Origin of the sequence: Microbacterium sp. NPDC077663 (assembly GCF_044542795.1) — a bacterium.
Classification (GTDB): domain Bacteria; phylum Actinomycetota; class Actinomycetes; order Actinomycetales; family Microbacteriaceae; genus Microbacterium.
In genome coordinates this window covers 1-53,912 of record NZ_JBITVE010000005.1, presented here as the reverse complement: position 1 = coordinate 53,912, position 53,912 = coordinate 1, and the positions used below count along the sequence as shown (strand labels likewise).

Here is a 53,912-nt window from a genome sequence, read left to right as displayed (position 1 = left end):
AACCAACAAGCGCGGTCAGGGCGTCGACGGCTCGACGATCGCGCTTCTGATCGCGGTGGTGACCGTGTTTCTGGTGCTCGGAGTCGTGTGGGGTGCCGTTGCACTCGGCTCGCAGCTCGACGGCGTGAACGAGGGGCAGACCTCCGACCCCTTCGAGGTCTTCTTCGGGGTCCTCCGCGGCAAGCTCGTCTGGCCGGCATCCGCCACCTGGATCATGGCGGTACTCGGCAGTGTCGTTCTTGCTCTCGGGATCCGCGTCGCTGTTGCGGCTGCTCGAGCACGGGGGCGCCGGTCGTCTGTTGACACCGCCGCGAAGCACATGGGCAAGGGCCGGCAGTTGCAGTCCCTCTCCGCGTCGGGCGCCCGTCAGACCGCGCAGCGTCTCGGCGTCCGCGACTGGGTCGGTGTGCTTATCGGCATCACCGTCGCCGGCAGGCAGCGGATCTACGCCTCTCCCGAGGACATGATCACGCTGATTGCCGGCCCGCGAATCGGTAAGTCCACTGCGTACGTCATCCCGGTGATCGCGGATGCTCCCGGTGCTGTGCTGACGACGTCGAACAAGCGCGACGTCCTGGACGCCACTCGCGAGCTCCGTGCGACCAAGGGGCAGGTGTGGGCCTTCGACCCGCAGAGCATCGCCCTCGAGGCTCCCACCTGGTGGTGGAACCCGCTCAGCTACGTGACCGACGATGTGAAGGCCGCGAAACTGGCCGCGCACTTCGCCTCGGGCTCACGCTCCAGCGACAGCCGCGGGGATGCGTATTTCGACAACGCCGGTCAGGATCTCCTGGCCGGCTTCCTCCTCGCCGCAGCGCTCGAGGGCCTGCCGATCACGACCGCCTTCACCTGGACAACCACGCCCGGCGACGATGAGCCGGTGCGGATCCTCCGCCGTCACGGGTACGAGCACATGGCGGATGCCGTCTCCGGGCAGGTCAACGGCGAGTCCCGCCGTCGTGACAGTGTCTACGGCACCGCCGCGCAGATGGCATCGTGCCTCAAGGTGCGCGCGATCGCTCAGTGGGTGACGCCCCAAGGCGGTTTCGATTCGCGGCCGCAGTTCGACCCACACGCGTTCGTGCGCGGGAGCGACACCCTCTACAGCCTGTCCAAGGAAGGCCGCGGCACCGCCGGCCCGCTGGTGACGGCGCTGACGGCCGCAACTGTCGAGGCGGCCGAGGAGTACGCGACCACGCAGCCGGGCGGTCGCCTCCAGGTGCCGATGCTCGGTGTTCTCGACGAGGCTGCGAACGTGTGCCGCTGGCACGACCTCCCCGACCTCTACAGCCACTACGGGTCCCGCGGAATCGTGCTGATGACGATTCTGCAGTCCTGGTCCCAAGGCGTGCAGGTGTGGGGGCGCGACGGAATGCGGAAACTGTGGAGCGCCTCGAACGTCGCCGTCTACGGCGGGGGAGTGAAGGAACCGGAGTTCCTCAACGAGCTCTCCCAGATGATCGGTGACTACGACCGCCGCACAACCTCCACCAGCGTCGGCCGCGGCACCCGGTCCACCTCCCACGGAGTGCAGCGCGAACGCACTCTCGACGTCGCTGACCTCGGTGCACTGCCGCGTGGACGCGCGGTAGTGTTCGCCTCCGGCGCCCCCGCCACCCTCGTCGAGACGATCCCATGGATGAAGGGGCCGCACGCGGCCGCGCTGCGCGCATCGATCGCCGCGCACGATCCTTCCCACAGCACGCCCGCCGCGGTCGCCCCTGCTCGAGCTGGCGTGATCGAAGAAAGCGAGCCGCGCGATGAGTGACCTGCTCGACGACTTCCGCGATGACGTCGACGAGCCGACACCTGAGCTGGTCTACGGGTCCGTCGACGAGTTTGTGCGGGAGTACCTGCGCCACATGTACACACGCCCGGTCGGGCCGGGAAACGCCCGCTACCGGTGGGCCGCGGACTGGTGGCGTCACCCGGAGGCAGTCGCACGCCTCGAGGGCCTGTGGCGCTCCTGGGAGCACCTGCGACTCGACCCCGCGACGGGCGCGAGCGTCTGGTGGCGCGACCACGCGGACCACCACATGAACCTACTTCTCAGCCCTGACGGCCCCTTCGCGAAGTCGAAAGATGCGTGCGAGCCGGGCGAGCCGTTGCCGTACACGGAACCCCCTGCAGGATGGTTCCCCGATGTGCGACTCCCCTCCGGCCCCTAGCGGTCGCCAACACCCGGGTCCGTGTCATCGGGTGGCGGCGATCCGCGGTCCTTTCTCCTCATTCGCACTCCGCGGATCACCCCCACGACCCCGGACACAATGAGGGCCGAGAACAGCACCCATGCCGGAAGTCCTCAAGGGGTCGTCCGTTCCAGGTCCAAGAAGAGCAAGCAAGCAATGCCTCCCAAAATCGCGAGTGCACTCATCACGATCAGAAGCTGCCCGATTGCCCAATCCCGCGGTGCGACCGGGTTGTATCCCATTTCCGAAGGCTAAAGGCCTCCGAGACGAGAAGCCAACAACTGCTGCGCGATTGTCATCGATCGGGGGCCCGTAGGGCTACGACGAGGCAGCGGACCTGCCATGCAAGGCCGAGCACCGCAGACAGGATCAGGAGCCCGACCACCAGCCACTGCGGGATCGAGAACCTCACGCCAGTCGAAAGCGTCACGATGAGCATTCCGACGAAGTAGACCAGCAGCAGAGCGAAGATGCAGACACCGACTATGTGGAACCGAGGGCCACAGTCAACCATCGGATCATTCATTACCTGCGGTGCGACTCCACCCACGAGCCACAGGAGTTTGCTGCCCCGCGCCCACGCCGTGTCGTGCCTCGAAATCAGTGATCCGCTTTGTGCGCGCGCAGGGTGAGCACACCGTACACCATGAGAGCAATGCCCGGAATGATCGCAGCGCCAGCGAGAATCCACCCCAAGGCATCTGACGGCACTCCGCGCGACACGCCGGTAGCGAGCAACATAGATCCCCAGAGCAGATAGACGATCGCCGTCACGCGCCCTCGTTCGGCGGCCAACCGCTGCGTGATGAGACCACCTGCTGCCCGCGCCTCGGACTTGCCGTCACTTTCCATACCGAGACCTTCTCAGCGCGGCGCCGATTCCTCTACGGGTTCGCCTACGCGTGCGGTCCGTTCGCGCAGCACGACGCTCTCTTCTGGACCCCGCCGACAATCGGGCTCATGTCGGGCTGACCTCGCCCTCGCAATATCCTCGGCAATAATCCATACTCCGCGCTGAAGATTTTTATCTTCCGGTTTGAGATAGGCAACGCTAAGGTCCGAGCAACCGCGGGCACTGTTGCTGCGGCCTTCATGACGACAGGTTGGGGCCTGGGTGCGTTCTACGGCTGAGCGGTTGATGTCTGCGGTTTCGGTGGGTCTGCTCAGCGCAGCGTTGTTGGTGGGCGTCGCAACTCCAGCGTATGCCGCGCTTCCGACTGGTCCTGTCACGGTAGGGGTGACGGGTGCTCGCCCGGGTGCGACGGAGATCCCCTTCCAGGTCTCCGATCAGGTAGGCGTGGGGGTGGATGTCGCGACAGGCAACCTGCGGGTGTCGACCCGCAGCTTGTCGCTGGTGGGCGTGACCGGCCAAGTCGGCATCGGCCAGACGTACAACTCGTTGAGCTCTGCGGCGGGTGCGTCGAACACTGCGGCAGCGCGAAAACCTACACCCCCAACGGTGACACCGCCACGGCGACCTCCGGGACGGGCTCCACCGCCGGCACCACGACAGCCACGTATGGGGCAAACGGGGGAGACTCGCCTACGTCCTTGCAGGCGCCTGGTGGGCGGACCAGCTCGCAGGCGTTCTCGAACACCGCCGCATCCACCCAGTACCTCGCTTCGTCGTCGACGGACAGCGCTGGCAACTCGTCGACATACACGTACAACGGTGCCGGCAACCAGCTCAGCAGCACCAACGCGAACGCGGCCGTCGCGACGCTCACGTACAACGCGGATGGGACTGTGGCGACGGCGCTCGCGCCGGGGAACGGGTCGAACAAGACCCTCTACGGGTACAACACGAACTAGCAGCTCACCTCGATGACCCCTGTCACCGGCTCCTCGCTCGGCGCGCGTGCGTTCACGTACGACGACTTCGGCCGGTTGAAGACCGCGACCGATGGTGCCGGGACGACGACCACGTACACGTACGACAAGCAGGACCGGCTTCTCACCACGGCGTTCTCGGACGGAACTGCAACGATCACGAACACGTACACCGATCGGGGCCTCCGGGCGACCCGGGTCGACGGGAACGGGACCACGACGTACACGTACGACCAGCTTGGTCGGCTGATCAGCCGGGGGAATACGTTTAACGGCGGGACGATCACCTATGGGTACGACAAGTCCTCTAACCTGAGCGCCCGCTTTCTCATCGAGGATTTCTCCGTCACAGCGTCGACCGGCCACGCCTGAGCCCGCGACAGGATGAACCCTGCGAAAGATGCCGCCTATGTGGTCCTTGCCTGCCCGCCCCCACTGACAGGCGCCGACCAATCAGTGCAACACGGGGGAAGCCTGCTGCGGGGAAAAGAGTCCGCCGGTCAGGCCACGCTCGGCGAGCTCCCTTGCGGCGGTGAGGATGCGGTCGTTCGCGGGGTCCTCGGCGATGGTGACGCGGAGTCCTTCGCCAGGGAAAGGGCGGACCACAAGGCCGTGCTCGTCGAACACCTTGGCCGCTGCGACAGTGTCATCACCGAGCGGGAACCACAGGAAGTTCGTGCGGGAAGTGGGAAGTGTCCACCCCGCGGCGGCGAGGGCGCCGGCGATCCGCTCTCGTCCAGCGATGAGCCCGCTCACGCGCTGCTCCAGTTCGAGCTCGGCATCCAGCGACGCCAGCGCGGCGGACTGGGCGAGACCGGTGACCCCGAACGGGACGGCCACCTTGCGCATCGCGGCCGTGATCCGCTCCGCTGCCAGCGCGTATCCGACGCGGACGCCCGCCAAACCGTAGGCCTTCGAGAATGTGTGCGCGACCACGACGTTGGGGAACTCGTGGAAGAGGTCCACACCGCCAGGTGCTGGGCTGTCGGAGTTGAACTGGTAGTAGGCCTCGTCGATGAGCACGACCACATCGCTCGGAACGCCCTGCACGAATCGGCGGATCTCGGCGTCGGGAACAACTGTCCCGGTGGGGTTGTTCGGGTTGCACACGATAACCAGGCGGGTGGCCGGAGTGATGGCCGCAAGCATGGCGTCGAGGTCGTGACGATGTCCCGCGGCCAGCGGCACCGTCACCGGCGTTGCCCCAGCCGCCCGAACGAGCATCGGGTACGCCTCGAACGAGCGCCAGGCGAACAGCACCTCGTCGCCCGGTCCGCTCGTGGCACGGATCAGCTGCGAGAGGCTCTCGACAGATCCTGCCCCCAGCACGATCTGCGACGTGTCAGCGCCGAACAGGTCAGCTAGCCGCTGCGTCAGCTGCGCGGCGGCGGTCTCGGGGTATCGGTTCACAGTCCCCGCCGTCGCCGCGATGGCCGAGACCACGGACGGCAGGGGCGCGTGCGGATTCTCATTGGACGACACTTTGTACATTTCGCGGTCGGCCGCAGCGGGCGCCTTTCCTTGACGGTAGCTGGGGATCGCTTCCAGGTCGTTTCGCAGTTTCACGGTCATCGCTGTGGGTCTCCTTGCTGGTCCGCATTGACAGTCGTTCGGCCGCATCTTTACAATACGGATTATTGATAATAACGGTTATTGTCAATCGCAGGAAGGTGAGACTCAAAGATGAGTGCGGAGCCAGTGAACCCCGAGGGCCCAATCAGCCTCATCGTGCGGGGCATGCGGTGGGAAGCGGACGGCGCGCTGGCGATGCGCCTGGAGCATCCTGATGGCGTCGAGCTTCCCGAGTGGGAGGCCGGGGCGCATATCGACGTGACCCTCCCGAACGGCGTGGAACGGCAGTATTCGCTCGTGTCGGATCCCCGTGAGCGGACTCATTGGGCGATCGTGGTGCTGCGCGAGGACGTCAGCCGCGGCGGGTCGCGCTTCATCCACCGCGAGCTTCGACCGGGAGATGCACTCGTGTCGAGCCCACCGCGCAACAACTTCGCATACGGTCCCGCAGAAGAGACGATTTTCATCGCGGGCGGGATTGGTATGACCGCGATCCTGCCAATGATCCGCGAGGCGGAGCTGGCTGAATCTCGATGGCGCCTGTTGTACATCGGACGGTCGCTGTCACGTATGGCTTTCCTTCGGCACAATCTTCTTGCCGGCCCGCATTCCACGATCCTTGCCGGAGACCGCGACGCCCGCGTGGACTTGAAGGCGTGGATCGGAGACGTCGGCGAAGACCACGCGGTCTATGCCTGCGGGCCGCAGCGGATGCTGGACGAGTTGGAGACTCTGAGCGTGGACTGGCCGGCCGGGACGCTACATGTGGAACGGTTCCAGCCGAAATCCTTCGACGATTTCGGCGACGGGGAGGCGTTCGAGGTGGAGGCCCGCACCTCGGGTTTGCGCGTCACGGTGGACGCTGGCTGCTCCATCCTCGACGCCTTGGAGAAGGCTGGCATCCCGGTACCGAGCTCCTGTCTCGAAGGAGTCTGCGGTACCTGCGAGACCCGCATCATCGACGGTGAGGCCGAGCATCGTGACAGCATTCTCGACCCCATCGAGCAGCAGGCCAACGAGACGATGATGATCTGCGTCTCGCGCTCAAAGACACCCACCCTCGTCCTGGACATCTGAGACGGAGCACACATGGACACTGGAACCGCATACGGACTGCGCCTCGGCGCGCCGCTGGAGAACCTCGCCCTGGTAGGGCCGGACACGCCCTACGGCGAGGTGATGCGACGCTACTGGCATCCCATCGCGAAGGTAGAAGAAGCAACGACTCGCCCCATCCTCGTGAAGGTGCTCGGCGAAGACCTTGTGCTTTTCCGCACGCGCAAAGGCGCTCTCGGACTGCTTCATCCCCGCTGCATTCACCGCGGCGCATCGCTGTACTACGGCGGCGTGGAAGAGGACGGCATCCGATGCTGCTACCACGGCTGGGTGTTCGACCCGCAGGGACATTGTCTCGAACAGCCGTGTGAGCCGGAGCTTGGCCTGCACCGCGACCGGGTGCGACAGCCGTGGTATCCCGTGCAGGAGCAGTACGGGCTGATCTGGGCGTACCTCGGGCCGCCGGAGAAGAAGCCGGTACTGCCTCGCTACGACGTGTTCGAGGACATCCCGGAAGGTGAGGTGCTCATCGTCAACGACACCGGCGTCGGCGGTGGGGGGCCGGCGCTGTTGGACTTCAACTGGCTGCAGCACTGGGAGAACGTGATGGACCCGTTCCACGTGCCCATCCTTCACGCACGATTCAGCGGGTTCCAGTTCACCGCGGAGATGGCGCTCATCCCCGAGGTTACCTATGAGTACACGCCGCGGGGCGTGCGGTCGATTCAGATGCGCGACCTCGGTGACGGCCGATCCCTTCGCCGGATCACCGAGGTCATCTTCCCGAACCTGCGTGTTGTGGCCAGCCCGAAGCTCGCCTCAGGCCCGACCAACATCATCGGGTGGGTGGTGCCGCTGGACGACGTGAACTTCAAGATCTTCACGCTGGCGCGGGATGCCGACCCGCAGTTCCTGGGCAAGCTGCGATCCACCCACGAGGGGCGTCCGTGGGCTGACCTGGACGAACCGGACCACCAGCGGATGCCCGGTGACTATGAGGCGCAGTCGTCGCAGGGGAAGATCTCGATTCACAGCGAAGATCACCTGACGACAACGGACCAGGGTATTGCGATGCTGCGGCGCATGATGGCGAAGCAGGTCCGTGCGGTTGAGGGCGGCGGGGACCCTGTCGCGGTGTCGTTCACCGAAGAGGATGCGCTGGTGCGAATCGAAGGTGGCAACTATTTCGAGGGTGCCGCGGATGCTCCTCTGCTCGTGGCGGCCGTCGAGGACTGACATGGCTAAGTACGAAGCGATCAGGCCCAGCGGCGCCAAGCCGATCTGTGTGCTGGGGATCAGCGACGTGGTGGTGCTAGAGGACGAGCCGACGGTGCCGGTGACCGTGCATCGTGTATCCGCATGGGGGAAGTGGTCGCGCGATGTCGCCATTCCCGACGCCGCGTCACGCAAGCTGGCGGAACTTGCTGAGGCGTTCGACGTGGTGTGGGCGTCGGAGTGGGGGCATAACGCGCACACTGCGTTGCGCGGCGTCCTGGATCTGCCGGCGGAGCCGTGGCCGTTTCTGCCGGTCCAGTTCGACAAGATCGACGCGGTTCGCCGCTATGCCGACGGCCTACCATGGGTGTGGCTGGACAGTCGCGTGGTGGACTTGCAGATCAAGGATCCGGACGAGCATCGTCACGGTGAGATCATCGTTCGGCTGGACCCGTCCGAGGGCATCGCCGGTCTCGACGTCGCCGAGTTGATCGCGCGAGTCGGAGGTCTACGGACCGACGGCGCGCCAACCTACTTCGAGCCGTAAGCACCGGACCGTTTGGCGCTGGTCACCGTCCTAGCGTGCGGTGCCGAACCAACGCATCCGCCCTCTCCTGCGCGTCACGCGAGCGAATCGCCTCGACGAGGTCGCGGTGGATCTGCAGACGCTCATCGGTGTCAGGCTGGAATCCCAACACGTCCAGGCTCGTCTCACCGGCGCTCTCTGCCTCGATGTAGTCGACGAGATTCATATAGAAAGTGCGTAGCACCGCGTTCGGCGAGATCTTGGCGATACGTCGGTGCAACCGCCAGTTGCAGTGCAACCCGGCGACAGGGTCGCTCCAGACGCGAGTGAGCTCTTCGAGGAGTTCGTCCAACTCGGCGAGGTCGGCGTCGGTGCGGTTCGCTGACGCGTCCCGCAGCACCGCTTCATCCAGGGCGTCCAGCACTCCCACCACCTCGTTGATGGTGGCACCGTCTTGCCGAAGCTGAGTGACGCTTTGTGCCAGGCGGAGCAGCGGAGACTGCTGAGCGACGAACATCCCACCGCCTGGGCCGGGCCGCACTTCGATGACCCCGCGTGCACGCAGCACGCGCATCGCCTCACCGAGGGTTGCAGGGGCCACGCCGTAGTGGGCGCAGAGGTCTTGTTTTGTTCCGATCCGATAGCCCGCTGGCAACTTCTGCACTTCGATCTCGCGCTCGATCTCGGCGACGAGGCCTTCCGCGACGGAACGATTTCGCAGCGGGGAACCGGCGAAGCGGCTGAGGCCAGCCTCCTCGTCTACGGCAGCGATAGTCATGAATCCTCCGGTCTCACGGCTTCTGGCACGCGATTCACACAATCATCTCACTGTCTCCCAGGGGAAGGCAGCAATGATCGAGATCATCTATTTGTCATAGATGATTGTAACGAATACTATGGTCTGGACTGAAGGGGTTGGCTTATGGGAATTACAACCGGTGGTGACGTCCTGGTGGAATCGCTCCTCGCGCAGGGCGTCGACAAAGTGTTCGGCATCCCGGGCGTGCAGCTTGATGCTGCCGCCGACGCGCTCTACAAGCGGGCGGATCAGGTGGAGTTCGTGTGTGCGCGCAACGAGCAGGCCACGACCTACATGGCGGACGGGTACGCTCGCAGCACCGGCGACGTCGGCGTCGCCATGGTGGTGCCCGGCCCGGGCGTACTCAACGCGCTGGCGGGGGTCGCGACGGGATACTCCGCCAACTCGCCCATGTTGCTCATCGCCGGTCAGATCGACTCCGGCGCGATGGGCAAAGGGCTGGGAGCGCTGCACGAGATTCCCGACCAGACGGGCGTTCTTCGCAGCCTCACCAAGTGGACGGGCACTGCCCGCTCTGCCGACGACATCCCCGGCCTCGTGACGCAGGCGTTCGAGCAGCTGCGCAGCGGACGTCCCCGCCCTGTCGCGCTAGAGGTACCGCCGGACGTACTCGCGGCGACTACCGAGGCCGCCATCGCCGCCCGCGTGGAACCCGCACCTACCAGGCCTGATGCCTCCGACATCATTGCCGCCGCCGCACTACTGCGTAAAGCGCAGCGTCCGCTCATCGTCGTCGGTGGCGGCGTCATCGCCGCCGACGCGACCGCCGCGCTCGTCGCACTCGCCGAGGCCTTGGAGGCTCCGGTGCTCATGACCGAGAACGGTCGCGGCGCAATCGATGCCCGCCACCGTCTCGCGTTCGACTCTCTGGCACTGCGCGCATTCCGCCCGGAAGCGGACCTGGTGCTCGCTGTGGGCACGAGGTTCGTCTCCACCTTCGGCACGCAGGTAAACACCGCCGGGGCGCCGGTCATCCTGGTCAACGCAGAGGCCGCGGACCTGGAAGGACCGCGCGAGGCGGCCGTACGGGTGCTGAGTGACGCGCGCCTGGCTCTCGAGGCGCTGCGTGACGAAATCGGGACGGCACCGCGTCCGTCGCGAGAAAATGAGTTCTCCGCAGTGCGGGCGTGGCTGGCTGAGCAGTTCGAGGACATCGCCCCGCAGCGACAGTACCTGTCAGCGATCCGTCAGGCACTTCCCGAGAACGGTGTGTTCGTGAGTGAGTTCACCCAGGTCGGCTATGCCGCCAGTGCCTGCTACCCGGCATACCAGCCGCGCACCTACATCGGACCCGGCTACCAGGGCACCCTGGGGTACGGATTCGCGACGGCGCTCGGGGTGAAGGCCGCCGACCCGTCACGCGCAGTGGTGTCGGTGAACGGTGACGGCGGCTTTTCGTGGACGCTGCAGGAGTTGTCGACCATGAAGCGCTACGGGCTGGGCGCGGTGACCATCGTGTTCCATGACGGGTTCTACGGCAACGTCCGGCGAATCCAGAAGAACCGCTACGGCGCACGGTACTTCTCCAGCGACCTCACCAACCCCGACTACGCCACACTGGCTGACGCATTCGGCATCACCTCCGCTCGGGCGCATGACCCGGCAGAGTTGAGCGGTGTCCTCAAGGATGCGGTGAGCGCGAACGAGCCCATTCTCATCAACGTGCCGGTGGGCGAGTTCCCTTCACCCTGGCACCTCATTCACGAGGGTGTGCCGCGCCCGGCCCCCCTCGCCCCCGACGCGCACTTGGTCACGCCGGTGTCGGCATGATCATTTCTGGGCACTTCATCGACGGACGCTGGCAGTCCGCGACGGACCAGTCGCTCATCGAGGTGCACAACCCCGCGACGGGGCAGATCGTCGGAGCGGTCGTCGCCGGCGACCAATCCGCGGTCAACCAGGCAGTGCTGGCGGCAACCCGTGGATTTCAGGCTTGGGCGGCGACGCCCATGCCCGAGCGGATCGCCCTGGTGGACGCGCTCGCTGCGGGGCTGGCCGAACATCGTGATGAGATCGCTGAAACGCTCAGCGCCGAGATGGGGGCGCCGATCGCGTTCGCCCGCGCTGCGCAGGTGGGCGTCGCGATTGCGGATCTGAACGCTCTGGCAGCAGCCGCGAAGGCGCATGTCGAGCGTGAGGCGGTGTCCAACTCCCTCGTGGTTTCCGAGCCCGTCGGGGTGGTCGGGGCCATTACGCCGTGGAACTTCCCACTGCATCAGATCATGCTCAAAGTAGGGGCTGCCCTCCTTGCCGGCTGCACCGTTGTGCTCAAGCCGAGCGAGGTGGCGCCGCTGAACGCTGTGCTGATCGGGCGGATCCTCGACGAGATCGGTCTGCCTGCAGGCGTTGTCAACATCGTCTTCGGTGACGGCGCTGGCGTCGGCGCACCGCTGGCGGCGCACCCAGACATTGACATGGTCACCTTCACCGGGTCACGTATGGTGGGGGAGGCGGTCGCCCGGGCGGCAAGCGCGACTATCACGAAGGTCGCCTTGGAGCTGGGCGGCAAGTCGGCGGCCATCATCCTGGACGATGCCCCCCTCGAATCGGCGGCGCGTGACGTGCTGCGCTCCTGCTTCGCCAACTCTGGACAGACCTGTGCCGCGCTCACCCGCGCTCTCGTCCCGGCGCACCTCAAGGACGCGTGGGGACAGGCCATCATCGCGGAGGCGGCGAACTGGGTTCCTGACGACCCCGCGCAGGAGCAGACCATCCTCGGCCCGCTTGCGTCCGAGCTGCAGAAAGAGCGGGTGCTGGCACACATTCGCGCGGCCATCGACGAGGGCGCGAGGCTTATCGTCGGGGGCGCGGAACCCGTCGGTCTTGAAGGGGCCTACGTCCGCCCGACCGTGTTCGCCGACGTGACGCCCGACATGGCCATCTTCCGCGAGGAGGTTTTCGGGCCAGTCCTGGCCGTCACGACGTACACCACTGAGGACGAAGCAGTCGCGCTCGCTAACGACAGTGACTACGGGCTCGCTGGCGGTGTCTGGTCGGCAGATCCGCAGCGGGCGCTCGCGGTCGCGCTGCGTGTGCGCACTGGCACAATCGGGATCAACGGCGCTGGGCTGGACGTGGGCGCTCCGTTCGGCGGATACAAGCAGTCGGGAGTCGGCCGTGAAGCCGGAACGCGGGGCTTCGAGGAGTTTCTTGAGTTCAAGGCCGTGATGGGGGCGTCATCTCTGGTGTGAACTCGGACCCCCTCTTTTCATCTCGAGACGAATCCTGCGCGGGTGTCCGGGGCGGACATTGCCCGAGCGACCGTACCCGCGAGCGCTGAGGCGGCGATGAGTACCGCGTCGTCCGCGGCCGCGGTGATGGCGGCGGCGCGGAACTCCTCCGTGTGAATCGACGCTGACACGCCACGCAGCCCGACAAACGGGTGCATCGCGCGCACCCGCTGCGAAACATTGCCCATGTCTGTCGATCCCGGCCGTCGCGGATCAGTCAGAGGGTGCAGCGGTCGTCCGAGGGCACCCATCTCCTCGTTCCACAGGACGCTGAGCACATCGTCCTGGAGCAACGGCTCGTAGCGCGGTTGAACGTCCTCGGCACGCCATTGGCAGCCCATCGCGAGCGCGCCGGCTTCACAGCACGCCAGTACCCGCTGACGGGCACTTTCCAGCACTTCCAGGTTGTACGCGCGCACCTCGATATCAAGCACGGCATGCGCGGGGATGAGATTAGTGGCAGTGCCGCCGTCCTGGACGATCGCGGCGACGCGCACTTCGTCGGGGAACTGCTGTCGCGCCAGACCGATCGCGACTTGCGCGAGCGTGGCCGCGCTTGCGGCGTTGTGCCCGGTGTGGGGTGCGACGGCTGCGTGCGCTGCCCGCCCCTCGAACGTGACCCGGAGGTTGTCGACGCCCAGCGTGGTCGAACCCGTGAAGTCGTAGTCCGGCTCCGACCCCGCGTGAGCCATCACCGCGAGAACGGAATCGTCGAACGCGCCAGCGTCGACCAGCAGCGACTTTCCACCGCCGCCTTCCTCGGCAGGAGTGCCGAGCAACTGGACCCGTATACCGAGGCTGTCAGCGACCCGGCTCAGCGCCAGTGCGGCGCCTACGGCGGAGGCAGCGTTGATGTTGTGCCCGCACGCGTGGCCGATCTCTGGCAGCGCGTCGTACTCCGCGCATACCGTGACAGTGGGTCCAGCGCCTATCGTCGCTTCCACGCACGTGGGCAGGCCGTACGCACCAACTCGTACCTCGAAACCTGCAGATTCCAGAGTCGCTGCGACCAGGCGTGCAGCCTCGTGCTCCTCGAACTTCAGTTCCGGCCGCGCGTGGATGGCGTGGCTGAGCGCGAGGAGCTCGGCGGCATGCTCGGATATCGCAGCGGCGATGACCGAGCGGTAGACCGCTTCCTGTCCACGGGCGTCCGACTTGGGCGTTTCGGTCATGGCAGCCGTCAACGAACCGGTGCCGGCCGGGTAACCTGCACAGGCGTCACCCAGGGCCGGACGCCGATCTGCTCCCAGATCTTGTCGGGGAAGTAGACGGTGCCGTTGTTCGACACCGCCCGGACTTTGCGAATGTCGCGCATGTTCGCGGTCGGGTCGCCGTCGACGAGGAAAAAGTCGGCGTCCTTGCCACGTTCGATGGACCCGGTGCGCTGGTCGTTGTGCAGCTTGGTCGCCGCGTCCAGCGTCGCGATCCGCAGCACCTCCGGTGCCGGGATCCCTGCCTCAACGTAGAGTTCCAGTTCTCGGTGGATCGAGAAGCTGGTGCCGTTGTCCGTCCCGGGCCACACCGGAAGGCCGGCCCGGTAGATCTCGCCGACCAGCTCCACAAGCTTCGGGAACGCCTGCTCGAACGCGACGAGATCTTCGTCGGTGGCAGGCAGCATGGTCAGTCGGCGCTTGCGCTGGAATCCGATGGGCATGTGCTCGATGTGGGGGGCGTCGGCCGAGGGGAGCCCGACCCGTGCACGGCTGAGCAGAAGTTCCTCCATAGGCAGCAGCGTGGTGTCCAGGCCGATGCCGCGTTCCTTCATGAACGCGATGAATTCTTGTACCTCAGGGGCCTTCACGTCGAAGTCCTTCGCGCGGCCGAGACCAGTCAGCCGTAGCAGGGTGCGGGTGTCCTCACCCGGCTCGAGGAGCCACGTGAGGATGAGCTGGTTGACGTGGGTGATCTCGTGGTAGCCGGCCTCGATCATCTCCCGGGCGTTGGTGAACGCCGGGATGTGGCCTTGTGTGTCCAGTCCCAGTCGTCGAGCCTCGGCGGCAATCGGGGCGACCCATTCAGGGTTCATCGAATTGTAGATCTTGACGCGACTGTAGCCGTGGCGGGCGTACCAGCGTGCGGCGCGGAGGCCCTCCTCGAGTGTGCCGACGACGAAGCCGACGTTCGCCGAGTATGGGCTGGTGCCCTCGATGAACCCGGAGTAGTCGACTTTCGTCGGCCCGGGAAGCTCCCCCGACTGCCAGCGCGCCATGTTGGCCATGAGTGCGGCATGGTCGTTGCCGAGATCACGCACGCTGGTGACGCCGACGGCGGTGTACAGCAGGGCGGGCCACACCGTCACATGTGCATGCATGTCATGCAGGCCCGGAACGAGGGTGCCCCCCTCGCCGTCGATCTCTACGGTGTCGTCATCGTCCGGATACGTCTGCGACGCCGGCTCGATGGACACGATCCGCATGCCGAACACCGTGACGTTGGCCGGTTCGCCGCGGGTGAGCGAGGCCGGGTCGAAAACGCGTACGTTCATGAACCGGATAGGGTCGGTGGTGTCCAGCCGCGCGTTGCGCCCGATCTCACCGGCGACCTGAGCACGCAGGTCGGATCCGAGGAGGGATATCTCCAGGCTCGCTGCGCGGAAGTCGTCGCCGATGAAGGCCTCGTGGAGGAAGTCGATGACGACGTCCCAGTAGGCGATGAGCTTGTAGTCCTCGTCGAGGATGACGACTTCGGGGAGGAGGCCGAGACCGAGCACGACGTAGGCGGTGAGCGGAACCTCGGGTCGAACGGACAGCGTGACATCGCGTATCTTGCGCACCTCGACGGTACCGGCGGGCAGCACGTCAATCGATCCGCCGTTGCGGAGGGCGAGCGCGGCGTAGAGCGCGACGGATGCGGGGCTGAGCTCGCTAGCGATGTAGAGGCGGGGCTGCGGGTTCTCGACTGATCCCTCGTCCGCGGGCGAACTCCAGGTCGCCCGTTCGGGGGTCCACCGGAACGACTCGACGATGCGTCCGCCGGTCAGGCTGGTGCCGTCCAGGTCCCGTTGGGTGGGAAAGCCATCCGCGTCGACCACCATGCGGTCGTGGTGCTTGGCGCCGCGGCCGTTGTTGTCGCCGTACAGGTCGACGTCGATGACATCTGCACTGGTCTCTACGTTGAGGTAGCCAGACGGCTCCCCAGATGCCATGCCTGCGTACTTGTCGATCATGCGGGGCTCCGTTCGCGTCAGGAGGGTGTGCTAATCATAATATTCAAATAGTTCGATTAGGGATACGGCGTTAGGCTGAAGTCATGTCAACGACCGACTTAGGCGAGCTGTATCGCGACCTGCACCGGCATCCTGAGCTCTCGCTGCAGGAGTTCCGCACGGCGGCGGTGGTCGCGGATCGCCTTCGGGCCACGTTGGCTCGGGTGCATGTCGGCGTGGGGGGAACCGGTGTGGTCGCGGTCTTCGAGAACGGCCCTGGTCCGGTGGTGTGGTTGCGCGCGGACATGGATGGGCTCCCCGTCCGAGAGCAGACGGGCCTCGACTACGCCAGCACCCGCGTGGCCACGGACGCGGACGGTGCAGAGGTGCCCGTCATGCACGCTTGCGGGCACGACATCCACACGACCTGCCTGATCGGAGCCGTGGAGCGACTGGCGGAGCGGCACGCCGACTGGGGCGGAACTCTGGTCGCGATCTTCCAGCCGGCCGAGGAGTATGGCGCCGGTGCTCAGGCGATGCTCGATGACGACGCCCTCGCTCGTATGCCGCACCCGGATGTCGTGCTCGGTCAGCATCTGGTACCCCTTCCGGCTGGCACGGTCAGCGTGCGCTCAGGCGTGGCGATGTCCGAGGCTGATGCGGCCACCATCACCATGCACGGCGTCGGTGGGCACGGCTCGATGCCCGCGGCCACGGTGGACCCCGTCTTCATGGCCGCGACGACCGTCGTCCGCCTTCACGGGATCGTGTCGCGTGAAGTCGATCCACGCGACCGCGTCGTGGTGACGGTGGGGAAACTGTCCGCAGGCACACGGAACAACATCATCCCCGACGACGCGACCATTGGACTGACCGTCCGCACCGAATCCCCCGACGTGCGCGAACGCGTGCGCGGCGCCGTGGAGCGAATCGTGCATGCCGAGGCCGAAGCGTCCGGCGCACCACGTCCCCCGGAAATCGCGTGGACAGTGAACTTCCCGCTCACCGAGAACGATGCCGCAGCAGCCGCGCGGGTGCGAGCGGCGTTCAGCGCCCGGCTCGGTGCCGAGCAAGTGCTCGATGCGGGGCCGCTCAACGGCAGCGAAGACGTCTCTCGGTTTTCCCGCGCGGCGGGCTCACCGCTCGTCTACTGGTTCCTCGGCGGCTTCGACCCAGCACTGTTCGGCGACGCACCGCAACTGACCCGCACACCGCAGGGAGTGCCCACCAATCACTCCCCGCTATTCGCGCCCATTCCGGAGCCGACCATCGAGACCGGCGTGACCGCGCTGGTTTGCGCGGCCGAGGCATGGCTCGGCCGCCGAAGCGGCTGAGAGACGGTTTCCGTTCTGTCACGGATTGTTTCGAACGAGTAAACCTCTCACCGATTCACTGCCCACCCCGTTTCCGGATGTCTAATATTACATCAAACGATTGTAATGAGTATTATGGATTTGCTCCATTGCTCATGAGGCAGACAGCGTCCCGGCGCTTCTGGATCCCGACTCCACAAGAATCGGTCCTCAATCGTTCTGACGGCCCTGGGCCACAACACAACACAAGAGGAGCCCAGCCGGCGCACGCAGACGTGCGCAGCCTGGCGTTCCGTTCATCCGAAAGGTACGAACATGCACCGACGGTCGAGGACTGTCGTCATCGGCATTGCGGCGCTCAGCACCGTTCTGCTGGTCGCAGGCTGTAGCGGACAACCGGCGGACGGTGAGCCCACCGGCGACACCGACTATGTCTCTGGGGGCACTGCGATCATCGCGATCAACGCCGACCCTGGCTCCATCAACCCGCTTGCCGCCAATGCCACCACTGCGAGCTACACGGTGTGGGGTCTCGCGTATGACACGCTAACCATCGCGTCGACGGCGAGCAGCGAGCCGCTGCCGAACCTGGCCGAGAGCTGGGACGTCACCGCCGACACCGCGACCTTCAAGATTCGCGATGGCATCGTGTGTTCCGACGACTCCGACGTCACACCGTCAGTGATTGCCAAGAGCTTCGACTGGGTATTGAACCCCGACAACGCCTCGCCTTGGTTCGGCGCGTTCGTACCGCCGGGCTCGACCGTAACCGCCGATGATGAAGCGGGCACATTGACCATTCAGTCACCGACGCCCTCGAGCTTCCTCCTCAAGAACCTCAGCGGCATGCCCATCGTGTGCGGCGCAGGAGCGGACGACCTTTCGCTCACCGACGATGCCACATTCGGCTCCGGCATGTTCGAGCTCTCGCAGGCCACCCCCGGGCAGTCGTATAAGTTCGACCTCCGCCCCGAGTACGCGTGGGGACCAGGCGACATCACCGCGAAGGACCCGGGCGTTCCCGAGGCGGTCGAGCTCAGTGTGGTGCCCAACGAGTCCACCGCGGCGAACCTGCTGCTTGCCGGCGACGTCACCATCGCCTCCATCGGCGGCTCCGACCGAGACCGCCTCGACTCGCAGTCGTACTTTTCGGTGGAGTACCCCAACGACCCCGGGCTCGTGTTCTTCAACCAGGTGGAAGGCCGCGCCACCGCCGACCTCGCTGTTCGGAAAGCCCTCAGCCAGGCGCTCAATCTGGACGACCTTGGTAACATCGCCACGGGTGGTCGGGGTGAGCCCCTTCAGACCATCGTCACGGGCATCCCGCAGACCTGCTCGCCTGAAACGCCAATCAGCGACTTCGCGCCGGAGTTCGATGCGGACGCGGCAGCAGCCGCGCTCGATAAGGCGGGTTGGGTTGAAGGCAGCAACGGTGTGCGAGAGAAGGACGGTGTGCCGCTCGCGCTGAACCTGCTGTTCCCGAGCAACCGTGGTCCCGGAATCCCAGCTGCGATGGAGGCCATCCAGACCGCATGGACTGAGCTCGGCGTCGATGTGACCCTGACCGGCTCGGACGCGTACGCTGGCACGCTTTTCTCGGGTGGTGACTGGGACGCCGTGTGGGGTCCATTTGCCACGGAGGACCCGAGCGTGTGGCGCATCCTGCTCTCGGGCGACGCGCCGCCCGCGGGACGCAACTTCTCGAGCTCGAACAATGTCGAATACACCGAGCTCGTCGCGAAGGCTCAGAGTCTGCCGGGCAGCGAGTCGTGTCAGACGTGGCTTGAGGCCGAGCAGTCGCTTGCCAAGAACGTCGACGTTTTGCCGGTGACGGCGAACACCAAGACGGCATACGGTGACAATGCCGAGTTCGCGCTCCGCAACCCGGGTGCGGTGCTCGGCTCGACCATCCGCCTCACCAAGTAACTCCGAGGACATCCCGCTCATGGTGAACGCAGCACAAGCCGGCGAAGCGGCGACGACGTCCGTCGAGGAACGCCTGGAGGAGGCGGCGAATCCCGTCGCCTCATCCCGGTGGCCCCGCGTCGGAGTCTGGCCGCGTTTCTTCGCGCGACGCCTGACGCGGATGGTTGTGACGTTGTTCATCATCGTCACGACGGCGTTCATCGTGGTGCGCCTCGCACCCGGCGACCCGGTCCTCACCGCGCTGGGACCGAACGCGCCCATAGAGCTGGTCGAACAGCGCCGTGCGGCACTCGGACTCGACCTCCCGCTGTGGCAGCAGTACGTCCAGTATCTCGGCGGCCTCTTGCGGGGAGATCTCGGCGAGTCCATCGTCACCGGCGAGTCGGTCACCCAGATCGTAAGCACGCGGCTGCCTCAGACAGCGATGCTCGCGGTGCTCGCCGTCGCGGTCGTCCTTGTGATCGCTATTCCAGCAGGCATGATCATTGCGATCCTGACTCAGAATGGCCGTCGGCGATCCGTCGAACTGACATTCAACGCCGGCACGGGGCTGATCGCGGCCGTCCCCGAGTACCTGCTCGCAGTCGGGTTGGTGGTCGTTTTTGGGATGCTGTGGCCGGTACTTCCGGTCGCGGGGTCGGGGTCTCCGGCGGCCTTCGTGCTGCCGGTGATCGCCCTCGCGGCGGCATCCGCGGCGACCATTGGGCGTATCGCCCGGGTGGAGGGGCTCAAGGTCCTGCAGCAGGACTACATGCGCACGGCGCGCGCGAAGCGCCTGCCGAGCTTCACGCTCTACGCGCGTCACGCGATCCCCAACATGCTCACCGCGGTTCTGACGCTGGGTGGCAGCGCCCTGGCGGGCCTCGTCGTCGGCAGCGCGCTCGTCGAGCAGGTATTCAATTGGCCCGGGCTGGGTTACTCGCTCATCCAATCGATTTCCGCCCGGGACTACAGCGTGGTCGTCGGGATCGCCCTGGTCTACGCCGCGATCATTGTGATCATCAACTTGGCGGTCGACGTGGTGCTGGCTCTCACAGACCGCCGAACCGCGATTCTCTCGCTGTAGAAAGTTTAGTCATGCGATTTGTGCGCCCCTTCTTCTCTTCGCCCACGCGGGCTGCGGCCACCTTGATGATTCTGGCTCTGATCATCCTCGCGCTCATCGGTCCGCTCGTCTGGGGCGAGGCAGCTGTGACGAGCAACGCCGCCGAGATCAACCAGCCTCCGAGCAGCGAGTACCCGCTCGGCACCGACTCGCTCGGCCGGGATGTGCTCGCTCGAGTGCTGACCGCCACCCAGATCTCGCTGGTCATGGCAATCATCGCCACATTGACTGCCGCGATACTCGGCCTCCTCATCGGCGCCGTGCCGTCGGTGCTTGGACCGAGGACACAGCGAGCGTTCGCCGCTGTTCTGTCCACGTGGATGGCGTTCCCGGTGCTACTGTTGGCTCTTTTCATCACCATCCTGCTCGGCGCGGGCGCGGTGACCGCGGTCATCGCGCTGTCGCTGACGATGGCGCCCGCGTTCGGCCGCCTCATGCAGACACTGGCGGCGGGCATTCAATCCAGCGACTACCTCTCCGCGGCCCGCATACTCGGGATCTCCCGTCGACGGCAGTTTACGCGTTACATCGTGCCGAACATCGCCGAACCCATCATCGTCTACGTCACACTTGCGATTGGCAGCGCACTCTTGGCGCTGTCCGCGCTGAGCTTTCTCGGTCTGGGTGTGCAGCCGCCGAGCTTCGACTGGGGGCGGATGCTCGGTGAGTCGCTGCCCAACATCTACACCGCACCCTGGGCGACGGTGTCGCCCGGTGTGGCAGTCGTGGTCGCCGGGCTGGCGTTCGGACTCGCTGGTGAAGCGATTGCCGGCGCCACCCGTGACCGCACTTCCGGCACGACGTCGGCCCGAGCGCGGCGGCGGCTCTCAACCCCGCCCCGGCCGGAGGTCGAGGAAGCAATCACCGCGCGCGGGGTCGCCGTTGTCTCGCCGGGCCCGGGTGACCCGATTCTGACCATCGAGCGCCTGTCGGTGTCGTTCGCGACCGAAGACGGCTGGCGCACGCCGGTGAAAGATGTCACCTTCACGCTCAGCGAGGGGGAGCTGGTGGGCATCGTCGGCGAGTCAGGGTCGGGCAAGTCGGTGACGGCCATGGCCATCGCCCGGCTGCTGCCCGACACCGCGGTGGTCTCTGCTAGTAGGGCGGACTTCGAGGGCGTTCCCCTCCTCGAATCGCCGGAATCCGAACTGCGCAATGCCCTCAGCACAGACATCGGCATCGTCTTCCAGGACTCGCTCACCGCACTCAACCCAGCGTTGCGGGTCGGGCCTCAACTCGCCGAAGTGCTTGAGGCGGCCGGCGTCGGCCGAGAAGAAGCCAAGCGCCGCGCTGTCGACGCACTCGCTGCGGTCCGCATCAGTGAACCGGCCAGACGGGCGGCCCAGTTCCCTCACCAGTTCTCCGGTGGCATGCGACAGCGCGCCCTCATCGCTATGGCGCAGATCGGTCAACCCCGTCTGGTCATCGCGGATGAACCAACGACGGCTCTGGATGTGACGGTGCAGCGGCACGTGCTGACGCTCCTCCGGCAGTACTGTGCGGAGTCCGGCGCGGCGGCGCTCGTCGTCTCCCATGACATCGCGGTGCTCGGCGAGCTGTGCTCCCGGGTGCTTGTGATGTACGACGGGCGTATCGTCGAGAACATCGCGTCAGCAGACCTGGCCCACCCCGAGCGACTCAAGCACCCGTACTCGCGAGCACTGGTGGCGGCCCTGCCCGACCTGGACTCGGACCGTAGCGTCCCGCTCGCGACGATTCCCGAAGTGCACCCCGAGTGGTGGGCGCAGGCGCACCTCCAAGCCGCGACCGTTGAAGGAGACCGATAATGTCTCGGCTCGAAGTGCAGCACCTCTCTGTCCAGTTCGGAAACGGTGCCTCAGCGGTGCGCGCCTTGGATGATGTGAGCCTGGAGGTGGAGTCCGGCACCGTCGTCGGCGTGGTCGGCGAGTCGGGATCAGGCAAGTCGACTCTCGCCCGTGTCATCGCCGGGATGCAGCCCGTCGACGCCGGTCGGGTCCTTCTGGATGGCCGTGACATCATCGCGCGCAGGGGAATGTCCCCGGGCGAGCGGGCAAAGTTAGTCCAGATGATCTTCCAGGACCCGCACTCTTCGCTGAACCCGAAAATGACCGTGGAGGAGTGCCTGGACGAAGTCCTCGCGGTGCATACCACCAAGACGCGTCGTGAGCGTGCGGCGAGCATCGGCGAACTGCTCAGTCTCGTCCGGCTGAAGCCCGAAGCACGCCGGCAGTATCCGTCCCAGCTGTCGGGCGGAATGCGTCAACGTGTCGCGATTGCTCGCTGTCTCGCGGTGCGGCCGAGTTTCATCATCGCGGACGAGATCACCTCCGCCCTCGACGCGTCAGTACAGGGTGCCGTGATCAACCTGATGCGTGAGTTGCAAGCCGAGCTGAACCTGTCCGTTCTGTTCATCACGCACAACCTCGCGGTGGTCCGCTACGTCGCCGACCGGACAGCGGTAATGAGGTCGGGGCAACTGGTCGAGGTCGGCAACTCTGTAGAGCTCGTCTCCAACCCACAGCACCCGTACACCCAGAACCTCATCTCAGCGATCCCCAATCTGGCCGACGCGGGAACGGACCCGCTGCTGGGCGACATCGCTCCGATTACCACCGGCATCCGGGTGGGCACAAACCAGACGCAGTCGGCGCAACGGCGAGGGCTCTTCCGCATCGGCGCGCGCGGCTGATCCCGGCTCAGCTGGCATCAGGCCGCGCGGTGCCCGCCTACGGCAGCGAGAACCGCGGGGACATGGGCCTGTTCTCTGAGAATCTCCAGAGTGCCCGCGACTCGGTGCTGCAAGTGATCCAGCCGTGCTTCGAACACCCGCGCACCCGCCAACTCCACAGCTGCGAACACCCGCGCGAGTTCTCCCGGCTCGTCAGCGAGGTTGAAGCGCAACTTCTCTAGCCGCGCCACGGAACCCACGCTGGGAAGTAGCCGCTGTCCCTTGGCGCCGCGCGCAAGCGGGCAACCGCTCTTGCTCCGCACGAGCACGAACACGGTCAGCCTGTACGTGTACGACGGGCTCGGGAACCCCACCGCAATCCTCCGCGACTTCGGATCCCCCGGCTACACATACACGTACGACCCGTTCGGCCTCCCCACCCGCACCTACAACAGCGGCGGCACGGGGCAAACCCAGAACCCGTTCCTGTTCAAGGGTGGCATCCAAGACCGCGCCACCGGATGGGTCCACTTCGGCAACCGCTGGTACAACCCCACCCTCGGCCGTTGGACCCAACGAGACACCCTCGACGCCCCCTCGACCCCACCAACGCCAACCGATACGCCTACGCCGGCGGCGATCCCATCAACAACACCAACCTCACTGGTCTCGCGATCGACTGGGAGGAAGTTGGCTACGCGACCGTAGCTAGCGCGGCATCACTGGTCGCCGGGTCGATCCTCGGAATCGCCGCGGCCCCGATTTGCGTCACGATCATCGGCTGCGTGGCTGTTTCGCTACTTTCAGCCGTTGGGGGAGGGGTTATAGGAGAAACCACCGCGCAACTGCTCTACGGCCGCGAGATCAACCCTCACGCGGTGTTCGGTGCTTAAAGTGTCTCCCATGAAGCAGCGCGGCTGGCGTTGGGCGGCGCTCTCAGCGGGTGTTCTTTTGATTATCGCCTCCATACTCGCGGCAGGCGTGAGCATCGCGCCTATAGTGATCTGGGGAGTTCGCATCGCGGGAGTGGCGCTCATTATCGCCTTCTTCTTACCCTTCCCCAATCGTTCGCAGCCGGAGGCAGACGCGTCTCTCAAAGACCGACAGCCGTGAGGTTCCAGCGGTCTGATCAGCGGACCATTTGCGCTCCTGCAGCGGTCACGATGCAGGTCGTGGTGCTGTACAGACCCTTTATCGCTCGTCGTGGTGCTGTACACACCCTTTATCGTCTGTGCTGGAGCTTCGCAGATCGGGACGCTTAGCCATTTGGGAGACCGATGAATAAGGGCCTAGTGATTCAGATCACCGTTCTCATGCCGCTGGTGATCGCGGTGACCATCTTCTCCGCGCTGGAGTGGTGGATCCCTGCTGGAATCGCGATCGTGGGCGCAGTCCTAGCCGTTTTTTGGATACGTCGAGCCGTCGAGAACAGGAAGATCGATGAGATCCTCGCCGCCAACGCGGGGGCGGATGATCCTCAGCCTCACGGCACGGGCGACGAACCGCGCGACAGCAAGCCCGAACCTGACTCCAGAGCGGACCGGGAGGGGTCGTAGCATCCGTCGGGAGTGCGCTAAGAGCCAGCGTCGACACCCTGTCGGCCACGGGCCAACGGCAGCGCGTGGCGGTCGCTCATCACAGGGATTGAGTTTCGGTCAGGATGCCAACGCATGGGCCGTCACCGGTCGCATCTAAGGGCGCAGCCAGGCGGCGCACCGGAGAGCCGATAATCTACGTTATGTCAGAACCGGCGTTCCTGATCCTTGCATGACGCTTTGCTCGGCAGGCGGGAGGCCCCTCTCGAGCCGACTGCATGCCGGAGTAACAAGCGCCGAGTGCCGGTCCAGTGCTACAGTTGCACCACACCCCCGGACGCTTCGGCTACCGGTTAGAAAGCCCCGCCTAGGCGGGGCTTTCGGTTTGTCACCGCCACCGAGCTGGCCGGCGAAGCGTCTGCTGCCCGTTCTGCACTTCGTCGGGCAACTGGCTTGCCATGAGGTCCTCGGCGCTGATGCACGCCACATGCGACGGCTGCGTCTTCTTCAAGTCCTTGCTCTGTCGCAGTGTTGGCATCGGACTGATCCATCCGACGTCAACGCCGACCTCTTCCTGCAGGGTCCGAATCGTCGTGACCTGGTCAGAATCGTTCGTCAACATGCAGTACAAGTCGGCAGCGTTCCGGTGCGCGTCCAATAGCATGCGGACTGCCAGATTGACGTCCGACCCCTTTTCCTCAGTCTTTCGAACCGCCACACGAATCAGCGAACCATCGTCTCCCATCTCGGCGGGATGTTTCGGCATCAGGCGCTTGTCGATGCGGTATGTGCCGTAGTGAGTCGTTACCCTGCCCGTCGTCTCGAGAGCTCGAATGTACGTCTGTTGGCGGATGGGCCCTTGGGGGTCATCCCCCGCTCCCGCGCGAATGAGAGCAGTGAAGTAGTGGACATGGATCACATCGTGCTTGGGCAAGAGCCGATCCATCAGGACAGGCAGATCCAGCCACTTGGACGCCGGATACCGCTCAAGGCATCGTCGGTAGAGATTGAAGCCGTCGACATACACGATGGCCGTGGGACGTCCGGAATCGGGCATGCGTTGCAGTCTAAGAGCCAAGGGCTCGCTCAGCCCTTCTCCCTGCTTCCAAAGAAGAAGCCCACCGTCGCCGCAGCTAGAGCCTGGAGCGGCGCGAGAGCAGCGATCACGGCAACAAAGCGATCTTGATCAATCCACCCGAACACCACGGCGACGACCAAGTATGCGTAGAGGGTGAGGGTGACAGCGACGATCGCACCGGCAAGCACCCTTTGCGTGTCCGCTACATGCAGCCAAAGGGGCACCCGCTTCGCGCGGAAAAACGGCTCCGACTTCGGTTCGGGGTTCTTCGCGGGATCATCCGCTTCTTCGAACTCAGACATCGTTACGTCGGGTCGGCACACGGACTGCCACCACCGGAGGCGGCCAGTTGTCTCCCGAGGGAAGCTCATGCTCCTCGATATCGCTGTGTCGGGTTGCCACGGCCGTCGACACTTGGCGAGCCGCGGTGGACGCTTCACCCACCTCCTCGGCTGCGATGAGGAACTCATCGACTGAGGCGGCGTCCAGGGCACGGAGGATTGGACGGATCACGGCCTGAGGCACTTCAGTCGGGCCATTCAAGCGCCCTCCTCCATCCTCATCAGCTACGACGTATACGTCCAGAAGACCAGACGATGCCGGCGCCTCCTCGCAGTAGAGAAGGTGGACAGTTTCATCACGTGCCGGCTCAGCAATCACTGGTACTGGCGCAGGAGTGGCGACTACTCGGAGCCGCGTGACGTTGTGTCGTGCCATCCAAGCCACAAGGGGCGCGATGAGTTCCCACGGGACGGGCTCATCCTTCGCGTCATCGTTCATATCGGTCCTCAAACATCCAGAAGCTCCTGCCTGGGCGGCTATCGGGTTAGACGGTCTCCCAGGTGTCTCATAAGATACCAGAGGGGTGTGTCGCATGTACATGAGATGTGCACGAGTGTTGCATCGGAATGTTCACATGAGTGGTACGTCGTGATACATTTGCTCACGTGACATCCAATCACCGAGCTGACTAACCCCAGCTCCAGACGCGTACGAGAAACCGGCCGGGCCAGTTCAACCCGCGAGCCAACCTCTCCCACACGGACGATGCCTAAGCGACTGGCATCCCTTCCGTAGCGCCTTCGCTCCCACGAAAGGCGCTCTTCGTGCTACCTGAACGCGCCAACGGTCAGAGAGCGCGATACGCGTAGACAACTAGAAGGAGACTCCCGTGACCGACAACGATGCGACCAGTGCTCGGCGTACAGCTACGCAGGAACTCGTCCGCCTCAGCGTCAACATGAACCCAGAGACTGCTGACGCGCTGAAGGAACTTGCCGCGAGTAGGCACCTCTCCTACACCGAGGCAGTCCGACGAGCGATCGCAATCGCGAAGTACATCGACGACGAGGTCAAAGAGGGCCGCAAGGTGCAGACCGTGGACGAGGACCGAAAGGACATCCGCGAACTCATCCTCATCTGACTTGCTGATACCACAGGGGCGGGGTGCAACCTAGTTGCGCTCCGCCCCTGTGGATAAACCGAGGCAACCGTTGGCCAAATGTGGGCGCCAAACGCCCGTCAGCGCCCCGAGAACCCGTTTGAATGGCCTAACCCCGGTTTGGTATCAAACTATGGGCGAAAAGGCCTTAGGGCGGCATACAGCTGTCCAAGTGTCGGTGGGGGCCGCTAGACTTACGAGCGCAAGACAAAGCCCCGATTCACTACAGAGGCAGGGCCATCTTGCAGCAGATCGGGGCTGAGGTGTCTGGCGAGACTTCTCAACTCTAGGGGCTCGATAGCCCCTGCGCGAGTGACGCGAGTTCCTCGGGTGCATCTGCTTCATACACAGCAGAGAGAGGAGCGCATCATGGCGAAGTCGTCGTCAGGATCGTCCAAGCCCTCGAAGGCCGCGCTGAGCAAGGCTGGTCGGACGCTCGCGTCCGACTCGTCGAGCAAGACGGCCAAGTCGAAGGCCGGCTCGACCCTCGGGAAGGGCTGATCTAAGGCGGGGCACGATCTCAATCGTTCCCCGCCTCTTCCTTCCGGACGCCGGCCACGTTGGGCGCTCCGCACTCTGCCTATCGCCTGCACCAGCGAGAAAGCAGCAACATGGGAATCGACGATCGTCCCCCCTCCATCACCCATCTCCGTGAGTTCACGCGAGCTCGCAGCAAAGGCCGGGTGACACATGTCAGCCGCGACCGGGCTCAGGTGGAGGCGCCTGCTGACAACAAGTTCTTCGCCTTCACCTACGAACGGTTCATCACCGCGGCGATCGAATACATCAACAATGGTTCGCGCGGCGGCGCGCTCCATCGCGCCGTCCTCGAGACGAACGAACGTATGCGTCCGAGCTACGACGCGGCCGCAAAGGGCATCACCCTTCTCCTCTCAAAGGCACCCGTGGCCACCGCCTCTCGTCGCCAGCGTAATGTCGTCGCTCATGACAACGACCTCTACGACCTCGTGAGCTTGAGGCTCCATTTGGATCTCCAGATGCGGGATGGCAACCGCGTTCTGGCCTTGTTGCATTTCTCCGCGCCGCCTCTCAGCGACCCCGAGCTGGCCTTGCTAGAAACTGCCGTCGCTCTGGCCACCCGACAGGTCGATCCCGGCGCAATCCCGGCGATCGCCATGGTCCGGTCGGGCGGTCTGCTCCTCATCGACAACTCGGCGACGACGGCCGACCGAGTTGGGTTCCTTCGCCAGGAGTCGCTGGCCTACCGCAACGAATGGCGCGTAGCCGCATAATCGTGCGCGACGGCTTGGGCGCTCGCACATGTGAGCTTCCAAGCCGTCGCGTCCTGCAGTCCTCGTTCCTCCTCGCACGCGTGCGGCGCGAGCAGACCGGGCAAGTATCAAAGTGATATCACCGAGCCAAGCCGCTACGAGTGCGGTCCTGACTTGATGAGCGGGATGCTCTCGCTCTCGGCGCAGCTACGACAGGTCCAGTGACCGCCTCGCGAGGGCTCTTAGCGTTGCCGGTGTCCGCAAGCACCCGGCCACGGACTTCCTCGGCCGACGCGGTTCCCTCGATCGAGCGCGCGAACTCGGCGCGGCGCTCGGCGCTGTCGTAGGAGCTTGCGGCCTGCGTTCGTTCTGCCGCGGCCTCCCGCACCTGACTAGCCGACTCCGATGCGGCGGTCGGGTCCTCGTTCTCATAGGCGCGTCCGGCGGCGGCGTCCGCGTCGCGGTCACGCGCCGCGGCAGATGAAAGGAGGATCTGACTGGCGGCGAGCTCTTCACCGGACCGACGCTGCTCCTCGCGCGCCTGCGCGCGGTCGGCTTCGGCGCGCCGGAGAGCGTCCGCTACCGCTGCGGGGTCGGCGCCGGCGGCGTCGACGTCGATGCCGTACCGGTCCTGCATTTCCCGGCGAATGGTCTCGTCGGCGCGTGCGGCAACGTCGTCGTGGTCACGCCACGCGACGGCGGCTTCTCGGGCGTCGGCAATATCGCGGACGTCGGCGCGGTCCCACCAGGAGGGCTGGTCGACGACGGCGAGCTGTCCGCGGACGGCTGCGCGTTCGGCGTCGAGCCGGCTTTGCAGCTCCCGTGCTTCTTGGGTGGCTGCGGCTTCCTGCTGACGGTTCCACTCCTCGCGGAGCCGGGCAACCCGCTCCCCGAATTGCGAGGCGACCGTGAGCGCGATCCGCAGGGAGTTGTCGAACGTCTCGCCTACGCCGTCTGTGTCATCGACCATGATCCTGGTCTCCTTCTCTTCCGTTGTGGCCGCCTTGCTGACGCGACGTGTCGGACGTGGTTCGGGACCGGGGGGTCAGTGTGTTCGGCAGCGGTGAACGGGTGCCGGGCGCGGCGAGTCCGCGCTGAGCGCGACGCACCGCTTCTTCCTCTGGGGAGAGCGCCGCCGTGGTCGCGGGCGCTGCGGCTGTGCGTGCGTCGGCGGGCATCCGCTCACCGATCGCTTCGAGAGTGCGTCGCAGCGATTCACTCATCTGCTCTGCGCGGCGGGCATCCCCCGCCGCCTTGTGTGCGTCGATCAGCGCGACCGACAGACGGCCGAGCTGGCGGAACAAGATCGCTTCGGCGGCGGGGCCTTCGCCGCCGACCGCGGCTTGCATCAGCACCATTGCAGCGCCCGACGCTGAGCCCATACGGACGGGCTTCGGCTTGGATAGGTGTGCGCGAATGTGAGCGCTGCGCGACAGCTCTCGGGCAGTCTCAGCGAGAGGCCCCGGCGTTGCCTCAACGCGTTGCGACCACGCGGCGAATGCGCCGGCGGTCTCTCGCGCGACGTGCGCCCACGTGGCTCGGTCCGTCGCCGGTACCTCTCGCAGCTGCGTCCGGAGCTCGCGCAACTCCCGGCCGTACTGTTCCCACAGCTTCGGGTCGGGAGTCTGCTCTTCGCGGCCAGGAGCGACCGGACGGTACTGCCACGGGTTCTTGCTCGTGGCACGCCACTCATCGACCGCACCCTGCGCCGTCTGAGGGCTATCAGGCCAGCCCTCCCGCAGACGCGGAAGGGTGAGGTCGCGGGCAAGTCGCCCTCCACCGAACCAGACCGGCCGCTCGTCTCCGGCGGGTCGCAAAGCGACGGAGTAGCCGGCAACGACGTCGTCGCGGCCGGCTGCGAACCGCGGCCGGATGAGGACACCGGCACGGCGCATCCGACGCACGAACTCGCCTTCGTCGACGGATGCCGTCGCTGCGGCCCTGACGGTCCGCTCGAGCCGGTGCGCATCGACCTCGACCGCACCGGTGCATGCCGCCCGCGCGGTCTCGGCGGGCTTCACGCCACGCTCCCCCATGCCCCGCTCGCGGGAGTCAACGGGCATCAGCCCGTGCTGGGCCTCGAGCGTGCGACACAACTCCTGAGCGCGCTTGTAGTCGTTGTGTGTCGTCGCTTTCGTGCCGTCCTCACGTACCAGTGAGACGGCGATGTGAACGTGGTCGTTGCCGTTCTTGGAGAGGCCATGACGGACCGCAACCCACCGGCACGGAGCCTTGCCTGACGCTTCGGTGAAGCCCATGCGGTCCACGAACTGCTGCGCGATCGTGCCCCACTGCTCGTCGCTGAGCTGACCTTCCTCGGCGCGCAGCGACAGTGAGCAATGCCACACATCTGCGGCCACGCGCTCGCTGTGCAGCTCACCCGTCCCCGGGTCAGCGACGCGCACCTGACGAGTCACCTCAACACCGTAAGCAACGCGCGGTGTGTCGAGAGCGACACCGATCTCGCGCGCCGCAGCGGCGTCGAGAACCGCGTACCCGTGGCGCGCCATGATCGCGTGATCGCCCGCGACAAGGTGCTGCTCCGTGTGCTCGTTGGCGCGCCCCTCCCCCGCAAGGTAGGTCATCAGACCGACGATGCGGGATCCGCGAGTGATGTTCGGAATCATGCGCCCGCGAGCTTCCGGATGGTGTCGTCGATCCGGGCGCTGAGCGCCCGGTACCCCGCCACGACACTCTCTGCTTCGGCAGGGAAAAGGCCCTCGGTGTTGGCGTACCGGGCGAGCTGATTGACGTTGTTCGCGACGGTTCCCATCGTCCGCGACAACGCGAACAACTCCGCGATGAGCTGCTTCTGATCGGTGCTGGTCTGAACGTTCGCGTTCATGCCCGCCTCGACCAGAAACCGCGGCACGGTGACGCCTGCGACAACGGCGCGAGCGCGCAGCTTCGCGTCCTCGTCGGCGTTGGTCTTGACCACGTAGCGACCCGCGTCACGCGGCGTCGCGGAGTTCGCACGACGCTGCCGGCCGAACAGCTTCCGCTCGTTCTGCTCCGGCATGATCACGTCCTCTCGGCCCAGCGCAGCGAACCCGCCAGATAGCGGGGACCATACGACCAGTATGCCGACCGCGCCGCCGGGAGTCCAGAGTTAGGTCACCTAACTCTATAGCTTGCTCTGCCGCAAGCTCCGCACAACGCGGAACGTAGTGCAGCGCCGGTGATCCGGCTAGAGGGCAAACTGACCGTGGATCGACTCTTGATCCGCTCGATAGAGTCGGTCGCATGAGCGACGCGAACGTGAACCCAGATGAAGCCGCACAGCGCGCACGCGAGCTGATCGAAGCAGACGTCAACGCGAAGGTTGACGCCGTGCGCGAGCTGGTCGCTGCGGTGAACGAGGCAGATGCCGCGGAGGCGCGCCTGAACGACGCGACAACCGCCCACGACCGTGCCTGGAAAGCGGCTCTTGCCGCCGGATGGAGCGAGAAGGATCTGCGCGCCACGGGTGCCCGCGGACCCGGTCAGGCATCGCGCAAACCTCGCTCGAAGCGGCGCACAGCCACCGCTGACGTCGGTTCTTCTGAGTAGCAGCCTTCGGCCGCAGTACCTCCAAACGGTCCCCGCCGCGCTCTGCGCGACGGGGACCGTTTGCGTGGGGCAACTTCGTTGCCTTCCGGCCGTTGGATGGTACGCGCCGTCATCGCTCCGGCAAGGGCTTTCGCGGCACACCCTCCCTCGCTGCGCTCAGTCCGGTATTCCACGGACCCTTGCCTGCACTCCCCCACCGCAGTGTTTCGACTTTCGCCGAAAGGCAATGAGGTCTGAAAGGGAGAACTGCAATGAAGAATGAACCACTCACCGTGTACTCGACCGAGGGGTGCGTGCAGTGCACGGCCACGATCCGCGCACTCAAAGCCGCCGGGATCGAGTTCGAAGTCGTCGACCTGACGACCGATCCCGAAGCGCTAACGAGGCTCAAGGCAGCCGGGTTTCTGCAGGCGCCGGTCGTGGAAACGGTCGACCAGTCATGGTCGGGTTTCCGTCCCGACAAGATCGACGACGTCGCCAAGAAGCGGGCAACGCGATGAGCGCGGGAGCGGTCGTCGACGCTCCGCTGCTGCTCACGCCGGCGGAGGCCGCGGAGGCGCTGCGAGTCGACGTGTCCGAACTTCGGACGATGCGAGCAGCTGGCGCGGGACCCGACTTCTATGACGTCGGGCGAGGGCTCATCCGGTACGTGCAAGAGAGCGTCGAAGTCTTCGCTGGGCGGACGGTGAACTAGGACGTGTCTCCCAAAGTCGGCGGCGACTGCACCGCTAACCTCGAGGTATGGGGAAGAAGCTCGGACTCACTGTCAGCGGGATCGTTCTGATCGGAATCTTCCTTGCCTGGATGCTTCTGAAAGGGACCAGCGTGGTTCAAGCCTGGATCGATCCGAACCCCTTGCTTGGCTTCATTGCCTGGGGAGCCGCGTGGCTCTGTGTACTTGGCGGAGCCGCGCTCCTCGCGCGAGTCGTTTTTCGTCAGGACTCAAATCCAGCGGGCGAGCCTGATTAAGGCGCGCCTGCCGAGGGGACGGGCCGATCCGGACGACCTGTCGGATACGACCGTGACGACTATCGAGCCAGAAACGTCGTCGAACGCCGCTTCGCCACACTCAAGCAGTGGCGAGGTCTCGCCACCCGCTACGACAAACTGGCCACTGTCTACCGCGCAGCAGCTGTCGTGAATAGCGTCATCGCCTGGACCGCCCGTTTAGGAGACACGTCCTAGGCCTTCTGGGCGACGTTTGAACGCTCGAACAGGGAGCCCGCTATCCGGGCGAGGTCGTACTTTGCAATGTCCGCTACTGCCCAAGCTCCGCGTCAATGCCGGCGAGCTCGTCCAGAATCCTCCGCCGTTCGCCCGACGTGAGGCGTCGAACCTGCATAGACAGAACGGCTTCAGCCACGACCGGGCTGAAATCGAACACCCTCGCAACAGCCAGCTGAAGTTCAGTCGGATCGTCTGAAGCGACTGAGCAGAGTTCTATGAGCTTCCCCGGGCGGTCGAGCACAGCGATGTAGCCCGCCAAAATCTCGCGCCGTGTGCGCAGGTTCACCCGATCGTCGGTCACGGCAACAACATATCGACGCACCGTGAAGCGCTCGGAGAGTCGGCTAGCGCTCGTACCCGCGGTCCTGCGGTCCCGCGCGTAGTCGTTGCGGGCGATCCTGGGTTGAAGGCGGTCGTGTCCCGCGCTGCGCGTGGGTGGGAAAGCTGGCTCGGATAAGTCGGCGCATCTCGTCGCGCTCGTGTGCGTCGATCGGCGTACTCAACGCGCGTTCGACCACGAGCTCGTGTACTCGTCGCTGCACTTCCGCGTCGATGTTGAAGGCGGCCGCACCGCGCAGCTGACGCGCGACCGAGTCCATGCGGACTTCCTCGGTGATCTGCTCGAGCTGTTTAGCGGGAAGCCTCTGACGGGCGGCATCTACGATTGCGCGGGCGCGCGCCTCACGGTCCCGTGTGTCGGCCTTCTCGATAGCGCCGGCTGCCAGATACCGGGCGCGGAACTCGACGGCCGCGCGGTGTCCAGGTAGAGCCTCGAAGGACTCAGCCCGGATCCGATCGTTGATCCGCCAGCGACGTGAAAAGAACTCGTCAGCGGCGGCCGCGTTCTTGCGACGGTCCACCGCGTAGGTCTTATGGATCTTCCGCGGCGGGAGTCCGAGCTTTGTCAGCCGGCGGCGAAGCTGCGCCGCTTCGCGGCCTCGCTTTCGTTCACGCTCGAGGTTCTGCCGGTACCAGCGCCTGAACTGGTCAGGGTCCGCCTCGCGACGGCGCGCAGCATCGGCGCGCTCTCGTTCGCGAGTCCGCTCCGGGTATCGGTCGCGGTGCGCCTGGGAGCGGCGCCGAGCGCCCTCGGCCGCCCGCTCGGGATGCCGCTCCTTGTAGCGCGCCTGATACTCGCGCACCTTCTCGGGATGCTCCTGCCGGAACTTGCGGTGGCGCGCCCGCTCCTGCTCTCGGTGCTCCGCGTACCAGCGACGACGCTGCTCCCGTCGCGCCTCTCCCGCACGCTTCCGTTTTGCCTGCCGTTGGGCCGAGAGACGGTTGAGCTCCCGAAAGCGATCCCGATTATTCGCCTTCCACTCTCTCTGCCACGCCGCTCGACGCTGCTGGTTCGCCTCGCGCCACCGCTTAGCCGTGGCGCGCTTGCGTGCGACGGCGTCGTCGGGAGTCTCGTTGGGACTCAGGAGCCGTCTCCCCCGTCAGGCACCAGTCCGAACACGTACTCGATGAGCGCTTCGCGGTGATTCGTCGGGTCGATGATCGTCCGCGCGACAAGGTCGCGCAGCGCCGCAGCGTCGGCGGGCTCGAGCTCGCCGACGTCGGACAGCACGAAGTCGACGTCGTCACCGATCGAGTAATCCGCGTCGTCCGCGTGGATCTCCGGGTAGTAGGCCATTGCGAGGGCGCCGGTGGACTGCACCACCTGGTCTGCTGTGTCACGGTTCATCGTGTGGTCTCACTCTCGTTCGTCGTCGTCTGTTGAAGCTGTTCGCGGTAGTACCGGTCGAGGGCTCGAGCGACGCTCGATGCTCCGACGCCTAGCGTGCGCCCGATCTTCGCGACGCTGTCACCGTTGCCGCGCATCTGCACCGCGGCCGCGGTGCGCTCGTCGGTCATGACCGAGGGCCGGCCTCCGACCCGGCCTTGGGTGCGCGCGTGCTCCAGACCACGTCGAGTGTTGTCTCGGATCGTCGAAACTCGCAGCTGCGCGAGGACGGCCATGATGCCCACGATCGCCTCCCCCATCGGCGTCGATGTGTCGACGTCGAGGAATGGCTCGGTGAGGCTGCGCAAGCGGATGCCGCGGCGGGCGAGATCCCGGATGAGCTCGATCGCCATGACCTCGCTGCCGGCGACGCGGTCGAGGGCGCGAACGACGAGGGTGTCCCCCGGTCGGAGATAGTCGAGGCAAGCGATCCACTGAGGGCGATCGCTCACGCGGCTCGATTCGCCATGGTCAACGAATACTCGGCCGGCGCCGGCTGCGCGCAGCTCGGCCTCCTGGGCGGCGGGGTTCTGATCCCTCGTCGAGACGCGGGCATAGCCGACGATGTTCACACGCCACTCCCCCGGTATCGCCGTCGCTCGTCGACGGTTTCACCGAAAACGGTAGCGTATGAGTTTCGGTGCGTTGGGCTTCAATGACCCCTCGCCGGGATGCACGTCGACCGAAGGTTGCAACCGAGTAGCGTTCCGACCAGGTCAACGAAAGAAGGACGATGATGTCGATCCATGTTCTGGCGGAAGTGCGAATCGAAGAGCTCAGCCGGTTCCTTGAGGTCTTCGGTGACGAAGGTCTCGCGAAACGACGCGAGCACGGGTCGCGAGGCGCGACTGTATATGAACCACAAGACGACACCGGCCGGGTCCTCGTGTTGCTCGAGTTCGACAGTACGGACGCATACGACTCTTTCCGAGCGGACGAGACCGCCCCTCCGATCATGCGTAAGGGCGGCGCACAAGGGCCGCCAACCTTCACCGTCCTGCGGGAGGTCGGACGCTTCGACTCTTAGACTCCCGCACTTCTTCCAGGAGCGACTTCGACACCCCAGGCCACGACTCCCAGCCGCCCACACTCGCGCGCATGGCCAGACTCACCAGAAAGGGTAGCCAGACAGTTTTGGTGGATTTGGGTTTCGGTAGGGGTATTTGGTGGATCGATCGTCGGCGTGTCGCGGTCGCCGGGCACCTCCCGGCCGAGCGCACCGAAAACGATCGTTTCCGGCGGATCCTGCGGGTAGGCCTCAGTCGGTCGAGGACGGCCGGGGCGCTGGAACTGCGGCGTCTGATTCCGCCGCTGAGTCCGGTTCGGGGACGATTCGCAGCCCGGCCGGCGAATTCGCGGTCGACATGGGCGTTTCTATCCACGCCGGGTTGATCGTGATCTTGGAGCGTCCCTCGAACCGGAAATCGAGATGTGCGCTCGGATGCACCCACCGCGAGTCTCGGCCGCTGCCCAGGCTGACCTCGTGAGCCCATGTGAAGACGAAAGGTTCGCCGCGGCGAAGCTTTGTCACCATGACGAGCTCCAGGTGCGCGAGAAGACGATCGTCGAGCTTCACCGATCCGGAATCAATGGTTATTCATCCACGTCTTACAGAATGCCGGGGCGCTCAGGGATGCGCGAGAGGCGCAGCCACCGAAGTATGGGGTCACGGTCACCCGATCATCTCAGCGGATGAGTGGAAGGTCTGCGGTCGCGCTGCGATCACACAGCAATCGGGTCCCATCTGTTGTTATCCGAGCGGCTTGAATGGTTGTTCGTTTGTCGGCGTAGGTGAGGGGGTCGCTTCCACGGTCCCACTCCGGATGTGTGAAGTAGAACGCGATCGCGTCGTCGCCGCGGACAACGACGTCGGCATGAAGGCCAGCGCCGATGTCATCATCTTTCACACCGGTTCCGTCGAGGATGCGTCCCTGCTCGGTCCAGGTGTCGAGGTCGTCCGATCGGAGAACTCGTTGCCCGTCCCATTCGTCGACGATCATCCAGTACCAGTCGTCGAGCCGGAAAACGTTGGGGCCTTCGTGGGGGCGTCCTCGGACGACCGGGCCACGAACGGTCCAGGTGTGCAGGTCATTGCTGTCCGCGGCCCACGTGTGCGCCCCATCGGCTTCGTCTTTGTACCAGAGCCGCCATCCGCCGCCGGGCAGCGGGTAGACGCATGCGTCGATGACGTGCCGGGAGGTCAGCTCGAGCGTCGACTGGTATTGCCATTCCCACAGGTCGCGGCTGGTGTAGTGGCGGATCACGCGTTCGTGGCCCTGCCAGTGCGATGGGATGCCGCGGATGACGGAGACGTACATGTGGAAGATGCCGTCGTGCTCGATGATCTCTGGTGCCCAGTAGGTGTGGTGGCCGGGCTCGATGTCGAGTCCGGTGAGAGTTCCTCGGTAGGTCCACTCGGTTCCGTCGATGCTTGTCGCCACGCCGAGCGCGGTCCCGTGGATCCAGGTGACGTCCGGCGGGAGGGTGAGGTTCGCGCGTCGTGCCGTGTAGACCATCCACCAGAGATCGTCGGGGCCTTGAATGACGACCGGGTCCGCGGCGCCGTCGAAGATCGGGTCTCGGTACAGGCTCATCGGAATCTCCGGATCATCTCGTCGCGACGGTCAAGCGGGATGGGGATGACCGAGCCGTGGCGCGCGCCGGGAGGAAGTTCCGCGGAGGGCAGGTGTCGCCATGCGCCCGTGTCCAACCGAGCTGTCTCGAGTTCGAAGAGTTGGTACCCGCGAAGGTTGAACTCGTCGATGAGGAGGTACGACATGGTGCCGTCCGCGCTCTGAAATACAGCAGGCCCTTCGCCACGCTCGAGTTCGGGTCTTCCGACGTCGATCGCAACCGCTGTGTAATTGGGGTCTTCGAGCGCGGTGCCTCGTTCGGCGTAGATGTGGTGTCCGATGTGAGCGGGGTTGCCGGGCGCGTGTGCGTTAGCGGAGAACCGGAACCACGCTTGATCCTCGTGGATGAAGGTGGCGTCGATGACGTCGTGGCCGGGGTCGAAATAGATGCGCGCCGGCGTGAACTCGGCGAAGTCGGTCGTGTCGGCGGCGAGGAGGCGTTGATGCGTGCCCCGGGTTCGGTCGTCGTGGTCATCGAAGAGGGCGGAAGCCCAGATGACGGTCCACACCCCGCGCTCCGGGTCGCGGAAGGCTTTCGGCGCCCATGTGTTCCCGGCGGAGTCGGGCGCGACGGTAACGAGCCGAGGTTCGGACCAGTTCACCAGGTCCGGTGACTCCCAGACCACGAGCGCGCGGCTTCCGGTACGGACGGCGCGGTGCCAGTTGCCGTCCGTGTGGACTCGGAGGTCGGTTGCGAGGATCACATATCGGGATCGTGCGTCGTCCCAGAGCAGGAACGGGTCTCGGACGCCGTGCTCGCCAACGGTCGATCGGAGGATGGGTGCACCGTCGGCGAGAGGTGTCCAGCGCAGCGGGTTTCCGGGATCGCTGACTGCGAAGCGGATCTGCTCGCCGTCAGCGTGTGTCTCGGAGGTGAAGTAGGCCATCAGGTAGGCGGAGCTCATGAAGGCCCTTCGATCAGAGTGGTGACGACACGCAGGTCCGGGTGCAGGTCCTCCTCCGGCGTCATGTCGAGCACGGGAAGACCGTTGTGAGCCCAATGGACGCGTCGGATACCGGTGTGGCGCGCGGTCTCGTCGGGGTCGATTTTGGCGTGGAAGGCCATCATCGTGTCGCCAGCGTGGCGGAAAAACGAGATGTGTCCGGGGCCCCATTGACCGGGCACGCTCGCCGAGTCGAGGGCGGGGAAAGGTTGCACCGACCACGATGAGGGGTCGCCGGGGTCGTCCGATGTGGATGCGCTGAGCCAACCGGTCGCGTAGTGCGGTCCCACCGCGGCTGCGGCGTACGCGAGGTGGAGACGGTCATCGCTCAGGAGAGGGAAAGGGCCTTCGACGACGTTCGTGTCGGTGAGCTCCCAGCTGTAGCGTCCGGTGTGCAGGCGCCGCGGCTCATCTCGTAGACGGGTGGCGTCTGTGGGGTCGACGCCGGCTATCCAGAGCTCCGCGTCCCCGATGTAGCCGTCCTGCACGACGCGCTGCGACCACACGTAGTGCCCGCCGCCGTCTCCGGGGACGTAGGTCATGTCCAGTGAGATCCCGTAGCGCTCGTCAGCACGGAGAGGATGGCCGTCGGCAGTGAGGACGGGGGCGGGTGCGGACCAGTCGCCCTGATCCAGCGGGTTCCCGCCGGGACGGAGCGTCATGATGTGGCATTGCACACCGTCCCAGGAGGCCGTGCCGATGCTGGGTGCGAACAGGATTCGCAGTTCGCCTGCGATGGTGTGCAGCTCCGGGGCCCAGAAGCATCCACCGATCCCCGCGTCACCTACCCGCGCAATGGTGTGATCAGGCGCAGCAGGGAGACCCTCGATCGTGTCAGCAGCGCGGATGAACAGCTCTGGGGTCTGCTCGTTGCCGCGACCCGCGTCAGGGGTGGCAACGAACAGCCACCGGCCGTCGTATTCGAGGATGTGGGGGTCTGCGCGGTCGGCGATGAACGGGAACGCGTGATCCTGGATACGGATCGCTCCCGAAGCTCGACCCAAGGCGGGTGCGTCCCAGTCGACCTTCGCCCGCCTCGAGGAGCCGTCGCTGTACCGGATCGTCGCCCCTCGCTCCGAAAGCGGACCCGAGTCATCCACGTCCACCGCGACGCTGCGGATACGGCCGAACTTCGCCTCCAGCGCTGCAGCCGTGGCGTCGTCGATGTCGACGGTGTTCGTGCCGCTCTCGTCGAACGGAGCGGCAGGGTGAGGGCCATCCCACTCGAGAAGGTCCTGAGATCGGTAACCGACCCGTCGACTCGTCTCCTCAGGTTCACCAGTGCGTGAGATGGCGACGGTCAGCAACCAATCTTTCGGCCGCCGGGTCAGGCGGGGGTCGTCGAGGACCTGCGGCTGCATGCGCCAGTCGCTTCCGACAGCCGCGGGTGCGTAGATCACGCCGGCGCCGTTTCGCAGCTGCTCTTCGCGGCCGTCCCGCAGGAGGGTGAAGTGGACGGCTCGGGCGATCGTTGCCGGACGGTGGGGTTCGATCTCGCGGGTGTGGACGTGTAGGCGGGTCATCCCTTGACACTCCCGCCGACGAGCCCGTCGACGATGTACTTCTGCATGGTGATGAAGAAGATGACCATCGGGATGAGGACCACCACGGTGACGGCCATGAATGCGGGCCAGTTGACGGCGAACTCGGAGACAGCGCGGGCAGCGAGGAGCACGAGTGTGACTTTCTCGGTGGAGCTGATGAAGACGATGGGGCTGACGTAGTCGTTCCACACCCACATCACTTGGAAGACGCTGACGGTGATGAGAACCGGGCGTATCAGGGGTAGCACGATCGTCCAGTAGATGCGGAACGGGCTCGCCCCGTCGATCCGGGCGGCTTCGATGATCTCGAACGGGACTGTTCGCATGTACCCGACGATGATGAAGTAGCAGAAGACCGAACCGGCGAGGTAGATCGCGATGAGGCCTTCCAGGGTGTCAACGGCTCCCGCTCCCACGACCATCTTGTACAGCGGGATGATCGTGGTCTGGTACGGGATCAAGAACGCGAACAGCAGGACGACGCTGAACACGGTGGCCAGCGGCCCGCGGCGGTAGATCATCGCGAATGCCGCCATGGAGCCGACGACGACCATGAGGACCACTGCGACGACAGTCACGTAGAGTGTGTTCGCGAACGCGAGCAGGACCGGGGAGTTGGCGAAGATGCCGACATAGTTCTCGAGAGTGGGGTTGGTCGGCAGCCCGAGCGGGTTCGTCGACATGTCGGCCTGTGTTTTGAAGGTGTTGACGACGACGTAGTAGAACGGCAACCCGACTAGGCATGCCAGCGGGATCATGACCACGCTGAGGATGATCGAGGTGAGGCGGCGGCGAGTTTTCATGTCAGGAGCCTTTCCCCAGGCGGCGGGTCAACCCGAGCTGGGCGACGACGACGAGGCCCACCGCGATCATGAAGACCACGCCCAACGCTGATGCCTGCCCGTACTGGCCCTGTGCGATGCCGCTGGTGACGATGGTTTGGGTGATCGTGTACGTCGAGTAGCCCGGCCCGCCACCGGTGAGCGTTTGCGGCAGCGCGAAGACGTTCAAGCCGCTGGTCATCAGCAGCAGGGTGCTGATGGTCACGGCGGGGGCGAGGAGCGGGAAGGTGATGTATCGGAACTGCTGCCAGGTGCTGGCACCGTCGATTCGCGCAACTTCGTAGTAGTCCGACGGGATCGACTGCAAGTAGGCGAGGTACAAGATCGCGTGCCAGCCGGCACTGCTCCAGACGCCGACGAGGATGACGCACAGACGGGCGAGGTCCGGGTCTGACAGCCACGGCACCGGGCCTGAGCGGAACAGCCCGGTGAGGACGGTGTTCAACGCTCCCGAGCCGAGTGGGTTGAGGATGAAGTTCCAGACGAGCCCGAGGATGGCGATGCTGGGAATGGCGGGGAAGAAGTAGAGGGCGCGGACGAGGCGGCGACCGAAGAACTTCTGGTTGAGGATCACCGCCAGCGGGATAGCAACCGCGGTGATGAGGAGGGTCGTCGCGACGGCGTAGAGGACGGTGAAGATCAGGCCCGACAGCAGGGAGGAGTCGGTGAAGACGCGTGCGTAGTTGTCGAAGCCGACGAAGTCCGCGTCGGGGTTCAGCCCGGCGAGGTCGGTGAAGCTGTAGTAGACAGACTGCCCGAACGGGACCGCGAATAGCACGATGAAGACGACGGCGATGGGAATGTAGAAGGCGTACGCCTGCACGGTCTCGCCGAGGCGGTTCTGCCCGCGCCGTCCTCGTTTGCGCTGGATGGGTGCCGCTGCCGCCGCACGAGCGGGTGCTGCGGGCACGAGAGTCGTTCCGGTCACGATGTCACTTCCTTTGTGAAGAGGGGGCGGGCAGGATGGCCTGGCCCGCCCCCTCTCAGGTCATCCGAGGGTGGCGAACTTCTCGTCCAGGGCCGCGGTGATCTGCGCCGCGTCACTCTGTCCGAGCATCGTCTCCTGCACCTTCGCGAGGAACGTCGCATCCAGGGGGGCACTGTTCGCGCCCGGCCAGGTTTGCCAGGTGCAGTAGATCTTCCCGTCGAGCACCGCCTGGTACATCAGGTCCAGGGCGGGGTCCAGCTCCGGCTGGAACCCGGCCGTCGTCGTGATCGACCCGGTGGTGTCGTGGTAGATCTCCGAGCCCTCGGGGCTGGCGAGGAAGTCGACCCACTTCTGGGCGCCGACAGGGTTCTTCGCTTTGGAGTTGATCGCATAGGGCGGGGATGCGGCTCCCGCCCAGAATGCCTCACCGTCGGGGGAAGGGATGGGCCAGAACTCGAGGTTGGCGTCTTCGCCGAGCGCTTCGCGTGCGGCGCCGATTTGCCACGAGCCGGTGGACACCATCGCGACGCGCTCGTTGTTGAACTCGTCGTTGATGAGCTGCCCGGTCAGGGCTGCGGCGTCCTTCGTCACCAGTCCGCTGCTGTAGAGCTCGGACCAGGTCTCCAGCGGCTCGGTCCACGCGTCGGTGAAGGTGGTCTTGCCCTCGAAGATCTCGCTTTCGAAGTCGACCCCAGCCTCATCCCCGGCCTGACCGAGGAGGCTCATGATCGCGGTCGAGATGCCGTCGCCAGCCTCCAGGTACGGGGTAATGCCCGCGTCTTTGAGGTCCTGCGCGAGCTGAAGGAACTCATCCCACGTCTTGGGGGGCGTGTCGACGCCCACCTTCGCGGTGAGGTCCTTGTTCACGAGGAGCCCGCCACCCCACGATGCGATGGAGATCCCGTAGACGTTTCCTTCGTAGGTGTGCATCTCGCGGCTGAAGTCGGAGACCGCCTCAGCGGCTGCCGTGTCAGAAATGTCCTTCACGAATCCGCCGCCGGCCTGCTCGGTGTGGTTGCCGAGGATGAAGACATCTGCGGCGTTGCCGGACATGAGGCGCTTCTGCAGGGTGTCGATGTACTCCTGCACGGGCGGCGCGTGGGAGAACTTGATCGTGATGTCGGGGTTCTGGTCCTCGAACTCGTCGATCAGCGGCTGCATCACCTCTTCGTTGTCCCAGGAGAAGAAGGTGACTTCGCCCGCGCCGTCGGGGTCGCCTTCGTTGTTGCCGGGGGCCGCGCTGGAGCAGCCCGTCAGGAAGAGAGCGGTTGCTGCGATCGCAGCTCCCGCGACGCGGACGGCTCGGGTGCCGGCCTTGTTCGGGTGACGAAGCATCGTTGCTTTCCTTTCTTGTTCGTCAGTTCTGGATCACCGCGGGAAGCGGCAATCTCAGTGGGGATGCCGACGGCTGGACGGGTTGGATCGCCGCGCCGTCGGCATGGTTTAGGAGGTCGAATCGGATCTCGCGGTGATACCCGTCCCCGCCGTTGATCGCGAAGCGGTGGTACGCGATCACCCAGGCGTCTGCGTCGTCGGGGATCCGCGCGATGGAATGGTGGCCGGTGGCGAGAATGCCGCGGTGCGGTTGCTTCTCGACGACGACGCCACCGAAGGTCCACGGCCCGGTCGGGGCGTGGCCCGTGGCGTAGAGGACTCGGTACTCGCCGTCGCGGGTGTCGCCCGCGGACCAGGACAGGTAATAGAGGTCCCCTCGTCGGTGTACCCAGGCGGCTTCGCGGAACTCTTCAGGGACGGTGGAGATCACGTTCCGGTGATCGAAGGAGGTCATGTCGTCACCGAGCGGGACGCAGTGCGCCGTGCCGTTCCCCCACCAGAGGTAGGCCTGCCCGTCGTCGTCTACGAACACCGACGGGTCGATCGCGACCCCGTCATACTCGCCTTCGGACACGAGGGGCCGTCCCAGGTCGATGAAGGGACCGGCGGGGTGCGCGGCGACGGCAACGCCGATGAAGCCGCGGTCGGCCGTGTAGTAGAGGTAGTGGGAACCGTTCTTCTCTGCATGGCCGGGGGCCCAGGCGTGCCCGCTCGCCCAGCCGGAGTTCCTCACGTCGAAGATCTCGCCGTGGTCCGTCCAGGACACGAGATCGACCGATGAGAAGGCGCGGAACGTGGTCGCGCTCCAATCGCTGTATCCGTCGACGGTCGCGTACAGCCAGTACACGCCGCCATGGACGAACAGGTTCGGGTCGGCGAAGTAGCCCGGCACAGGCGACGGCGTCTCCCCTGTTGCAGAGATGACATTGCGCGCGTCGCTCACTCGATGACTCCTTCGTCACTTAGCCGTCTGGCCGTTTGTACGGTTACAACTGAGACGATAGGGAGCCCTGCCACTTGGCGTCAAGCTTCACTCCACCTAGATTTGTAACGGTACAGTCACGAGCCCTGAGGACACCTCTATATGGTTCTGACCGTGAGACGATGGCCGAATCCCAATGAAGAGAGACGGACGATGACGGCGACCCTCCATGACGTAGCCAAAGCGGCTGGCGTCTCGCCGATGACTGTGTCCAATGTCGTCAACGGTCACCCCAACGTCCGTCCGGCCACTCGAGACCGGGTTCTCGAAGCGATCTCCAGACTCGATTACCGCGTCAACGTTGCTGCGCGGCGACTGCGGCAGGGCCGCACCGGCATCATTGGACTTGCTGTCCCCGAGATTGACCGCCCTTACTTCGGACACCTCGCGGCGCGGGTCATTCAGATCGCCGGCGAACACGGCTACCGGGTCGCTATCGAACAAACGGCCTCATCCCGAGACCAGGAGCTCGCGGCGATCACACTGTCGCAGAATCTGATGTACGACGGCCTCATTCTGACCACTGTGGCCCTCGGCGACGCCGACGCAGATCTCCTCCGCGTTGACTACCCCATCGTCGCGTTGGGTGAGCGCCTGTTCGACTCCCCTATCGCGCACGTGATGATGCCCAACGTCGCCGCCGCGCAAGCCGCGGTCGCACACCTTCTTGAGCGAGGTTGTCGGCGGGTGGGTTTCATCGGAGGCCGCAGTGATCAGGTCGACATGCTCTCGCAGCGTTTCGCGGGGTACAGAGCAGCCCTTCGAGCTGCGGGGATCGACGTGGATGAGGAACTGATCGTAGATGCCGGAGCGCTAGACATGCGTGCCGGTGCCGAGGCGGTCACAACACTTCGAGATCGCAACGTGCCCTTCGACGGCCTGTTCTGCGTAACCGACACAGTCGCCATCGGAGCGCTCCATGCCCTCCACGACACCGAGCTGAGAGTGCCGCAAGACATCAAAGTGATCGGATTCGACGACGTCCCAGAGAGCGAGTTCACGAACCCCTCCCTCTCAACAGTGGACCCGGACCACGAATTCATCGCACGTCGCGCCGTCGAACTCCTTGTCACACAGATATCAGGCACAGTGCGCCCCAAAGCCACAGAGGAAACAAGCTCCTTCCGCATCGTTCCCAGGCGCTCAACGGAATAGATCAACGTTCGTGACGGATGAGAGCCTCCGATCCAACTCCCCGTCGGAAACGAATGACTAGGACCACGTACCAACGGCTGCCAGGATGCCGGGGTGACGACTTACAGCGTGGATTACCTCGAACGCCTCTTGCTCGCTGTCGGAGACTTTGAGAAGGCTTTCGACGCCTGGATGGCAACCCAAGTTGAGAGCGACCACATGTCCTCTCGCGGGCTGTTCCCAACCGTCTGGCCCCGCGAGGGCGTCACCGAAGCACAGATCCGCCCTCTCGCCCTGGCGGTCGCCGAGGCCGCCGGCACGGCAGCCCGCGCTGTCGCCGTGACGGGATCGCTGATTGGCGTGGCCGGTGTCGGCGCCCTCGATCCCATCGCGAACTGGTCGATGATGTCCGCACCCAAGGCCCTCTTCACCCCGTCAGATATCCGTTCGATAGCGGCCACAGTCCGGGGTCGACTGAAGGCTCTGATCGAGGATGCGCAGGCGAACGATGACTCGGGGGTTCCCCCCTTCGCGCCAGCGCAGCTGCACTCGACGATCTGGGCGGCGGCGGCCAATCACTGGACGACGCATGAGTATCGGGTGGCGGTACGTGAGGCAGCCGAGGCACTCACCGTGCACTGGAAGACCCGATTCGGAAGAAACGACGTGGACGACACGGTGTTCTGGCAACAAACTCTCTCCCCGGGTGACCCCACGCCGGGTGCGCCGAAGCTGGTGTGGCCAGGAGATCCAAGCGATAAGACGGTGCGGAGTATGAAAGCCGGTCTCAATCACCTGGCAACCGGCCTGAACCTCACAGTTCGAAACGTGACCACCCACAGTCGAGACGGCCTCACCGAGCAGGAAGGCATGGAGCGGTTAGCGGCGTATAGCTTCCTAGCTCGCCAACTCGATCGATGCCAAGTTCGCCGTGCAGACGCGATCGATCCGGCGCTCGATCTCCCCGCCTAGCTCGGATCTGCTTCTGAATTCGCGTGCTTCCTCGCGTTGACGGTCACTGTCCGGCCGGGGATTCAGTCAGCTCCAGCTTCGGTGGACGTGCCACTCCCCCGGACCGCCGTAGACGTCGAACACGATCGACTCGCGCGTCTCGTTCGTGGCTTGGAACCGCCAGCCGAACAGCCCGCGGCGACCGCCGACGTCGTCGGGGTCGATGGACCACACTGAGCCGCGGAGCCGCGTTGGAGTGTCCGTGACCGTCCACCGCTGCCCCGCGTAGAACATGCGCGCAGGCGTCTCGTCGACGAGCCAGAGCGTGACTTCCGTGGCGGTGGCGGTGTGGGTCATGGCATCCGAGAATAGAACATATCTTCGATATTGGGTAGCCTGTCTCCTTCGGGAGGAGGTCGCCGTGGGGACGAACAAGCGGTACGCCGCGGCGGTCGATCACCGGATGGATACGCGCATCCTCGAGCGGATCGCTGCGGAGGCCGGCCCCCTGCAGTCGCTCTCGAGCGCTGAGCTGCGGTTAGACGCGGAATCGGTGACGATCGACCCGCGGCCGAAGCCGGCGAAGGCGTGGGTGCGCTTCGGCGCGACGCCGGCGCTCGTCGACGCGGAGGTCTGCCGCTGGACAGCGGACGCCTGCGCGATCAGGTTCCGCGTGGGCGAGACGGAGATGAAGGCGTGGGTGTGGGCTTCGGCGGTCACGCCGGCGTCCCTTGGCGGGCGTTGAGCGTCCCTGTGGATCGTTTCTGCGGCGCCGCCGGCATCCTGGTTTCCTGGCGTCGTGGATGACGACGAGTGGCCGGGCTTCTCCCCTACTTGTGAGCGCTGCCTGGTGCAGCTGCAGCCGTCGTGGAACCCGCCGACTCCTCCGGCGTGGCGTTGCCCGGATTGCGGCTTGGTGCGCGTGTTCTAGCCGATCTGACGCACAAAGAGGATGACTTCTTCCGCTGGGATCCTCGACCGCAGCTGCTCGATCGCGACGCCGGAGGACGGCGCCTCGAGCTCCACGCGCGCGGCCTCGTCGACGTCGCGGGGGCGGTGTGCGAGTTTCCAGAGCATGTGTCCATTCTCCCGGCACAGCGATGCCCCCGGCCGGGGAGAGAGGTCGGCCGGGGCGTGCTGCGCAGCGGGTTAGGGCTGCTGGTCGTTGCGCGCGTTGCGGGTGATCGCGGCGGTGGCGCGGGTGAGGTCGGCGCCGATGCTGTCAGCGTCGATGACGCGGCCGTACTGCTTGTTGCCCTCGTCGCCCCAGCTGGTGGTGTGCTCGCGTCCGATGACGATGACGGCATCCCCTCGGTGGAGTGAGGCGGCGGCGTTCTGGCCGAGCTCGAACCGCGCTTCGACGAAGTGGGTGGTGGGGGTGCCGTGGGGCTGGTACTTGCCCTGCCGGTACTCCCCCGTGTTCTCGATGACGCGGAGCTTGGTGATCTGGATGGTTCCCGCCTGCACAACTTCGGGATCGGCTGCCAGGTTTCCGGTGATGGTGCGGATGGACATGGTCGTTCTCCTTCTCAGCGGGTTGCGATGCGGTCGATGTGGTCGGGACGGAACCCGGACCAGCGATCCTCGTCGGTGACGACGACCACGGGTGCTTCGGTGTAGCCGAGGTCATCGACGACGTAGGCGCGGGCATCCTCGTTGTCTCGGATGTTCACCTCGTCGTACTCGATTCCCTTGCTGTTGAGCACGTTCTTGGTCAGCGTGCAGCGTGCGCAGCTGGGGCCTGTGGTGTAGACCGTGATCCGCTCAGCCATTGCTCTGCCCATCCCTCAACCAACCGATCTTCTTTGCCTGCCGGCAATCGAGGGATTCACGGCGAGCGGAGCGGGAGGGAGCAACGGACGTGGAATACCGGAGTGAGCGCAGCGAGGGAGGAGATGCCGCGAAAGCCGTTGGCTCGACGCGGAGCCGACGTATCCTCGACAGCCGGACAGGTCAAAGACTGCGGGAAATGGTGCGGGCCGCGTAGCGGCGCCTCTTGAGCGCCGGTCTCCGTGCCGGCGGGAACAGCCCGTAGGGCGGCGTGCTTTCACGGTGATATCACTCTGAAAGCGAGCCACGGCGAGCGTCGGCCTTTGTGCTCTGCCCGTATGACCTCGAGGCCGCGCTGCAGCGCGCGGAGCGCGGTCTTCTGCTGGATGCGGTCCTCGAGCTCTGCGATCTCTGCGAGCAAGCGCGACCCTCGAAGTCTTACACTTCGGGGCCGAAGGTATTTGGACGCATCTTCCGGCCGCTCCCCTGCGCTGGGCAGGGAGACTGCCGCCTCGTAGACCGGCTGAGTCTGTAAGTTACCAACTTACAGACTCTTCGGGCGGTCCCCACGGCTTATCACCCCCGCGGTAGCGAGACAGTGTACAAATAGACAGAGTTACAGACTCTGTGTGTCCGCAACTTACAGGGTGTCATCCGATCCGTCAGCTGCGGCGCGATCGCCGCGAGCCGTCCGGCGCTCGCGCCGCCACTGCTGGTGCTTTAAGAGCTCACCTACCAGCGGTCTCAACGCTTTCTCGTGAGTTCGCCCGACAATGGCCGGCATACCGGTGTACCTGCTTCATCAGGGCTCCTGAAGGCCTGTAAGTCTGTAGGTCCGTGAGTACGTAACTCCGGAAGTCTGTGAGTTCGTACGACACAGCCTCGATCTTTACCTACTTACAGAGTTCGGTTGTTCGCGTCTTACAGATAACGTCAGTTACAGACGTTGTTACTCTGTTCCTCTGTAACTCGCGCACTTCGTTAGTTCGTAAGTTACAGACACGCCGCGACGGCAGCCACCAGAACAAGCTGTCCTTCAGTTGGATGGCAGTATGCACATCGTCGCCATCGTGAACCAGAAAGGTGGGGTCGGGAAAACCACGACCACCATGAACCTCGCCGCGGTGACCGCGAAGCATTCAAGGGTCCTTGTGGTTGATGTCGACCCGCAACGGTCGACAACCTGGTGGGCTGAGAACGCGGGGGACCGGTTGCCGTTCGACTTTGCCCCGGACATCAACCCGTCGAACCTGCGTCGCCTTCGTGAGCTGCCTTACGACTTCATCTTCGTGGACACACCGGGCAATCTGGAGACGGACTCGATCTTGAATGCGGTGCTTGATGTAACCGACTTCGCGGTCCTGCCCCTGAACCCGGAGCCCTTGAACACGCCCGCGTTGAAGCGAACGTACGAGCGCTATATCGAGCCCCGCGGGATCGCGCATCGCGTTCTACTGAGCAAGATCGATCGACGCCGCTCGGGACAGCTCGAGGATTGGCAAGTCGTCGTCGACCAAGGGCTGAAGCTTCCCCGATTCCAGGACAGCATCCGCCTTTACGCGGCGCACAGTGATGCGCCATTGGACGGCCGCGTGGTCACTCAATACGCCGATACCCGCGCCAACGCTAACGCAATCTTCGACTACATGATGGTCGCGAACGAGCTGCGATCCATTCTGAACGGCGATCAAGCGCCAAATGCCGGGTTCAAGTCAAGGCGCATCACGGTGGGTTCGACGAAGGAGAGTACCTGATGGCTCGCGCAGATCTCAGCAACCTGCTCGGAGCGATAGATCGGGAAGACACCGCCCCTAACTCAAGCGAGGTCGCAGCGATCGCAACTGTGACGCATCCGACCTCCGTAGAACAACCGTCCTCCAGCGCTCAGGACAGTACTGCCCTGACTGCTTCGAAAACCAGGCCCCCTACCCGCGTCGAATCAGCCTCCGCGTCGAAGTCCACTGAGCCGCCGGCGCCCCGCACCTATGAGGACTTCGAGCGGAAAGAAGCACGTCTTCGTCCAGATCAGTACGAGACCTTGACGATCAACGCACGCCGGCTGAACAAGATCAAGGGGACCGGGGGTGTACGAATTACCGAGAACACACTGATCCGTGTTGCCCTCGACATGCTCATTGCTCGCATGCCCGAGCTGCAGGGTTCCACCGAAGCGGAGCTCCGCAAATCCATGGGTCTGTAAGTACCAGACTTACAGACTCACTCAGACACGCTCTCCGCTCACATCCGTGAACACTGAGCCAGCTCGCTCGCCAGACTGCGTAGTGACCTAATCCCTCATACCTCCGGAAAGTGGACGCACGCGCGTCGTTGAGCTCAGGCGACCTGTGCGAAACCGCCGTCAAGGATTCCAGCTCGCACGAGCTCCATGGCAGCCCTGTGGTCGCACCGGCGCGATGGTCCGCGCGGATAGGCAACATATCCGGGTCGATCTGATTCCGTGAAATGGCTCGGTCGCCGGCCGCGGCGACGCTTGGATTTACGTTCCATCCACGTGACTTCCGCTTGCCACCATGCCCACCGGGCCCGTTCAAGCTCGTAAAGTCGGGCTCGCCTCGCGAGATGCCCATCAACATTCAGGCTACGGGCGACGAAGTCTCGCGCACTCAGCGCGATTCGCCGCCAGCCGCCCCCGGCGCGCTCAATGAGCCCGCTGCTCACAAGCCGCGCAAGCCGACGCCTAACGCTTGACGTACTCACTCCGAGCTGCATGCTCAGTTCAGAGACACCCACGGACCCGGACTCCCGAATGTGCATGTAGAGCAGGCCGCGCGCGCGACCCAAGCTGCGGGGTGCGGTGAAGACATCGTGGTTGAGGAGTCTCAGCCGGATCCCGATTGCTTGGACGAGGGTCTGTTGCAGCGGGAGGCTGGCTGCGTGTTCGGCGCGCATACGCGCTTGTGTCCGGTTTGGGTCCGATATCTCTGTGGAGAACCGACTGTGGAGTCGGTATTTGTTGGCATGGACGCCTTCGGCTTCAGCAACCTTCTCGATCCAGTCGCGTGCGAGGGCAGTGAGTGCGACGCTGACTGTCGTGCGTCCGTAGCCGGTGTCGGCGGAGAGGCGCCTGACGTCGGCTTCGACGACCGGCCGGCCGCTTTGGAGCATGTAGAGGCAGAGGGCGTCCAGGACGGCGCGTTGGCTGTGGGTTCCTTCGACGCGGCCGTTGCGGGTGGCCCAGAGCCCGGGCAAGGAGTCTGCGCGCTCGAGTGCTCGTTGCACGGTCGTCGTGACGCTCGTCACTCGTGTGCGGTAGTCGGGGTCATCACCGGTGGCGTTAAGGGGGTGTGAAGCGACGAATCGGACGGCGTAGTGCCATGCCGAACGCAGGACTTTTTCGGTGCTTGCCGGCGAGCGGCGGACCCTGTCGTTGCCTACGCGACGGGTGCGGGCGTGTTCGAGGCCTGTCGCGCTGGCGGCTGCGCCAACGATGTCGTCGTATGACCATCGGGAGTTGGCGGCGGCGATGAGGATGCGTGCGAGGGTGTGGGACGCGTCGGCACCGGCCGGACCGTGAAGCGCTGCGTCCATGGCGGCGCTGAGTGGGCGTTTCGGTCCGCGGATGCGGGGGTTCCCTGCACCGTCGAGGATGGCTCCGTGGGGGAGCGTGGTTTCGGTGGGGGGCAGTTCAGCGCCGAGGTCGACGAGCAGGGCGGTGAGCTGTTCGATGGTGTGTTCGCCAGCTTCGCGGTCGATGAGGAGTCCGATGTTGCCGAGGGGATTGGAGTATCCGCCCGCGCGGTGAGGTGCGTAGGGGGGACGAACGCATCCTGATGCGGGATTGGTCAGTGGTTGCACATCGAGGGAGGTGAGGATGCTGCGGGCGTAGTGGGCCAGTTCCTTGACAGCCGCAGCGTCCGCGGGTGCTTCCAGGCGCACCCAGAGGTGTCGTCCACCGGAAGGCCCCGAGATGCAGACGAGGTGGGGGACGTTGAGCTCGTCCAGCCAGTACGACAGCCGGTCGGCGTCGCGCGCAGCCGGCCCGTTCGAGTTGTCGAAGTCGAAGCAGAGGTAGCGGAAGCGCAGGTCGTCGTCCGCCAGCAGCATCGCCCATGTCGTTGTGGGCGCCGGGCCGTCCAGGTCCCAAAGGCGGTCGTACTGGTTGAGGATTTCCCCGGATGAGTCTCGAGCGGCAACACGGATTGTGTCTCTGGGGGAGAGGCGGCTGGCAATTGCCCACGCTTCCTCGCGTGTGTAGGGCGACACGCCGAAGGTTCCGTCCGCGAGCAATCCCTGCTGGTTCGCATCTGCGCGTGTAGACATGACTCAGCTACCTCCTTCCCGAGGTGATGACGAAGTTCCGGCGCCAACCGGACTTCGGTGGAAGTACCTCTCGACCTGACCTCGTGTCGCCAAACTCTTCGGTCAGCTCGAGCGTTGAGCTCGTCGGGCCCCGCACTCGCCAAAGTGCAGGGGCCCGCTCTCGTTTACGGCACCATGCCGCCTCCGTTCGACTGCGTCTGGAGCACGGGGCTGGTACGGGATGAGCGTTCGGGAGCGTGCACCGAGGTCGCCCGTCCTGTGGGCGGACGTCGGGATGTTCTCGACCACCCGGTGGGGCTGAGCCACGCGCGCCGGGTGCTGAGGGTCTCTTGTGCCATCGACATCTCTCGACGAGATGGCGACACGGTCGCGATACGCGGAAAAACGGTCTCCCTGCGCGTGTCTTCGGATACTATGAAGACACCTCCCTAACTGATGTATGGGTGGTGGATCGGACCGAGAGTTTGCCGACTGAGGTCCGACTTGAATCCTGGTGGGGGCCCCGTCTTCAGACGGGGCCCTTCTGGGTTAACTCGCTAGCTGATCAGTGAGCTCCTCTGAGTTCGTCATGATGCGCGGTGCCGCAGACAACGGCCCGACGACGGAAGGGAGCATCGGCCGTTCGCCGATCAGTTCGAGAGCCTCAAGGGCTTCTGTAGACCGACCCGGCTGAGGCGCGTGGTCCGGCAAGCCGAGAGCGTAGGCGGCCAGCGCCACCATGTAGTCGCCGGCGCTCATGTCGAGCATCACCGCATTACGTTTGATGATCCCGGCCAGGACAGTGTCCGGCTTCGCGTTTACCGCTACCCGCTCACCCTTGCTTGGTCGTCCCATGGGTCCAAGCATCCGGGAAACTGCGTTTTCGTTTACGAAACGAATCGGCGTGTCGACGAATCCGGAATCCAATTTCGGGGTCCGCGGTGCGGATTTGCCTCACCAGTATGGTGGCGAGCATGCGCCTGCTGCCTATCCCTGACGTCAACGGGAACCCGATGATCTGGATTAACGCAGATCATCTCGTGAGCGTGCAGCCGATCACGCACCGTGGGCAGACAGGGATCGTGCTGGCCGCGGAGGTAAAGGTAGACGGGATGCCTCTGCAACGCATCCCGTTAGGTGAGCTCGCGGACGCACGTGAGGTGCAGGAAGCATTCGCGAATTTCCTTGCCGCGCTGCAGGCACCGAACTAGGCCGTAGGTCGGTCGGCTGGGGTGAATGGAGGAGGCGTGAGCCGTTGGTTGCTTGTCTCTTCGAGGAGATCGCGCAGCTGCCATTTGTGCACGACCCAGCGGTTGCCTACGAGCGAGCCCGGGATGTGTCCCTGCTCAAGCCAGATGTAGATGGTGCCCTTGTACTTGACTCGGAACAGCCGCATAAGGTCGCGGTAGCTGAGTTCGTCGGGGTAGTCGGTGAGGACGTCGACAGGTTCCGTTGGCCGGTTGGGTCTGTTGCTGGTGGAGGCTAGCCAAGCACGAATCTCTGCTTTGAACATGATCCACGAGTCCGCGATGCGGTGACCGGGGATGATGCCGTCGCGCAATCGCGAGCGCACGGCAGGAGCGCCAGTGCGGATGATCTTGGCGACGTCCGCAGTGGTGAGGGTGTCGGGGAACTGCGCCCAGTAATCCTCTTCGCTCAACGGGGAGTGGTCCTCATAGTTGTTCCGATCGGGTTCGGAAGGTGGTGCCGTTCAGGGAACAGTATCCAAGCGAGAGCTCTCACGCGATTCCCTATGTGCTCGCGGACGAGAGCGTGATCGTCAGCCGGACGTCACCGAGAACGGCGACGTCGCCGCTCTGCAGCCGGTACGGCTTCCACGGTGTGAGCTCCACGGTCACGGCTCCGGTGCGTTCGATGAGCGTGCCGTTCGCAGCTGCCTGGTCGGTCGCCCAGAGTGCGCCCTCATCCCATTCGAGGCGCAGATGAGTGCGGGAGACCTGGCGGGTGCCGTCGTCGGTGGTGAGTAGGAGCTCGACGGCCTCGCCGTGCTGAGGGGCAGGCCGCCGGCCGATGAGCGCCGTGGTCGTGAAGGCCCCGGACTCGCCCGTGCTGGCGTGGATGCGCGCGGTCGGGACGGCGGGGCGCTTGCGCTCCGAGAGTCGCGTGTAGGGGTCCGGCTCGTCGTATTCGTCCGGCGCCTTCGGCGCCGCCCACGCGGATGCCACCGGCTCCGCCGGCGGGGTTGGTGGCACCGGCCCCCGCG

The 53,912-nt window shown here is 65.1% G+C and carries 61 protein-coding genes and 2 pseudogenes (1 of these 63 running past the window's edge); 33 read left to right on the top strand and 30 right to left on the bottom strand.

Features of this window, described 5'->3' with window-relative positions:
- Positions 1-1,768: the 3' portion of a type IV secretory system conjugative DNA transfer family protein gene (locus ACIGEP_RS16755; RefSeq protein ID WP_396662789.1), read on the top strand. The gene continues 8 nt to the left of window position 1, outside the view; only the last 1,768 of its 1,776 coding nucleotides appear in the window; the start codon falls outside the window, past its left edge; its stop codon occupies positions 1,766-1,768.
- The gene (locus ACIGEP_RS16750) at positions 1,761-2,168 is read left to right on the top strand and encodes a DUF4913 domain-containing protein (protein WP_396662788.1); all 408 of its coding nucleotides are present in this window, start codon (positions 1,761-1,763) and stop codon (positions 2,166-2,168) included. Before ACIGEP_RS16755 ends, ACIGEP_RS16750 begins: the two co-directional genes overlap by 8 nt.
- Before the next feature lie 621 nt (positions 2,169-2,789).
- On the opposite strand, the gene ACIGEP_RS16745 is transcribed toward ACIGEP_RS16750, so the two are convergent.
- Positions 2,790-3,041: a hypothetical protein gene (locus ACIGEP_RS16745; protein ID WP_396662786.1), complete on the bottom strand. Its 252-nt coding sequence runs from the start codon at positions 3,039-3,041 to the stop codon at positions 2,790-2,792.
- A 699-nt stretch (positions 3,042-3,740) separates the two neighbouring features.
- On the opposite strand from ACIGEP_RS16745, the gene ACIGEP_RS16740 reads away from it, so the two are divergent.
- Both ACIGEP_RS16740 and ACIGEP_RS16735 read left to right on the top strand, forming a co-directional pair.
- Entirely contained in the window at positions 3,741-4,001 is a 261-nt protein-coding gene (locus tag ACIGEP_RS16740; protein ID WP_396662785.1) for a hypothetical protein, read from the top strand.
- Between the two features lie 12 nt (positions 4,002-4,013).
- Positions 4,014-4,391, top strand: a complete 378-nt coding sequence (locus tag ACIGEP_RS16735; RefSeq protein WP_396662784.1) for a hypothetical protein — start codon at positions 4,014-4,016, stop codon at positions 4,389-4,391.
- Between the two features lie 81 nt (positions 4,392-4,472).
- Here the strand turns inward: ACIGEP_RS16735 and hisC are convergent, their stop codons facing one another.
- Positions 4,473-5,591: a histidinol-phosphate transaminase gene (gene hisC, locus ACIGEP_RS16730; protein ID WP_396662783.1), complete on the bottom strand. Its 1,119-nt coding sequence runs from the start codon at positions 5,589-5,591 to the stop codon at positions 4,473-4,475.
- Positions 5,592-5,702: 111 nt separating this feature from the next.
- Between hisC and ACIGEP_RS16725 the strand changes: the two genes are divergently transcribed.
- Genes ACIGEP_RS16725 through ACIGEP_RS16715 form a run of 3 tightly spaced genes read left to right on the top strand, consistent with a single transcriptional unit; the run spans position 5,703 to position 8,409 of the window.
- A complete protein-coding gene (locus ACIGEP_RS16725; protein ID WP_396662782.1) occupies positions 5,703-6,668 on the top strand; it encodes a PDR/VanB family oxidoreductase in 966 nt (321 codons plus the stop codon).
- Between the two features lie 12 nt (positions 6,669-6,680).
- Positions 6,681-7,883 carry a Rieske 2Fe-2S domain-containing protein gene (locus ACIGEP_RS16720; RefSeq protein WP_396662781.1) on the top strand — a complete coding sequence of 401 codons (1,203 nt, stop codon included), beginning with the start codon at positions 6,681-6,683 and terminating at the stop codon, positions 7,881-7,883.
- Between the two features lies 1 nt (position 7,884).
- A complete protein-coding gene (locus ACIGEP_RS16715) occupies positions 7,885-8,409 on the top strand; it encodes a hypothetical protein (RefSeq protein ID WP_396662780.1) in 525 nt (174 codons plus the stop codon).
- A gap of 22 nt (positions 8,410-8,431) precedes the next feature.
- On the opposite strand, the gene ACIGEP_RS16710 is transcribed toward ACIGEP_RS16715, so the two are convergent.
- Complete coding sequence (locus tag ACIGEP_RS16710) at positions 8,432-9,166, bottom strand: FadR/GntR family transcriptional regulator (protein ID WP_396662778.1); 735 nt, start codon at positions 9,164-9,166, stop codon at positions 8,432-8,434.
- A 144-nt stretch (positions 9,167-9,310) separates the two neighbouring features.
- On the opposite strand from ACIGEP_RS16710, the gene ACIGEP_RS16705 reads away from it, so the two are divergent.
- Entirely contained in the window at positions 9,311-10,978 is a 1,668-nt protein-coding gene (locus tag ACIGEP_RS16705; protein WP_396662776.1) for a thiamine pyrophosphate-dependent enzyme, read from the top strand.
- Positions 10,975-12,399 carry an aldehyde dehydrogenase family protein gene (locus ACIGEP_RS16700; protein WP_396662775.1) on the top strand — a complete coding sequence of 475 codons (1,425 nt, stop codon included), beginning with the start codon at positions 10,975-10,977 and terminating at the stop codon, positions 12,397-12,399. Before ACIGEP_RS16705 ends, ACIGEP_RS16700 begins: the two co-directional genes overlap by 4 nt.
- Before the next feature lie 17 nt (positions 12,400-12,416).
- Here the strand turns inward: ACIGEP_RS16700 and ACIGEP_RS16695 are convergent, their stop codons facing one another.
- Positions 12,417-13,610 (bottom strand): amidohydrolase, encoded by a 1,194-nt coding sequence (locus tag ACIGEP_RS16695; RefSeq protein WP_396662773.1) that lies wholly within the window; start codon positions 13,608-13,610, stop codon positions 12,417-12,419.
- Between the two features lie 8 nt (positions 13,611-13,618).
- Positions 13,619-15,604, bottom strand: a complete 1,986-nt coding sequence (locus ACIGEP_RS16690) for an amidohydrolase family protein (protein WP_396662772.1) — start codon at positions 15,602-15,604, stop codon at positions 13,619-13,621.
- 83 nt (positions 15,605-15,687) lie between these two features.
- On the opposite strand from ACIGEP_RS16690, the gene ACIGEP_RS16685 reads away from it, so the two are divergent.
- The 5 genes from ACIGEP_RS16685 (at position 15,688) to ACIGEP_RS16665 (ending at position 22,598) form a co-directional block, all read left to right on the top strand.
- Positions 15,688-16,917 (top strand): amidohydrolase, encoded by a 1,230-nt coding sequence (locus ACIGEP_RS16685; protein WP_396662771.1) that lies wholly within the window; start codon positions 15,688-15,690, stop codon positions 16,915-16,917.
- 294 nt (positions 16,918-17,211) lie between these two features.
- The gene (locus ACIGEP_RS16680) at positions 17,212-18,822 is read left to right on the top strand and encodes an ABC transporter substrate-binding protein (protein ID WP_396662769.1); all 1,611 of its coding nucleotides are present in this window, start codon (positions 17,212-17,214) and stop codon (positions 18,820-18,822) included.
- 19 nt (positions 18,823-18,841) lie between these two features.
- Positions 18,842-19,888, top strand: a complete 1,047-nt coding sequence (locus ACIGEP_RS16675; RefSeq protein ID WP_396662768.1) for an ABC transporter permease — start codon at positions 18,842-18,844, stop codon at positions 19,886-19,888.
- Between the two features lie 11 nt (positions 19,889-19,899).
- Positions 19,900-21,714: a dipeptide/oligopeptide/nickel ABC transporter permease/ATP-binding protein gene (locus ACIGEP_RS16670; protein WP_396662767.1), complete on the top strand. Its 1,815-nt coding sequence runs from the start codon at positions 19,900-19,902 to the stop codon at positions 21,712-21,714.
- Complete coding sequence (locus ACIGEP_RS16665) at positions 21,714-22,598, top strand: ABC transporter ATP-binding protein (protein ID WP_396662765.1); 885 nt, start codon at positions 21,714-21,716, stop codon at positions 22,596-22,598. The genes ACIGEP_RS16670 and ACIGEP_RS16665 overlap by 1 nt, the downstream gene beginning before the upstream one ends.
- A 17-nt stretch (positions 22,599-22,615) precedes the next feature.
- Here the strand turns inward: ACIGEP_RS16665 and ACIGEP_RS16660 are convergent, their stop codons facing one another.
- The gene (locus tag ACIGEP_RS16660) at positions 22,616-22,912 is read right to left on the bottom strand and encodes a hypothetical protein (protein WP_396662803.1); all 297 of its coding nucleotides are present in this window, start codon (positions 22,910-22,912) and stop codon (positions 22,616-22,618) included.
- Between the two features lie 13 nt (positions 22,913-22,925).
- On the opposite strand from ACIGEP_RS16660, the pseudogene ACIGEP_RS16655 reads away from it, so the two are divergent.
- From ACIGEP_RS16655 to ACIGEP_RS16640, 4 genes and pseudogenes are all read left to right on the top strand, one after another.
- A pseudogene (locus ACIGEP_RS16655) lies at positions 22,926-23,108 on the top strand (hypothetical protein); the annotation flags it as partial.
- Positions 23,109-23,143: 35 nt separating this feature from the next.
- Positions 23,144-23,470, top strand: a complete 327-nt coding sequence (locus ACIGEP_RS16650; protein ID WP_396662802.1) for a hypothetical protein — start codon at positions 23,144-23,146, stop codon at positions 23,468-23,470.
- 10 nt (positions 23,471-23,480) lie between these two features.
- Positions 23,481-23,690 carry a hypothetical protein gene (locus ACIGEP_RS16645; RefSeq protein WP_396662764.1) on the top strand — a complete coding sequence of 70 codons (210 nt, stop codon included), beginning with the start codon at positions 23,481-23,483 and terminating at the stop codon, positions 23,688-23,690.
- Between the two features lie 179 nt (positions 23,691-23,869).
- A complete protein-coding gene (locus tag ACIGEP_RS16640) occupies positions 23,870-24,133 on the top strand; it encodes a hypothetical protein (protein WP_396662763.1) in 264 nt (87 codons plus the stop codon).
- Between the two features lie 367 nt (positions 24,134-24,500).
- Here the strand turns inward: ACIGEP_RS16640 and ACIGEP_RS16635 are convergent, their stop codons facing one another.
- Complete coding sequence (locus ACIGEP_RS16635; protein WP_396662762.1) at positions 24,501-25,169, bottom strand: NYN domain-containing protein; 669 nt, start codon at positions 25,167-25,169, stop codon at positions 24,501-24,503.
- Between the two features lie 29 nt (positions 25,170-25,198).
- On the bottom strand, positions 25,199-25,492 hold the full coding sequence (locus ACIGEP_RS16630; RefSeq protein WP_396662761.1) for a hypothetical protein: 294 nt from the start codon (positions 25,490-25,492) through the stop codon (positions 25,199-25,201).
- Positions 25,493-26,361: 869 nt separating this feature from the next.
- On the opposite strand from ACIGEP_RS16630, the gene ACIGEP_RS16625 reads away from it, so the two are divergent.
- From ACIGEP_RS16625 to ACIGEP_RS16615, 3 genes are all read left to right on the top strand, one after another.
- Positions 26,362-26,613 (top strand): ribbon-helix-helix protein, CopG family, encoded by a 252-nt coding sequence (locus ACIGEP_RS16625; protein WP_396662760.1) that lies wholly within the window; start codon positions 26,362-26,364, stop codon positions 26,611-26,613.
- Positions 26,614-27,000: 387 nt separating this feature from the next.
- Positions 27,001-27,132 (top strand): hypothetical protein, encoded by a 132-nt coding sequence (locus tag ACIGEP_RS16620; protein ID WP_396662759.1) that lies wholly within the window; start codon positions 27,001-27,003, stop codon positions 27,130-27,132.
- A 110-nt stretch (positions 27,133-27,242) separates the two neighbouring features.
- On the top strand, positions 27,243-27,884 hold the full coding sequence (locus tag ACIGEP_RS16615) for a hypothetical protein (protein WP_396662758.1): 642 nt from the start codon (positions 27,243-27,245) through the stop codon (positions 27,882-27,884).
- Positions 27,885-28,002: 118 nt separating this feature from the next.
- On the opposite strand, the gene ACIGEP_RS16610 is transcribed toward ACIGEP_RS16615, so the two are convergent.
- The 3 genes from ACIGEP_RS16610 to ACIGEP_RS16600 are packed head-to-tail and all read right to left on the bottom strand — an operon-like array spanning position 28,003 to position 30,882.
- Positions 28,003-28,833, bottom strand: a complete 831-nt coding sequence (locus ACIGEP_RS16610; protein WP_396662757.1) for a hypothetical protein — start codon at positions 28,831-28,833, stop codon at positions 28,003-28,005.
- Positions 28,823-30,448 carry a relaxase/mobilization nuclease domain-containing protein gene (locus ACIGEP_RS16605; protein WP_396662756.1) on the bottom strand — a complete coding sequence of 542 codons (1,626 nt, stop codon included), beginning with the start codon at positions 30,446-30,448 and terminating at the stop codon, positions 28,823-28,825. Before ACIGEP_RS16605 ends, ACIGEP_RS16610 begins: the two co-directional genes overlap by 11 nt.
- A gap of 38 nt (positions 30,449-30,486) precedes the next feature.
- Positions 30,487-30,882, bottom strand: a complete 396-nt coding sequence (locus tag ACIGEP_RS16600) for a MobC family plasmid mobilization relaxosome protein (RefSeq protein ID WP_396662755.1) — start codon at positions 30,880-30,882, stop codon at positions 30,487-30,489.
- Positions 30,883-31,106: 224 nt separating this feature from the next.
- On the opposite strand from ACIGEP_RS16600, the gene ACIGEP_RS16595 reads away from it, so the two are divergent.
- From ACIGEP_RS16595 to ACIGEP_RS16575, 5 genes and pseudogenes are all read left to right on the top strand, one after another.
- The gene (locus tag ACIGEP_RS16595; protein WP_396662754.1) at positions 31,107-31,412 is read left to right on the top strand and encodes a hypothetical protein; all 306 of its coding nucleotides are present in this window, start codon (positions 31,107-31,109) and stop codon (positions 31,410-31,412) included.
- A 251-nt stretch (positions 31,413-31,663) separates the two neighbouring features.
- Positions 31,664-31,912 carry a glutaredoxin-like protein NrdH gene (gene nrdH / locus ACIGEP_RS16590; RefSeq protein ID WP_396662753.1) on the top strand — a complete coding sequence of 83 codons (249 nt, stop codon included), beginning with the start codon at positions 31,664-31,666 and terminating at the stop codon, positions 31,910-31,912.
- Positions 31,909-32,106 carry a hypothetical protein gene (locus ACIGEP_RS16585; RefSeq protein WP_396662752.1) on the top strand — a complete coding sequence of 66 codons (198 nt, stop codon included), beginning with the start codon at positions 31,909-31,911 and terminating at the stop codon, positions 32,104-32,106. Before nrdH ends, ACIGEP_RS16585 begins: the two co-directional genes overlap by 4 nt.
- Positions 32,107-32,153: 47 nt before the next feature.
- Positions 32,154-32,381: a hypothetical protein gene (locus tag ACIGEP_RS16580; RefSeq protein ID WP_396662751.1), complete on the top strand. Its 228-nt coding sequence runs from the start codon at positions 32,154-32,156 to the stop codon at positions 32,379-32,381.
- A 24-nt stretch (positions 32,382-32,405) separates the two neighbouring features.
- Positions 32,406-32,597, top strand: a pseudogene (locus ACIGEP_RS16575) (transposase); the annotation flags it as partial.
- A gap of 73 nt (positions 32,598-32,670) precedes the next feature.
- On the opposite strand, the gene ACIGEP_RS16570 reads toward ACIGEP_RS16575, so the two are convergent.
- From ACIGEP_RS16570 to ACIGEP_RS16555, 4 genes are all read right to left on the bottom strand, one after another.
- Positions 32,671-32,940 carry a hypothetical protein gene (locus ACIGEP_RS16570; RefSeq protein ID WP_396662750.1) on the bottom strand — a complete coding sequence of 90 codons (270 nt, stop codon included), beginning with the start codon at positions 32,938-32,940 and terminating at the stop codon, positions 32,671-32,673.
- Between the two features lie 43 nt (positions 32,941-32,983).
- Positions 32,984-33,781: a hypothetical protein gene (locus ACIGEP_RS16565; protein WP_396662749.1), complete on the bottom strand. Its 798-nt coding sequence runs from the start codon at positions 33,779-33,781 to the stop codon at positions 32,984-32,986.
- A 278-nt stretch (positions 33,782-34,059) separates the two neighbouring features.
- The gene (locus tag ACIGEP_RS16560) at positions 34,060-34,326 is read right to left on the bottom strand and encodes a hypothetical protein (protein ID WP_396662748.1); all 267 of its coding nucleotides are present in this window, start codon (positions 34,324-34,326) and stop codon (positions 34,060-34,062) included.
- The gene (locus ACIGEP_RS16555) at positions 34,323-34,937 is read right to left on the bottom strand and encodes a recombinase family protein (protein ID WP_396662747.1); all 615 of its coding nucleotides are present in this window, start codon (positions 34,935-34,937) and stop codon (positions 34,323-34,325) included. Before ACIGEP_RS16555 ends, ACIGEP_RS16560 begins: the two co-directional genes overlap by 4 nt.
- 161 nt (positions 34,938-35,098) lie before the next feature.
- On the opposite strand from ACIGEP_RS16555, the gene ACIGEP_RS16550 reads away from it, so the two are divergent.
- Entirely contained in the window at positions 35,099-35,392 is a 294-nt protein-coding gene (locus ACIGEP_RS16550) for an antibiotic biosynthesis monooxygenase (RefSeq protein ID WP_396662746.1), read from the top strand.
- A 658-nt stretch (positions 35,393-36,050) separates the two neighbouring features.
- Here ACIGEP_RS16550 and ACIGEP_RS16545 read toward each other — a convergent pair.
- Genes ACIGEP_RS16545 through ACIGEP_RS16515 form a run of 7 tightly spaced genes read right to left on the bottom strand, consistent with a single transcriptional unit; the run spans position 36,051 to position 43,534 of the window.
- Positions 36,051-36,959 carry a family 43 glycosylhydrolase gene (locus tag ACIGEP_RS16545; protein ID WP_396662745.1) on the bottom strand — a complete coding sequence of 303 codons (909 nt, stop codon included), beginning with the start codon at positions 36,957-36,959 and terminating at the stop codon, positions 36,051-36,053.
- Positions 36,956-37,903: a glycoside hydrolase family 43 protein gene (locus ACIGEP_RS16540; RefSeq protein ID WP_396662744.1), complete on the bottom strand. Its 948-nt coding sequence runs from the start codon at positions 37,901-37,903 to the stop codon at positions 36,956-36,958. The genes ACIGEP_RS16545 and ACIGEP_RS16540 overlap by 4 nt, the downstream gene beginning before the upstream one ends.
- On the bottom strand, positions 37,900-39,465 hold the full coding sequence (locus ACIGEP_RS16535; RefSeq protein ID WP_396662743.1) for a family 43 glycosylhydrolase: 1,566 nt from the start codon (positions 39,463-39,465) through the stop codon (positions 37,900-37,902). The genes ACIGEP_RS16540 and ACIGEP_RS16535 overlap by 4 nt, the downstream gene beginning before the upstream one ends.
- Entirely contained in the window at positions 39,462-40,289 is an 828-nt protein-coding gene (locus ACIGEP_RS16530; RefSeq protein WP_396662742.1) for a carbohydrate ABC transporter permease, read from the bottom strand. Before ACIGEP_RS16530 ends, ACIGEP_RS16535 begins: the two co-directional genes overlap by 4 nt.
- A gap of 1 nt (position 40,290) precedes the next feature.
- Positions 40,291-41,256 (bottom strand): carbohydrate ABC transporter permease, encoded by a 966-nt coding sequence (locus tag ACIGEP_RS16525; RefSeq protein ID WP_396662741.1) that lies wholly within the window; start codon positions 41,254-41,256, stop codon positions 40,291-40,293.
- A 60-nt stretch (positions 41,257-41,316) separates the two neighbouring features.
- Positions 41,317-42,591: an ABC transporter substrate-binding protein gene (locus ACIGEP_RS16520; RefSeq protein WP_396662740.1), complete on the bottom strand. Its 1,275-nt coding sequence runs from the start codon at positions 42,589-42,591 to the stop codon at positions 41,317-41,319.
- Between the two features lie 22 nt (positions 42,592-42,613).
- Positions 42,614-43,534, bottom strand: a complete 921-nt coding sequence (locus tag ACIGEP_RS16515; protein WP_396662739.1) for a family 43 glycosylhydrolase — start codon at positions 43,532-43,534, stop codon at positions 42,614-42,616.
- A gap of 192 nt (positions 43,535-43,726) precedes the next feature.
- On the opposite strand from ACIGEP_RS16515, the gene ACIGEP_RS16510 reads away from it, so the two are divergent.
- The gene (locus ACIGEP_RS16510; protein WP_396662738.1) at positions 43,727-44,728 is read left to right on the top strand and encodes a LacI family DNA-binding transcriptional regulator; all 1,002 of its coding nucleotides are present in this window, start codon (positions 43,727-43,729) and stop codon (positions 44,726-44,728) included.
- 93 nt (positions 44,729-44,821) lie between these two features.
- A complete protein-coding gene (locus tag ACIGEP_RS16505) occupies positions 44,822-45,679 on the top strand; it encodes a TIGR02391 family protein (RefSeq protein ID WP_396662736.1) in 858 nt (285 codons plus the stop codon).
- A 66-nt stretch (positions 45,680-45,745) separates the two neighbouring features.
- Here the strand turns inward: ACIGEP_RS16505 and ACIGEP_RS16500 are convergent, their stop codons facing one another.
- Positions 45,746-46,015 (bottom strand): hypothetical protein, encoded by a 270-nt coding sequence (locus ACIGEP_RS16500; RefSeq protein WP_396662735.1) that lies wholly within the window; start codon positions 46,013-46,015, stop codon positions 45,746-45,748.
- A gap of 64 nt (positions 46,016-46,079) precedes the next feature.
- On the opposite strand from ACIGEP_RS16500, the gene ACIGEP_RS16495 reads away from it, so the two are divergent.
- Positions 46,080-46,403, top strand: coding sequence for a hypothetical protein (locus tag ACIGEP_RS16495; RefSeq protein WP_396662734.1), 324 nt, complete (start codon positions 46,080-46,082; stop codon positions 46,401-46,403).
- Between the two features lie 182 nt (positions 46,404-46,585).
- Here the strand turns inward: ACIGEP_RS16495 and ACIGEP_RS16490 are convergent, their stop codons facing one another.
- The 3 genes from ACIGEP_RS16490 to ACIGEP_RS16480 form a co-directional block, all read right to left on the bottom strand.
- A complete protein-coding gene (locus ACIGEP_RS16490; RefSeq protein WP_396662733.1) occupies positions 46,586-46,735 on the bottom strand; it encodes a hypothetical protein in 150 nt (49 codons plus the stop codon).
- 72 nt (positions 46,736-46,807) lie between these two features.
- Complete coding sequence (locus tag ACIGEP_RS16485; protein ID WP_396662732.1) at positions 46,808-47,173, bottom strand: single-stranded DNA-binding protein; 366 nt, start codon at positions 47,171-47,173, stop codon at positions 46,808-46,810.
- Between the two features lie 14 nt (positions 47,174-47,187).
- Positions 47,188-47,430, bottom strand: coding sequence for a glutaredoxin family protein (locus tag ACIGEP_RS16480; RefSeq protein ID WP_396662731.1), 243 nt, complete (start codon positions 47,428-47,430; stop codon positions 47,188-47,190).
- Between the two features lie 1,050 nt (positions 47,431-48,480).
- Here ACIGEP_RS16480 and ACIGEP_RS16475 point away from each other — a divergent pair.
- Together ACIGEP_RS16475 and ACIGEP_RS16470 are read left to right on the top strand one after the other, a co-directional pair.
- On the top strand, positions 48,481-49,182 hold the full coding sequence (locus tag ACIGEP_RS16475) for a ParA family protein (protein WP_396662730.1): 702 nt from the start codon (positions 48,481-48,483) through the stop codon (positions 49,180-49,182).
- Positions 49,182-49,628 (top strand): hypothetical protein, encoded by a 447-nt coding sequence (locus ACIGEP_RS16470; protein WP_396662729.1) that lies wholly within the window; start codon positions 49,182-49,184, stop codon positions 49,626-49,628. The genes ACIGEP_RS16475 and ACIGEP_RS16470 overlap by 1 nt, the downstream gene beginning before the upstream one ends.
- A gap of 134 nt (positions 49,629-49,762) precedes the next feature.
- Here ACIGEP_RS16470 and ACIGEP_RS16465 read toward each other — a convergent pair whose 3' ends face one another.
- Both ACIGEP_RS16465 and ACIGEP_RS16460 read right to left on the bottom strand, forming a co-directional pair.
- Positions 49,763-51,709, bottom strand: coding sequence for a DeoR family transcriptional regulator (locus ACIGEP_RS16465; RefSeq protein WP_396662728.1), 1,947 nt, complete (start codon positions 51,707-51,709; stop codon positions 49,763-49,765).
- Positions 51,710-52,237: 528 nt separating this feature from the next.
- Positions 52,238-52,615, bottom strand: a complete 378-nt coding sequence (locus tag ACIGEP_RS16460) for a hypothetical protein (RefSeq protein ID WP_396662727.1) — start codon at positions 52,613-52,615, stop codon at positions 52,238-52,240.
- Between the two features lie 47 nt (positions 52,616-52,662).
- Between ACIGEP_RS16460 and ACIGEP_RS16455 the strand changes: the two genes are divergently transcribed.
- A complete protein-coding gene (locus tag ACIGEP_RS16455) occupies positions 52,663-52,899 on the top strand; it encodes a hypothetical protein (protein ID WP_396662726.1) in 237 nt (78 codons plus the stop codon).
- On the opposite strand, the gene ACIGEP_RS16450 is transcribed toward ACIGEP_RS16455, so the two are convergent.
- A complete protein-coding gene (locus ACIGEP_RS16450) occupies positions 52,896-53,348 on the bottom strand; it encodes a helix-turn-helix domain-containing protein (RefSeq protein WP_396662725.1) in 453 nt (150 codons plus the stop codon). The two genes, ACIGEP_RS16455 and ACIGEP_RS16450, sit on opposite strands and share 4 nt — an antisense overlap.
- A gap of 91 nt (positions 53,349-53,439) precedes the next feature.
- A partial coding sequence (locus ACIGEP_RS16445; protein WP_396662724.1) for an FHA domain-containing protein occupies positions 53,440-53,912 on the bottom strand: 473 nt, incomplete at its 5' end.

Excerpts from the sequence above, each read along its gene's own strand:
- ACIGEP_RS16560 (WP_396662748.1), bottom strand. The coding sequence starts at position 34,326 with ATGAACCGTGACACAGCAGACCAGGTGGTGCAGTCCACCGGCGCCCTC.
- ACIGEP_RS16610 (WP_396662757.1), bottom strand. The coding sequence starts at position 28,833 with ATGGTCGATGACACAGACGGCGTAGGCGAGACGTTCGACAACTCCCTG.
- ACIGEP_RS16700 (WP_396662775.1), top strand. The coding sequence starts at position 10,975 with ATGATCATTTCTGGGCACTTCATCGACGGACGCTGGCAGTCCGCGACG.
- ACIGEP_RS16710 (WP_396662778.1), bottom strand. The coding sequence starts at position 9,166 with ATGACTATCGCTGCCGTAGACGAGGAGGCTGGCCTCAGCCGCTTCGCC.
- ACIGEP_RS16745 (WP_396662786.1), bottom strand. The coding sequence starts at position 3,041 with ATGGAAAGTGACGGCAAGTCCGAGGCGCGGGCAGCAGGTGGTCTCATC.
- ACIGEP_RS16600 (WP_396662755.1), bottom strand. The coding sequence starts at position 30,882 with ATGCCGGAGCAGAACGAGCGGAAGCTGTTCGGCCGGCAGCGTCGTGCG.
- ACIGEP_RS16675 (WP_396662768.1), top strand. The coding sequence starts at position 18,842 with ATGGTGAACGCAGCACAAGCCGGCGAAGCGGCGACGACGTCCGTCGAG.
- ACIGEP_RS16690 (WP_396662772.1), bottom strand. The coding sequence starts at position 15,604 with ATGATCGACAAGTACGCAGGCATGGCATCTGGGGAGCCGTCTGGCTAC.
- ACIGEP_RS16510 (WP_396662738.1), top strand. The coding sequence starts at position 43,727 with ATGACGGCGACCCTCCATGACGTAGCCAAAGCGGCTGGCGTCTCGCCG.
- ACIGEP_RS16530 (WP_396662742.1), bottom strand. The coding sequence starts at position 40,289 with ATGAAAACTCGCCGCCGCCTCACCTCGATCATCCTCAGCGTGGTCATG.
- ACIGEP_RS16630 (WP_396662761.1), bottom strand. The coding sequence starts at position 25,492 with ATGTCTGAGTTCGAAGAAGCGGATGATCCCGCGAAGAACCCCGAACCG.
- ACIGEP_RS16540 (WP_396662744.1), bottom strand. The coding sequence starts at position 37,903 with ATGAGCTCCGCCTACCTGATGGCCTACTTCACCTCCGAGACACACGCT.
- ACIGEP_RS16520 (WP_396662740.1), bottom strand. The coding sequence starts at position 42,591 with ATGCTTCGTCACCCGAACAAGGCCGGCACCCGAGCCGTCCGCGTCGCG.
- ACIGEP_RS16620 (WP_396662759.1), top strand. The coding sequence starts at position 27,001 with ATGGCGAAGTCGTCGTCAGGATCGTCCAAGCCCTCGAAGGCCGCGCTG.
- ACIGEP_RS16500 (WP_396662735.1), bottom strand. The coding sequence starts at position 46,015 with ATGACCCACACCGCCACCGCCACGGAAGTCACGCTCTGGCTCGTCGAC.
- ACIGEP_RS16705 (WP_396662776.1), top strand. The coding sequence starts at position 9,311 with ATGGGAATTACAACCGGTGGTGACGTCCTGGTGGAATCGCTCCTCGCG.
- ACIGEP_RS16750 (WP_396662788.1), top strand. The coding sequence starts at position 1,761 with ATGAGTGACCTGCTCGACGACTTCCGCGATGACGTCGACGAGCCGACA.
- ACIGEP_RS16480 (WP_396662731.1), bottom strand. The coding sequence starts at position 47,430 with ATGGCTGAGCGGATCACGGTCTACACCACAGGCCCCAGCTGCGCACGC.
- ACIGEP_RS16580 (WP_396662751.1), top strand. The coding sequence starts at position 32,154 with ATGGGGAAGAAGCTCGGACTCACTGTCAGCGGGATCGTTCTGATCGGA.
- ACIGEP_RS16465 (WP_396662728.1), bottom strand. The coding sequence starts at position 51,709 with ATGTCTACACGCGCAGATGCGAACCAGCAGGGATTGCTCGCGGACGGA.
- ACIGEP_RS16550 (WP_396662746.1), top strand. The coding sequence starts at position 35,099 with ATGATGTCGATCCATGTTCTGGCGGAAGTGCGAATCGAAGAGCTCAGC.
- ACIGEP_RS16605 (WP_396662756.1), bottom strand. The coding sequence starts at position 30,448 with ATGACCTACCTTGCGGGGGAGGGGCGCGCCAACGAGCACACGGAGCAG.
- ACIGEP_RS16490 (WP_396662733.1), bottom strand. The coding sequence starts at position 46,735 with ATGCTCTGGAAACTCGCACACCGCCCCCGCGACGTCGACGAGGCCGCG.
- ACIGEP_RS16695 (WP_396662773.1), bottom strand. The coding sequence starts at position 13,610 with ATGACCGAAACGCCCAAGTCGGACGCCCGTGGACAGGAAGCGGTCTAC.
- ACIGEP_RS16725 (WP_396662782.1), top strand. The coding sequence starts at position 5,703 with ATGAGTGCGGAGCCAGTGAACCCCGAGGGCCCAATCAGCCTCATCGTG.
- ACIGEP_RS16595 (WP_396662754.1), top strand. The coding sequence starts at position 31,107 with ATGAGCGACGCGAACGTGAACCCAGATGAAGCCGCACAGCGCGCACGC.
- nrdH (WP_396662753.1), top strand. The coding sequence starts at position 31,664 with ATGAAGAATGAACCACTCACCGTGTACTCGACCGAGGGGTGCGTGCAG.
- ACIGEP_RS16715 (WP_396662780.1), top strand. The coding sequence starts at position 7,885 with ATGGCTAAGTACGAAGCGATCAGGCCCAGCGGCGCCAAGCCGATCTGT.
- ACIGEP_RS16645 (WP_396662764.1), top strand. The coding sequence starts at position 23,481 with ATGAAGCAGCGCGGCTGGCGTTGGGCGGCGCTCTCAGCGGGTGTTCTT.
- ACIGEP_RS16685 (WP_396662771.1), top strand. The coding sequence starts at position 15,688 with ATGTCAACGACCGACTTAGGCGAGCTGTATCGCGACCTGCACCGGCAT.
- ACIGEP_RS16635 (WP_396662762.1), bottom strand. The coding sequence starts at position 25,169 with ATGCCCGATTCCGGACGTCCCACGGCCATCGTGTATGTCGACGGCTTC.
- ACIGEP_RS16665 (WP_396662765.1), top strand. The coding sequence starts at position 21,714 with ATGTCTCGGCTCGAAGTGCAGCACCTCTCTGTCCAGTTCGGAAACGGT.
- ACIGEP_RS16670 (WP_396662767.1), top strand. The coding sequence starts at position 19,900 with ATGCGATTTGTGCGCCCCTTCTTCTCTTCGCCCACGCGGGCTGCGGCC.
- ACIGEP_RS16615 (WP_396662758.1), top strand. The coding sequence starts at position 27,243 with ATGGGAATCGACGATCGTCCCCCCTCCATCACCCATCTCCGTGAGTTC.
- ACIGEP_RS16535 (WP_396662743.1), bottom strand. The coding sequence starts at position 39,465 with ATGACCCGCCTACACGTCCACACCCGCGAGATCGAACCCCACCGTCCG.
- ACIGEP_RS16470 (WP_396662729.1), top strand. The coding sequence starts at position 49,182 with ATGGCTCGCGCAGATCTCAGCAACCTGCTCGGAGCGATAGATCGGGAA.
- ACIGEP_RS16475 (WP_396662730.1), top strand. The coding sequence starts at position 48,481 with ATGCACATCGTCGCCATCGTGAACCAGAAAGGTGGGGTCGGGAAAACC.
- ACIGEP_RS16485 (WP_396662732.1), bottom strand. The coding sequence starts at position 47,173 with ATGTCCATCCGCACCATCACCGGAAACCTGGCAGCCGATCCCGAAGTT.
- ACIGEP_RS16455 (WP_396662726.1), top strand. The coding sequence starts at position 52,663 with ATGCGCCTGCTGCCTATCCCTGACGTCAACGGGAACCCGATGATCTGG.
- ACIGEP_RS16720 (WP_396662781.1), top strand. The coding sequence starts at position 6,681 with ATGGACACTGGAACCGCATACGGACTGCGCCTCGGCGCGCCGCTGGAG.
- ACIGEP_RS16545 (WP_396662745.1), bottom strand. The coding sequence starts at position 36,959 with ATGAGCCTGTACCGAGACCCGATCTTCGACGGCGCCGCGGACCCGGTC.
- ACIGEP_RS16585 (WP_396662752.1), top strand. The coding sequence starts at position 31,909 with ATGAGCGCGGGAGCGGTCGTCGACGCTCCGCTGCTGCTCACGCCGGCG.
- ACIGEP_RS16680 (WP_396662769.1), top strand. The coding sequence starts at position 17,212 with ATGCACCGACGGTCGAGGACTGTCGTCATCGGCATTGCGGCGCTCAGC.
- hisC (WP_396662783.1), bottom strand. The coding sequence starts at position 5,591 with ATGACCGTGAAACTGCGAAACGACCTGGAAGCGATCCCCAGCTACCGT.
- ACIGEP_RS16735 (WP_396662784.1), top strand. The coding sequence starts at position 4,014 with ATGACCCCTGTCACCGGCTCCTCGCTCGGCGCGCGTGCGTTCACGTAC.